We start from the raw sequence: 55,776 nt of genomic DNA on the forward strand, positions 1-55,776 counted from the left end.
CCACTTATCCACAGCCACTATAGGGAGCCGCCAGAGATTGGGTAGAGGATAATTGAGCAACTAGATGAGGGGGTGTCAGCGCCCAGCCCTCAGGCAAGATGTGCGGCGACCTCGCGCCGGTGCGCTGCATCCCGATGTTCAAAAAGGTAAATTCCCTGCCACGTCCCAAGCACCATGCGCCCCCGGCTGACCGGGATCGATAGCGAAACCGGCATCATTGCAGCCTTGATATGGGCCGGCATGTCGTCCGGCCCTTCGTAGGTATGGGTGAGGTAGTCCATCGACGGATCACTCGAAGGCGGCACCAGCCGATGGAAGTAGTTTCGCAGGTCGGTCTGCACCTCGGGATCGGCATTCTCCTGTATCAGCAGTGAGGCAGAGGTGTGGCGCACAAAGAGCGTGAGCAGCGCGTCGTCCCGCTTTTGAGCAGAGACCCAACTCGCCACCTCGCGAGTGAAGTCGTAGAGCCCTTGCCCACTGGTCTGTATCGAGAATGTCGTTTGCGCCATGCGTGCCCCCTTACCCACTTTCTAGCGCGGAAGCAGGCGGGCGGCCAGCCGAGGCGATCAGGCCTCGCTCACGACGCAGGCAACCTGCGGCAGGTCGGCGGTGTCGTCAAACAGGATCGGCGAGCCGCCATCGGTCACTGCGGGCATCTGGCCAACTTCGCGGAGCGTTTCGCGGCAGTCTGCAAGCTCGTCCGCCGACACGCTGATTTCGATCACCTCGGGCTCGTCGGTCATCAGCGCTTCGGTCGCAGCGAAGGCGGCGACGGAAACGCAGGTGGCTGCGGCGGTCAGGACGAAAAGGCGGGTCATGGCAGAAGATCCTCCGTTGTTGCCCATTTAACGCAGTCTGGCGCGGCAGGGTTCCGACCAGTTTGAGAGCATCCGCAACCACACGACCTCACAGGCGTTGTGGGACAGAAGAAAAACGGAGGTTTCATATGACCCGCAAGACCCTCTTCATCACTGGCGCAAGCTCGGGCATCGGCGCCGAAACCGCGCGCAAGGCGGTCGCGGCCGGCTGGAATGTCGGCCTCTTTGCCCGCTCCGAGGATAAACTCTCGGCGCTGGTGGACGAGCTTGGCGAGCAAGCGCTGGCGCTTCCGGGCGACGCCACCTCGCTCGAGGCGCAGACCAAGGCGATGGCCAAGCTCGCCGAACACTTCGGCGATGTGGATGCCGCCTTCGCCAATGCCGGCATGGGCGTCTCGGGCGCTGGAACACTGGCCGGTGACCCAGAGGAGTGGCAGAGCATGGTCCAGCTCAACGTGATGGGCGTGCTGTGGACCGCCAAGGCCGCCTCGACCTACTTCAAAAAGAATGGCGGGCACCTGCTGCTGACCGGCTCCGCGGCGGGCCGCACCCACATCAAGGGCTCGGTCTATAGCGCGACCAAGTGGTTCGTGCACGGCTATGGTGGCAATCTCGCGGAGGAGTTCCGCGAGTGGGGCGCACGGGTGACCGTGGTGGCGCCCGGCATGGTCGACACGCCGTTCTTCGACGAGGCCAAGCCCGACAAGCTCAAGCCCGAGGACATCGCCGAGGCCGTGGTCTACGCGCTCGGCGCCAACAAGCGCGCCAATGTGCAGGAAGTCTTCGTCGTGCCGAGCGGCTGAGGCCCGTCATAGCCGCAAAGAGAAAGGCCCTCGCGAACCATCGCGAGGGCCTTTCAGTGTCTGCTCCGGACGAAAGCGTCTGTCAGGCCGTCTCGCGCGAGCGCAGGTGCGGAACGAGGCTCGCGGCCAGCACCAGCTCGGCCGCGACCGTGAGCCATGTCAGCCAGCCAGCGACGCCCCGCAGCGTCGCTTGGGCGCCGATCAAGGCGAGCCCGAGATAGACGATGATCAGGCCGATCACGATCGCCTGTCGCGCCTCCGAGCGCGGCGCGTTACGCGACAGCATGAGCATCGCCGCGATGCCAAGGAAGACCACCGAGGCACGGCGCGTCATGAAGACGGCACCCGGCAGAGCCTCCTGCCCGAACACCCACAAGGGCGCGAAGGGCAGCAGCAGGTAGGTGGCGAACAGCGCCGCGAGCACGGCGGCATGGATCTGGCAGGTGGTGCGATAATCAGGCATGAGCCGGAGTTAGCGGCCCCTGCCCCGCCGTCAAGCCTTGGGGCGCGCTCAGCCGAAGAGCCGCGCGCCCTGCTCGTCGATCATCTGCTTGGCCTTGCGGATCGAGGCCTGCTCGGCATCTTCCCGGTCACGGATGACATCGGCACGGACGAGGTGATGGGTCTTCATTTCACCATCGACCTCGGCCTCGATCAGCGCCGCGATGCGGAACTGGCCCTCGGCGGGCATGGGTTCCGGAGTGATCCGGAACCCGTTGTAGTCGATGGTTTCGGCCTTGGGTTCCGGTTTCGGACCGCCACCGCCGAAGAGACGCGACAAGAGCGACATCTGTCCTCTCCTTCCCGGCCCGCGCGGGCCTTACTGGTCGAGGAAGCTGCGCAGCTTGCGCGAGCGGCTCGGATGCTTGAGCTTGCGCAGCGCCTTGGCCTCGATCTGACGGATCCGCTCGCGCGTCACCGAGAACTGCTGGCCGACCTCTTCCAGCGTGTGGTCGGTGTTCATGCCGATGCCGAAACGCATCCGCAGAACCCGCTCCTCGCGCGGGGTGAGCGAAGAGAGCACGCGGGTGGTGGTCTCCTTGAGGTTTTCCTGAATGGCGCTGTCGAGCGGCAGGATGGCGTTCTTGTCCTCGATGAAATCGCCAAGCTGCGAATCTTCCTCGTCGCCGATCGGCGTTTCGAGCGAGATCGGCTCCTTGGCGATCTTCATCACCTTGCGGACCTTCTCGAGCGGCATCTGCAGCTTCTCGGCCAGCTCCTCCGGGGTCGGCTCGCGGCCGATCTCGTGCAGCATCTGGCGGCCGGTGCGGACCAGCTTGTTGATCGTCTCGATCATGTGCACCGGGATACGGATGGTGCGCGCCTGGTCGGCGATCGAACGGGTGATCGCCTGGCGGATCCACCACGTCGCGTAGGTCGAGAACTTGTAGCCGCGGCGATACTCGAACTTGTCGACGGCCTTCATCAGGCCGATGTTGCCTTCCTGGATCAGGTCGAGGAACTGCAGCCCGCGGTTGGTGTATTTCTTGGCGATCGAGATCACCAGGCGCAGGTTGGCCTCGACCATTTCCTTCTTGGCCTGGCGCGCCTCCTTCTCGCCCTTCTGCACCTGACCGACGATGCGGCGGAATTCGCTGATATCGAGACCGACATACTGACCGACCTGCGCCATGTCCGAACGCAGCCCCTCGATCTTGTCCTCGAAACGCTCGATCAGCATCTGCCAGCCGCGGCCGGGCTTCTCCGACATGCGCTCGATCCAGTTCGGGTCGAGTTCGTGGCCGCGATACTCGTCGATGAACTCGCGACGGTTGATGCGGGCCTGATCGGCAAGCTTCACCATGCTCGAGTCGATCGACATGATACGGCGATTGATGCCGTAGAGCTGGTCGATCAGCGCCTCGATGCGGTTGTTGTGCAGGTGCAGGCCGTTCACAAGTTCGACGATCTCGGAGCGGAGCTGCTGGTACTGGGCCTCGTCGGCCTGCGAGAACGACCCGTCCTCGTTCAGCGTCGCGCTGATGCGGGCGTCCTGCATGGCGGCGAGCTGCTCGTAATCGCCGGCAATGCGCTCGAGCGTCTCGAGCACGCGCGGCTTGAGCGCGGCCTCCATCGCGGCGAGCGACATGTTGGCCTGCTCTTCGTCGTCGTCATCATCGTCGCGGGCGATGGGATTGCCGTCGGCGTCGTATTCCGGCTCGTCCTTCTTGGGCTTTTCAGCGGTGGCGGCCGTGGCGTCGACAACCGGCTCCTCGAGCCCGCCCTCTTCGTCCATCTGGTTGCCGAAGGTGGTCTCGAGGTCGATCACGTCGCGCAGCAGGATCTCTTCCTCGAGAAGTTCCTGGTGCCAGATGGTGATCGCCTGGAAGGTCAGCGGGCTTTCGCAAAGCCCGAGGATCATCGTGTTGCGGCCGGCCTCGATGCGCTTGGCGATGGCGATCTCGCCCTCGCGCGACAGCAGCTCGACCGAGCCCATCTCGCGCAGGTACATGCGCACCGGGTCATCGGTGCGGTCGAGCTTTTCATTGGCGCCCGAAGACAGCGCGACGTCACGCCCCTTGGAGGCGTCGACCAGTTCGGTCGAGCCCTTGTTGGCGTCTTCCTCGGCCTCTTCGTCTTCCTCGGTGACTTGGATGCCCATTTCCGAGAGCATCGACATCACATCCTCGATCTGGTCGGACGAGACCTGATCGGGGGGAAGGACCTGGTTGAGCTGGTCGTAGGTGATGTAGCCACGCTCGCGCGCCTCGGCGATCATCTTTTTGACCGCGGCCTGGCTCATGTCGAGGCTGTGAGCATCGTCCTGAGTTTCCGGCTTGGCGTCGTCGTTGTCTTTGGCTGCCATTTAGAGCTCCGTCAAAGGGAGGCGGCCGGACTGGCCGGCGGTCGCAAAGGATAGATTGATTCGTTGCTGCGAATCATGGGGGGAATCAACTGATTCGGCCACCCGTTTACCCCGTTTTCCTCCAGTTTTCCCTCTCCGCACAGTTAGTTCCCGTGCTTGGAAAAGCGAATCTGTTCCGTTAGCGCCTTGAAGGCGTCTCGTTCGTCCTTGTCCAATCGGGCCCCGTTGGGCCCGAAATCGTAATCCATCTCGCCCTCGTCCTTGCGCAGCACCGCCTCGTTGCGGGCCTTTGCGGCCTGGGCGAGGCGCCAGGTCAGCGCCTCGTCGGCGAGGTGTTCCAAGTCTTCTTCGGCCTCGGCGATCTCGGCCGCGGCGCCGGAGCGCGCGGTGATCTTCGACAACTCCTCGGCCACGGTCATCCGTGCCAGTTCGATGTCACCGGGTCGTCGCACACAGGGAACGACCGCGACATGGCGTGCCGCGAGCAGGTTTTCAAGGGGCTCGGGCCCGATTCTGTACTCCGCCTCCTCGCGCAGGGCGGCGGCGCTGTCGGCATTGTTGCGCAACAGCACGTCGCGCAGCGAGGCGCGTACCGGGTCGGTACAGTTGAGCATTTCCAGCCCCTGCTCGAACTCGGCGATCAGCTCGGGCGTCGAGAGCAGCACGGCAAGGATCACCGCCTCGCGCAGCTCGTTCTCCGCGGTGTCGCCGGCGGCGACCAGCAGCGAGCTCTTGACGCTGGCGCTTGGTGGCGCGGGCGCATTCCAGGCACGGCGCGGGCCGCCAGCGCCGCCGCCGCCGAACGCCCGCTTGGGGCGTTGCGGGCGGAACAGCTGGAAGCGCAGCTCCTTGATCTCGTCACCGTAATGGCGCCGCAGGCCCGGGTCCTGGATCTGGCGCAGCACGTCGCGCAGCCGTGCATCGAGCGCCGCCTTGCGCTCGGGGCTGTCGAACACCTTGCCCTCGGTCTCGCGCCGCCAGAGAAGCTGCACCATCGGCATAGCGCCCTCGAGCACCTTGCTCACCGCCCCCGCCCCTTCGGCGCGCAGCAGGTCGTCCGGATCCTTGCCCTCGGGCATCAGCGCGAAACGCAGCGTCTTGCCCGCCTGCAAGAGCGGCAGGGCGAGGTCGATCACCCGGTAGGCGGCGCGCAGCCCTGCCTTGTCGCCATCAAGCGCCACGATCGGCTCGTCGGTGATGCGCCAGAGCAGCTGCATCTGGGTCTCGGTCACCGCCGTGCCCAGCGGCGCCACCGAGGCGCCGAACCCGGCCTCGGAGAGCGCGATCACGTCCATGTAGCCTTCGGCCACGATCAGCGGCTGGCCCTTGCCCGCCGCCTCGCGCGCAGGCGCATGGTTGTAGAGGTTGCGCCCCTTGTCGAAGAGCTCGGTCTCGGGTGAGTTGAGGTACTTGGCGTTGTCGCGCGGATCCATGGCGCGGCCGCCGAAAGCGATGGCGCGGCCACGGGCATCCCGGATCGGGAACATGATGCGGTTGCGGAACACGTCGTAGGGCGCCTTGCCCCGGTCCGAGGCCTTGGCCAGCCCCGCGCCGAGGATCAGGTCCTCGGCCACGCCCTGCCCGCGCAGGTGATCCCAGAGATTCTGCCAGCCCTCCGGCGCGAAGCCGATCTCGAAGCGGTCGCGCACGTCTTCCTTGAGGCCGCGCCGGTCGAGATAGGCACGCGCCTCGGTGGCGGCGCCGGCGCGCAGCTGCATGCGGAAGAAGCGCACCGCCTGCTCCATGACCTCGGAAAGCTGCTCGCGGCGGTCGGCCTTCTTGGCAGCCTGCGGATCGCGCGCCGGCATCGGCATCCCGGCCTCGCGGGCAAGGATCTCGATCGCCTCCATGAACTCGACATTCTCGCTCTCGCGCACGAAGGAGATCGCGTCACCCTTCGCGTGGCAGCCGAAGCAGTAGTAAAAGCCCTTGCGGTCATCGACGTGGAACGAGGCCGACTTTTCCTGGTGGAACGGGCAAGGCGCCCACATGTCGCCCTTGGCCTGGTTGGACTTGCGATTGTCCCACATGACCTTGCGCCCCACGACCTGAACCAGGCTCGTGCGGTTGCGCAGCTCGTCTAGGAAACCGGGGGGCAGACTCATGTTGCGAATATCGGGCCAGCGGCGAGCCGAGTCCAGATGGTCTGAGCAGCTTGTCTCAAATACACGGCACCTGACCGCGCATCACTGCGCGAGGCACTGGGCCTCCCACGCCGCGCCGACCTCGTCGGTAAGCTGATCCTCGGGCAGCGACCAGATCCAGTCGGCCAGCATATCGCCGGCGCCACGGTCACCGATCTGCTCGCGCAGGGCCGCGCGGGCCTTCGACTTTGCAGCCCCCTGCTTGCGCGCCTCGACCGCCTGCATGACGATGCCCGCGGACTCCGCGCAGGCGGCAGCCTTGTCCTGCTGCGCATCGGCGGCGGCGGGAAGGCTGGCCAGAAGACCAAGGGCGAGGGTCAGGCGAAGGATCATGGCGCGGGCTCCTGCTGTGAATTCGACGGCCAGAGCCATAGCGCGGGCGGGCGGCGCTGTCACGCCGCCCCGGCAAGGCTCTGCCCGGCCCGGGTTCAGAGCCCCTTGGCGCGGTAGCTGCTCGCCACCCGGTCGATGGCGACGATGAAGGCGGCAGTGCGCAGATCGGTGACATCGTCGCGCCCGTGCCACACCTCGCGCATCGACTGGTAGGCGATGCGCATGGTGTCATCGAGCCCCGAGCGCACCAGCTCGAGTTCGTCGGCGCCGCGCAGGTACTTTTCCTTGAAGCTCGGCGTCAGGCTCCAGGCGTCGCCCAGCATGTGATCGAGCCGCTCGAGCTCGTCGACCACGAGCTGGTGGCGCGACTCCTCCTGCCGCCGCTGCATCCGGCCGAAGCGGATGTGGCTGAGGTTCTTCACCCATTCGAAATAGCTGACCGTCACACCACCGGCATTGGCATAGAGATCGGGAATGATCACCGTGCCGCGATTGCGCAGGATGTCGTCGGCGCCGGCGGTGATCGGGCCGTTGGCGGCCTCGATGATCAGCTTGGCCTGGATGTTGTGGGCGTTGGTAAGGTTGATCACCCCCTCGAGCGCCGCGGGGATGAGGATGTCGCAGTCGCTCTCCATCACGCTGCCGCCATCGGCGACGCTGTTGGCCTCGGGGTAGCCGCGCAGCCCGCCATGGCGCACCAGCCAGTCGCGCACCCGCTCGACATTGAGGCCACTGGGATCGTAGAGCGCGCCGTCGCGTTCGATGATGCCGACGATCAGCGCGCCGTCATCCTCGGACAGGAACTTGGCGGCATGGTAGCCCACGTTGCCGAGCCCCTGCACCACCACCCGCTTGCCTTCGAGCTTGCCCGAAAGGCCGGCGACGGCGACATCCTCGGGATGGCGGAAGAACTCGCGCAGGGCGTATTGCACGCCGCGCCCTGTCGCCTCGACCCGACCGGCGATGCCGCCCGCATTGAGCGGCTTGCCCGTCACGCAGGCACGCGAGTTGATGTCGGTGGTGTTCATGCGGGCGTATTGATCGGCCATCCACGCCATCTCGCGCTCGCTGGTGCCCATGTCGGGGGCGGGCACGTTCTGGCTCGGATTGATCAGGTCGCGCTTGATCAGCTCGTAGGCGAAACGCCGGGTGATCTGCTCGAGCTCGTACTCGTCGTAATCGCGCGGGTTGATGCAGAGCCCGCCCTTGGAGCCGCCGAACGGCGCCTCGACCAGGGCGCATTTGTAGGTCATCAGCGCCGCCAGCGCCTCGACCTCGTCCTGATCGACCGCCGAGGCGTAGCGGATGCCGCCCTTGACCGGCTCCATGTGTTCGGAATGCACCGCGCGGTAGCCGGTGAAGGTGTGGATCTGGCCGCGCAGCCTTACCCCGAAGCGCACCGTGTAGGTGCCGTTGCAGACCCTGATCTTTTCCTCGAGCCCCGGGGGCAGGTCCATCAGGGCCGCAGCCCGATTGAACATCAGATCGACGCTCTCGCGGAACGTCGGCTCATTCGCCGGTGCTGCGCACATGGTATCTCCTCCCTCGGCCGCCTGCCCTGTTGCGGGTCATGATCGGCTGTTGGCGTTAACTCTAGTTTGCCAGAATCGTTTGGCAAAACCCTTTTTGCGCCGGATTCGAGAAGCGGAATTCATGGTTCATTAGCGCTAGCGCGGGGCATTGTCCTCAGCGCCGCAACAACGCCGAAAGTCCGGCCGGTTTTGTCCGCAGCAAGCTCAGTAGTTGCAAGAGTTTACCATCAAATTGGCCCCAATTTGGCCATGATGGCGGGGCATAACCAATGCCGTCGCAGGAATGTATCGAGTGGGGCTTCCCGGAAAAATTCCGGGGGGAAGGAGTCGGGAAAATGAAGCAGATTTTTGCTTTCGGAGGCGCGTGCCTCCGACGGACGGATACCGCTGTGTCCGCTCTCGTCGCACAGCTTCAGGGCTTTCGCCGGGCCGAATCGGGCAGCATGACGATCATGGCGGTCGCCCTGTCGCTGCTGATGATGATCTTCGGCGGCATCGGCATCGACATGATGTATGCCGAGCTTCAGCGCACCAAGATCCAGAACACGCTCGACCGCGCGGTGCTTGCGGCCGCCGACCTCGACAACGAGCTCGACGCGCAAGGCGTCGTCGAAGACTACATGTCCAAGATGAGCCTGGCCGATGCGCTGGTCTCGGTCAATGTCGACGAGGGGCTGAACTACCGCACCGTCACCGCCGACGGCTACCGCACCATGCCGTCGAATTTCATGCAGCTGATCGGCATCGAAAACATGCAGGCCGGCGGCCACTCGCAGGCGATGGAGCGCATCAACAAGGTCGAGGTCTCGATGGTGCTCGACATTTCGGGCTCGATGGATGACGGCGACAAGATGGCCGAGCTCCAGACAGCCGCGTCCGATTTCGTCGATACGCTGCTCGACGACGGCTCCGAGGATCTCGTGTCGATCTCGCTGGTGCCCTACTCCGAGCACGTGAATGCCGGACCCGAGATCCTGAGCTATCTCAACGTGAACTACATGCACGACGACTCGTACTGCCTCGAGATGCCGAACAGCGCCTTCAACTCGGCGGCGCTCGACCTCTCGCTGACCTACGATCAGATGCAGCACTTCCAGTGGAACTATTCCGGCAGCAACTCGCTGACAGACACGGTCTGCCCGCGCTACGCCTACGAGCAGATCCGCCCCTGGAGTCAGGACGCGGGCGCGCTCAAGACGCAGATCAGCCAGCTGCAGCCGCGCGCAGGCACCTCGATCTTCATGGGCATGAAATGGGCCAGCGCCCTGCTCGACCCGTCGACCCGGCCCATCGCGTCCGGCATGATCGCCGACGGCACCGTCGACGCGGTGTTCGAGGGCCGGCCGGTCGCCTACTCCGATACCGACGTGCTCAAGACCATCGTGCTGATGACCGACGGCCAGCACGACCGCTCGTTCCGGATCCAGAACTGGGCCTACAACGACGAGAACGAGGTCGAGCACTGGTCGCAGTACAACCTCTGGCACTACCTGAACTATTACGTGAACTCGTGGAACCGCAGCAGCTTCTACTACCAGAAATATGACGCTGCGACCGGCGACACGCTGCTCAGCAGTGTCTGTACCGCCGCCAAGAGGCAGGGCATTCTGATCTGGTCCATCGGTTTCGAGGTGTCGGACCACGGGGCCAACGTGATGGAGAGCTGCGCCTCTTCGCCGGCACACTTCTTCCGCGTCGAAGGCGTCGAGATCTCCGAGGCCTTCTCGACCATTGCCCAGACGCTGAACCAGCTGAGGCTGACCCAATGATCGCCCGCATCGCCAAGACCCTCCGCCGCTTCCGCAAGAGCGAAGACGGCTCAGCGGTCGTCCCCTTCGCGCTCTGGATGCCGATGATGGTGGGCATCGCCCTGTCGACCATCGAGGTCGGCGCGATGACGCTGCGCCACACCCAACTCGAGCGGGCGCTGGATCTGACCGTGCGCGAAGTAAAGCTCGGCACCGGCCACACCTACACTCATGCGCAGCTCAAGCAGATGATCTGCGACCGGACGACGATTCTCGGCGATTGCAGCACGATGCTGCATCTCGAGATGATCGGCCTCGACATGCGCGACTGGACCGACCCGCCGTCCAGCATCGATTGCACCGATGTCGCGCTCGACGTGACGCCGCAGCGGACTTTCGAATTTGGCCAAGAGCATGAAACCATGCTCCTGCGGGCCTGCTACAAATACAAGCCGATCACCCCGGTCTCGCGCATCGGGTCCCCCGTGAAGCTTGATGAGAACGGCTTTACCGGTGTGGTGTCGACCTCCACCTTCGTTCACGAGCCGATGTAAAGGAGGAGAGAGACATGAATATGACAACGATCAAGACCCTTCTCCGCAAGTTCCGCCGAGACAACGAGGGATACGTCACCATCGAGGTGATGTTCATGCTGCCGGTGCTCTTCGTGCTGTTCGGCGCAGCGTGGGTCTATTTCGATGTGTTCCGCCAGCAATCGGTCAACCAGAAGGCCAACTACGCCATCGGCGACATGCTCTCGCGCGAGACCGAGGAAATCGACGACACCTTTATCGACAACAGCTTCAAGCTGTTCGGCGTGTTGACCAAGAACGTCACCGAACCCGATGAACTGACCGGGCGCTACGGCGCCGATCTTCGGATCAGCGTGGTCGAGTACAACGCCAACAATCGGAGATATTCCGTGGTCTGGTCGGCCGCGCGCGGCGACTACGAAGAGCTCAACAGAAACGATGCCGAAAATTACGCGAACCGCCTGCCGAACATGGCCAACAACGGCCAGGTGATCATGGTCGAATCCAGGGAGGACTATTACCCGATCTTCAACGTCGGCCTCGATCCGCTCGAGCTCAAGACCTACAGCTTCACGCATCCGCGCTATGCGCCGCAGGTGCTGTTTGCGCGGCAGCAGAACGAGAACAACGGCTGGGGCAATGGCGACCAGGACGCTCCCGGCGGATCGCTGTGCAACAACAACGCCGAGAACGCGACGGATTGCAGCAATGAGGACGGCTCCAACAACGTCGAGCCCAATCGCGGCCACGGTCGCGGGAATGGCAACGGTCACGGGCGGCCCTGACGGCAAGGACGCCCGTCGGTCGCGGGCGGCGCTCGCGGTCAGAGCAGCGCGCTAGAACTGCGCCTCACCCTTGTGACGCGCCACAAGCATCGACAGCGCATCCGCCATCGGCTTGGTGTCGCGCCCGGCGGTGACGCCGCCCACCGCGACCCGTTTGCCCATCCGCCACCACAGCCCGGGCTGCCAGGCGCGCGGCTGTTTCTCGTTGAGCTGAATCAGGAAGCCGTTCGAGGGCTTCATGGCGAACATCGAGCGGTCGACCTTGGCGATGTCCTCGACCCGCGCCAGCATCGCGCCGGAGCTGTCGCTCAGCCCGTGCTCGGTGAGGATCAGGTCGCGCCCGGTGGCACGCCACATCATCTGCGCCATCCACAGCGCCGCGACGCCGAGCAGCAGAAGCACCGCCTGCCAATAGATCTCGGCCGGGGGCTCGGCCACCAGCAGCCACAGCAGCAGCGCACCGAGGGCGGCCAGCGTGCCCACGCCGATGACCCGGCGCGCCGGGGTCGCGCTGACCCGCGCGATGATCTGGGTGTCGTCCATGTCGTCTCCCCTTCCCGGAGCGTCAGTCGCGCCGCGGATCGCGGGGATAGACGCCGAGAATCTCCAGTCGATTGGTGAAATACTCAAGCTCGTCCAGCGCGCGCTTAACCGCCGGATCCTCGGGATGGCCCTCGATATCGGCGTAGAACTGCGTCGCGGTGAAGGAGCCGTTGACCATGTAGCTCTCGAGCTTGGTCATGTTGACGCCGTTGGTGGCGAAGCCGCCCATCGCCTTGTAGAGCGCCGCCGGGATGTTGCGTACCTCGAAGATGAAGGTGGTCATCATGCCATGGGTGCCGCGGCGCGTCAGGTCGGCCTCTTTGCCCATGATCAGGAAGCGCGTGGTGTTGTGAGCGTGGTCCTCGATATGCTGCGCAAGGATCTCGAGCCCATAGGTCTCGGCGGCGAGGTCAGAGGCCAGAACGCCCTCGTCGCGCATCCCGCCCTCGGCCAGCTCGGCCGCCGCACCGGCGCTGTCCGCCGCCGCCTCGCCCTTGATGTCGTATTTTTCGAGAAAGCTCGCCGCCTGCGGGATCAGCACCAGATGGGCGCGCACCTTCTTCAACTCTTCGAGCTTCACCCCGGGCAACGCCATCAGGCTGATATGCACCCGTACAAAGGCCTCGTCGACGATGCGCAGGCCGCTTGCGGGCAGCAGACGGTGGATGTCGGCCACCCGGCCATAGGTGGTGTTTTCCACCGGCAGCATCGCGAGCTTGGCGCGGCCGCTCTGCACCGCGTCGATCACCTCTTCGAAGGTGTGGCAGGGCAGCGCCTCCATGTCGGGCCGGGCATCGCGGCAGGCCTCGTGCGAATAGGCGCCAAGCTCTCCCTGAAAGGCGATCCGATCGGTCATGGGTGCGTCCAATTCTCTCTTTATCGATGCGCAATGGCCTCTTGCGCGATTGGTCGCGGCTTCTATACCTTGCCAGACGACAAGGGAAGCCGTAGACACCGGCCGGAGGACATTCTTGGGACACACAGCATATGTTTGACACGATGACGATTACCAAAGCGGTAGGCGGACTCTGCGGTGCGCTTCTGATCTACCTGCTGGGCAACTGGGTTGGCGAGTCACTCTACAGCACGGGTGGCGGCCACGGTGAGGAGCACGCGGCTGCATACGTCATCGACACCGGCAGCGAAGGCGCTGCCGAACCGGAAGAGGAAGTGGATTTCGCCACGCTGATGGCCGAGGCGGATGCCGGTGCCGGCGAGCGTGTCTTCGGCAAGTGCCGCGCGTGCCACAAGCTCGATGGCTCCGACGCCACCGGCCCGCACCTGAATGGTGTGGTGGGCCGCGAGATCGGCGCCGTTGGCGGCTTCGGCTACTCCGGCGCGCTCGACCAGGTGGGCGACGTCTGGAGCCCCGAGAACCTGTTCGCCTTCCTCGAGAGCCCGCGCAACACCGCGCCGGGCACCACGATGAGCTTTGCAGGTCTCAACAAGCCGGCCGACCGGGTGAACCTGATCGCCTATCTTCAGGGCACCAACTGATCCCAGAGATCGGGTTTCGAATTCCGAAAGGCCGCGCTTCGCCGCGGCCTTTTTCGTTGCGCTTTCCTGTCTCGCACAGCGCCGCCGCGACACGGCGAAATCGCGCGTCGTTCACGCAAACTCTAGCAAACACCGCTTGAATGTGGTCGCCGCGCACCCTTAGCTTACATCAACCGGCACGGAAGAAGCCGCCAGCAAGGGGAGCCCAGATGATCCGAACGATGACGCGCGCCGCCACCGCCCGACCCGCCCTGTCCCTCGGATCAGCGCTATTCGCTCTCAGCCTTGCGCTTTCGGCCCCGGGCGCCTTGGCCCAGGACGGCACGCAGGATGGCAAGACCATCATCACCTCGCACGGCGTCTCGTCCTTCGGCGAGCTGAAATATCCCGAAGGTTTTGCGCATTTCGACTACGTGAACCCGGAGGCCCCCAAGGGCGGCGAGATGTCGACCTGGGCGTTCGGCACCTTCGACAGCCTCACCCCCTACATCCTCAAGGGCAACGCCGCCGCCATGTCGACGGCGTTCTACGACAGCCTGCTCACCGGCACGCTGGACGAGCCCGACAGCATGTACGGCCTCGTCGCCGAGAGCGTCGAATACCCCGAGAGCCGCGAGTGGATCATCTTCCACATGCGCCCCGAGGCCACGTTCCGCGACGGCACGCCGGTCACCGCCGAAGACGTGGTGTTCTCGTTCAACATCCTCGTCGAGAAGGGCTTGCCGAGCTTCCGCGTGCAGTTCAACGACATCGAGAAAGCCGAGGCGCTCGACGAGCACACGGTGAAGTTCACCTTCGATCCCGAGGGCCCGCTGCGCGAGCTGCTGATGACCGCGGGCGGCCTGCCGATCTTCTCCAAGGCCTATTACGAGGACCGCGACTTCGCCGAGAGCAGCCTCGAGCCGCCGATGGGCTCGGGCGCCTACGAGCTGCTGTCGGTCGATCCCGGCCGCTCGGTCGCCTACAAGCTGCGCGACGACTACTGGGCCAAGGATCTGCCCGTGAACGTGGGCCAGAACAATTTCGACATCCTCCGCGTCGAGTATTTCGCCGATTACACAACTGCCTTCGAGGCCTTCAAGGGCGGTGCCTATACCTACCGCGAGGAGTACCAGTCGCGGATCTGGGCCACCGGTTACAACTTCCCGGCCATCGAGGAGGGCACCATCGAAGTCGAGACCCTCCCCGACGGCCGCCCTGCCGGCACCCAGGGCTTCTGGTTCAACCTGCGCCGCGAGAAGTTCCAGGATCCTCGCCTGCGCGAAGCGATCGGCATGGCGTTCAACTTCGAATGGGCGAACGAGAGCCTGTTCTACGGCCTTTATGACCGCACCGACAGCTTCTGGGAAAACTCCCAGACCCTGCAGGCCACCGGCATGCCGTCCGAGGCCGAGCTGGAACTGCTCGAGCCGATCCGCGAGCACATCCCCGAGACGGTGTTCACCGACGAGGCCTTCACCCCGGCCACCTCGAGCTCGACCGAGCTCGCCGACCGCCGCACCCTGCGGCAGGCCGGTCGGCTGCTGAACGAGGCCGGGTGGGAAGTGGGCGATGACGGCTTCCGCTACAAGGATGGCGAGCGCCTGATCATCGAGGTGCTCAATGACAGCCCCTCCTTCGAGCGCATCATCAACCCCTATATCGAGAACCTCAAACGCCTCGGCATCGAGGCCCGCGCCAACCGGGTTGATGCCGCCGAGGCGCAGGAGCGCCAGAAGAACTTCGAGTACGACATTGTCACCCAGCGCTTCGCCATGAGCCAGACGCCGGGCGACGAGCTGCGCTCGGTCTTCGGCTCGGAAACCGCCGACGTGCCCGGCTCGTCGAACATCGCGGGGCTGAAGAACGAGGGCGTCGACACGCTGATCCGCGCCATCGCCGATGCCGAGAGCCGCGAGGCGCTGACCGCTGCGGTTCATGCGCTCGACCGGGTGCTCCGGGCGATGCACATCTGGGTGCCACAGTGGTACAAGGGCGTGCACAACATCGCCTATCTCGATGCCTACAGCCGCCCCTACGAGGACACCCCGCCCGCCTACGGGCTCGGCGTGATGTCGCTGTGGTGGTGGGACGAAGACAAGGCCGCCGAGCTGCGCGCCGCAGGAGCACTGTAAGCCGGCCATGGGCGCCTATATCCTAAGACGACTGCTGCTGATCATCCCCACGTTGCTGGGCATCATGGTCATCAATTTCACGCTGGTGCAGTTCGTGCCCGGCGGCCCGATCGAACAGATCATCGCCCAGGTGCAAGGCCAGGGCGACGTGTTCGAGGGCTTTGCCGGCGGTGGCGGCGAGGTCGCCTCCGGCAGTGGCGGCGGAAGCGACGAATATGCCGGTGCCCGCGGCCTGCCGCCCGATTTCATCGAGGAGCTCGAGCGCGAGTTCGGCTTCGACAAGCCGCCTGTCGAGCGTTTCTTCAACATGCTGTGGAACTACATGCGGCTCGATTTCGGCGAGAGCTACTTCCGCTCGATCAGCGTCATCGATCTGGTGCTAGAGAAGATGCCAGTGTCGATCTCGCTTGGCCTGTGGTCGACGCTGATCGCCTACGCCATCTCGATCCCGCTAGGCATCAAGAAGGCGGTTCAGGATGGCGGCCCCTTCGACACTTGGACCTCGGGCGTGATCATCGTGGCCTATGCCATTCCGGGCTTCCTTTTCGCGATCCTGCTGCTGGTGCTCTTCGCCGGTGGCTCCTACTGGCAGATCTTCCCGCTTCGCGGCCTCACGTCGGACAACTGGGAGATGCTGAGCTGGCCCGCGAAGATCGCCGACTATTTCTGGCACATCGCGCTGCCGGTGATCGCCTCGACCATCGCCGCCTTCGCCACGCTGACGCTGCTGACCAAGAACAGCTTCCTCGACGAGATCAAGAAACACTACGTGATGACCGCCCGCGCCAAGGGCCTGACCGAGCGCCGGGTGCTCTATGGCCACGTCTTCCGCAACGCCATGCTGATCGTCATCGCCGGCTTCCCGGCGGTGTTCATCGGCGTATTCTTCTCGGGCAGCCTGATCATCGAGACGATCTTCTCGCTCGACGGGCTGGGCCGGCTCGGCTTCGAGGCGGCGGTGGCGCGCGATTACCCGGTGATCTTCGGCACGCTGTTCATCTTCGGCCTGATCGGCCTCGTGGTCGGCATCCTGTCGGACCTGATGTACGTGCTGGTCGATCCGCGCATCGACTTCGAGAAGCGGGAGGGCTGAAATGAGCTACGAGCCCGATCCCGTGCGCACCGATGACGGCCGCGAGAGCGGTGGCGGCATCCGCCCCAACCCAGAGCCCGGCAAGCCGGTGGCGCCGATGCCGAAACCCGGCCGCTTCGCGCTGTCGCCGCTGAACCAGCGGCGCTGGCGGAACTTCCGCAAGAACGGTCGCGCCTTCTGGTCGCTGGTGATCTTCACCATCCTCTTCACCCTGTCGCTGTTTGCCGAGTTCATCGCCAACGACAAGCCGATCCTCGTGAACTACCGCGGCGAGTACCGGATGCCGATCTTCTCCTTCTACCCGGAGACCGCGTTTGGCGGCGATTTCCGCACCGAGGCGGTCTATCGCGACCCCGAGGTTCAGTGCCTGATCAAGACCGGCGGGCTCGACATGTGCTTCGACGACCCCGAAGGCCTGATCGAGGCGGTGGATGCCGGCGAGACGCTGGAGGGCGACTTCGACAAGGGCTGGATGCTCTGGCCGCCGATCCCCTACAGCTTCAACACCCCCGTCGACCGTCCCGGCGCCGCCCCCCTGCCGCCCAATGCGCAGAACTGGCTTGGCACCGACGACACCAAGCGCGATGTCGCCGCACGGGTGATCTATGGCTTCCGCCTGTCGATCCTCTTCACCCTGATCGTGACGGTCAGCGCCTCTCTGATCGGCGTCGTCGCGGGCGCGCTGCAGGGCTATTTCGGCGGCTGGCTGGACCTCATCTTCCAGCGCGTGATCGAGATCTGGTCGGCGACTCCGTCGCTCTACGTGATCATCATCCTCTTCGCGATCCTGGGCCGAAGTTTCTGGCTCTTGGTGATCCTCACCGTGCTGTTCGGCTGGACCGCGCTCGTGGGTGTCGTGCGGGCCGAGTTCCTGCGCGCGCGCAACCTCGAATACGTGCGCGCCGCCAAGGCGCTCGGCGTGTCGAACGCCACCATCATGTTCCGCCACATGCTGCCCAACGCCATGGTCGCCACGCTCACCATGCTGCCCTTTATCGTGACCGGCACGATCAGCACGCTCGCGAGCCTCGATTTCCTTGGCTTCGGCCTGCCCTCCTCGGCACCGTCTCTGGGCGAGCTGACACTGCAGGCCAAGCAGAACCTGCAGGCTCCGTGGCTGGGCTTCACCGCCTTCACCGTCTTCGCGCTGATGCTCTCCCTGCTCGTCTTCATCTTCGAAGGCGTGCGCGATGCCTTCGACCCGAGGAAGACCTTCTCATGAGCACGCTTCTCGAGGTGAAAGACCTCGTCGTCAGCTTCCGGCAGGACGGCAAGGAGACCCGCGCGGTCAAGGGCGTCTCCTTCGACCTGCAAAAGGGCGAGACCGTCGCGCTGGTGGGCGAGTCGGGCTCGGGCAAGTCGGTCACGGCGCTCTCGACCGTGTCGCTTCTGGGCGATGCCGCCCGCGTCGAGGGCTCGGTCACCTACAAGGGCAAGGAGATGATCGGCGCGCCGGGCAAGCTTCTTCGCGAGGTGCGCGGCAACGATATCAGCTTCATCTTCCAGGAGCCGATGACCTCGCTGAACCCGCTGCACACGCTGGAGAAGCAACTTTCGGAGAGTATCGCCCTGCATCAGGGTCTGACCGGCGACAAGGCGCGCGCCCGGATCATCGACCTGCTCAACAAGGTGGGCATCCGCGATCCCGAAAGCCGGCTCTCGGCCTATCCGCACCAGCTCTCGGGCGGGCAGCGGCAGCGCGTGATGATCGCCATGGCGCTGGCCAACGGCCCCGACCTGCTGATCGCCGATGAGCCTACCACGGCGCTCGACGTGACCATCCAGGCGCAGATCCTCGAGCTTCTGGCCGAGCTCAAGGAGGCCGAGCACATGAGCCTCCTGTTCATCACCCACGACCTCAACATCGTGCGCCGCTTCGCCGACCGGGTCTGCGTGATGAAGCAGGGCGAGATCGTCGAGCAGGGCCGCACCAAGGATATCTTCGACAATCCGCGGCACCCCTATACCCGGATGCTGATCTCGGCCGAGAGCACCGGACTGCCCGATCCGGTCGAGACCGGATCGGAAGAGATTGCCAGCGCGCAGAACCTCAAGATCTGGTTCCCGATCCAGCAGGGGTTCCTGAAGAAGACCGTGGGCCACGTGAAGGCCGTGAACGACGCCAGCTTCACCGTACGCGCCGGCGAGACCGTGGGCATCGTCGGCGAAAGCGGCTCGGGCAAGACCACGCTGGCGCTCGCCATGATGCGGCTGATCCAGTCCGAGGGCGGCATCACCTATCGCGGGCAGGACGTGCGCGGCTGGTCGACCCGGCAGCTGCGCAAGCTGCGCTCCGAGATCCAGATCGTGTTCCAGGACCCGTTCGGCTCGCTCTCGCCACGCATGACCTGCGAACAGATCATCGCAGAAGGTCTGGGCGTGCACGGCTCGCCTGATGGCAAGCCTGCCTCTCAGGCGGTGGACGAGGTGATGCGCGAGGTGGGGCTCGACCCGGCCAGCAAGCACCGCTACCCGCACGAGTTCTCCGGCGGTCAGCGCCAGCGCATCGCCATCGCCCGCGCCATGGTGCTGCGGCCCCGGCTGGTTGTGCTCGATGAGCCGACCTCGGCGCTCGACATGACGGTGCAGGTGCAGATCGTCGACCTGTTGCGCGAGCTGCAGCGCAAGTACGACCTCGCCTACCTGTTCATCTCGCACGACCTCAAGGTGGTGCGCGCCATGAGCCACAAGATCATCGTGATGAAGCAGGGCGACGTGGTCGAGATGGGCGAGGCCCGCGAGGTCTTCGAGCGCCCGAAATCCGACTACACCCGCAGGCTCTTTGCCGCCGCCTTCGAGCTGGCCGGCTGAAACGGGAAACGCCCGGCCCTCTCGCGAAGGGCCGGGCGCGTCTCTCTATCAGATCAGACCGCCGAGCTGTGGCCGGCCTTGGACAGGTCATAGGCATCGAAATGGCGCGCGATCATCCGCGTCAGGGGCCGCGCCTCGACCGGCACGAAAAGCCCGTCTTCGGTGATCTCCAGCAGCCCCTCGAAGGCATTGTTCACCCGCTTGAACATGGCATTCAGCGCGCTCTCACTGATGCCGTAATCGCGCATCAGCTCGCCCGAGCGGATGCGGAAATCGCACATCAGCATCTCGATCATCCGCGCCCGCAGCGTGTCTTCCCCGCTGAAGGCGTGGCCTTTCGCGGTAGCGAAGCGCCCGTCGCGGATGGACCCGGTATAGACGCCGGTCGAAGGCGCGTTCTGCGCGTAGCCCTGCGGGAATTTTGAGATCGACGAGGCCCCGAGCCCGATCAGCACCTTGGAGGTGTCATCGGTATAGCCCTGGAAATTGCGCCGCAGCCGCCCGGTCTTCTGGGCGATGGCGAGCCCGTCATCGGGCGCTGCGAAGTGGTCGATGCCGATCTCTGCATAGCCGTCCCAGACGAAGAGCCTGCGCGCGGTGTCGAAGAGATCGAGCCGTTCGGCCGGAGTCGGCAGCGCCTCGGAGGGGATCATCTGCTGGCGCTTGGCCATCCACGGCACATGCGCGTAGCCGTAGAGGGCCACCCGGTCCGGCGCGAACGAGAGCAGCTTCTGCACGGTCTCGGTGATGCGCGAGCGGGTCTGGTGCGGCAGGCCGTAGAGGATATCGGCGTTGAGGCTGTGCACGCCGCGCTCGCGGATCATCTCGACCGCTTCGCGGGTCACGTCGTAGCCTTGCGGCCGTCCGATGGTCTGCTGGATCTCCTCGTCGAAATCCTGCACCCCGATCGAGGCGCGATTCATGCCGCCTGCGGCCAGAACATCCAGCCGCTCGCCATCCAGTTCGTTGGGGTCGATCTCGACCGAGAACTCGGCATTGTCGGCGAACTCCGCCACCTCGTGCACCTTGTCGATCAGCGCCCGCATGAGATCCGGCGACAGCAGAGTCGGCGTGCCGCCGCCCCAATGCAGACGCGACAGCTTCACGCCACGCGGCAGGTGCCGCTTGAGCAGGTCGAGCTCGGCCTTGAGGGTTTCGACATAGGTCTCCACCGGACCAAGCGTCGCGGTGCCCTGCGTCCGGCAGGCGCAGAACCAGCAAAGTCTGCGACAGAACGGCACATGCAGGTAGAGCGATACCGTTCCGTTTTCCGGCACGGCCTCGATCCAGGAGGCAAATTGCCCCGGTGTGACCGCATTCGAGAAATGCGGGGCTGTGGGGTAGCTCGTGTACCGGGGGACCTTCGCGTCAAAGAGCCCCAACCGCGAGAGTTGTGTTCGAGTGTTCATGCGCTTACATTTAGAAAGGAGCCACTAGCGCAACTTTGACCCAGATCAAGACCGCGTATTCGTTTCGATCTTCCGTCGGGCCAGTAGACAGGATTGTTCTAAAATTATGCTTAACGAACGCAGCCTCTCCGTTTCGCAGGAATGCGCCGAGTGCCCGATCCGTCACAGAGCCGTCTGTGCGCGCTGCGAGTCGGATGAACTCGAGCGCCTGGAAGAGATCAAGTACTACCGGAAGTTCGAGGCCGGCCAGACCGTTATCTGGTCCGGCGACCGGATGGATTTCGTCGGCTCCGTGGTGTCGGGCATAGCCACCCTGACGCAGACGATGGAAGACGGGCGCACCCAGATGGTGGGTCTTCTGCTGCCGAGCGATTTCGTCGGCAGGCCCGGCCGCTCCAATGCCGCCTATGACGTGGTTGCGACCACCGATCTGGTGATGTGCTGCTTCCGCAAGTCGCCCTTCGAAGAGCTGATGCGCCAGACCCCGCACATCGCCCAGCGGTTGCTGGAGATGACCCTCGACGAGCTCGACGCCGCGCGCGAATGGATGCTGGTGCTGGGGCGCAAGACCGCGCGCGAGAAGATCGCCTCGCTGCTGTCGATCATTGCCCGCCGCGATGCCTCGATCAACATGACCACGGCGCATGGCAACATCGTCTTCGACCTGCCGCTGACCCGTGAGGCGATGGCCGATTACCTCGGCCTGACGCTGGAAACCGTGAGCCGGCAGATCTCGGCGCTGCGCAAGGACGGGGTTATCGAGCTCGAGGGCAAGCGCCACGTCACCGTGCCCGACATGTCCCGCCTGCTCGAAGAGGCCGGCGACGACGCCGATGGCGGCGTCTTCGCCTGAAGCTTGGTCTCAGGCTTCGAACAAGGTCTCGAAGCCGCCGAAGATCATGCGCTTGCCGTCGAACGGCATTTCCATCATCTCGCCCCAGCGCGGATCTGTCTCCATCGAGGCCCAGCAGGCATCGCAGGTCGCCTTGTCAGGCCAGAGGATCCAAGAGAAAACCACCGCCTCGCCCTCCTGACGCTTCACCGCCATCGGAAGGGACGTCACCTCGCCGTCGGGCACATCCGCTTCCCAGCATTCACGAATGCCGGTGGCGCCGTAATCCTTGAACAGCTGCCAGCTCTTCTCTGCACTGGCGCGATAGGCGTCCTTGTTCTCGATCGGAACGGCGGCCATGAAACCGGATACGTAGGACATGAGTGATGCCTCCCTTTTGCAATCGGGGAAAGCGTAGCCCGGCCCGGTCATGCGCCCAAGTCTACGGTGCCCCGGCTCGGCGGTTTCGCGCCGCCCGCAAACGAGAAAGGCGGCGCATGATGCGCCGCCCCGTGTTCTGCGTCTTGCGGTCTGATCCAGCTCAATGGGCCAGGAAGACCGGCACCTCCGCCTGTTCGAGCATGTTGCGGGTTGCCCCGCCGAGGATCGCTTCGCGGAAGCGCGAGTGGCCATAGGCCCCCATCACGATCATGTCCGCATCGAGATCCTGGACGTGGCGGCAGAGCACGTCCGACACCCGTGGCATGGTCTTCGACAGCACGTCGATCTCGGTCTTGACGCCGTGCCGTGCGAGGTACTGCGACAGCGCCCCGCCCGGATCCGAGCGGTTCGGCCCATGCTGCGGCGGATCGATGACCACCACGTGCACGTTGTCGGCGCTCTGCAGCAGCGGCAGCGACGCCCGAACCGCGCGCAGCGCCTCGTTGCTCTCGTTCCAGCCGATCACGACGCGCGACGGCGTCGCGGTCGGGGTGACCGTGTCGGGCACCACCAGCACAGGGGTCTGGCCCTCGAAGAGCGCCCCCTCGGTCACCGGCTCGAGCTCGACGCCATGTTCCTTGCCATAGGGCTTGGGCAGGACCACGAGATCGGCAAAGCGCGCCCGGCCGGCCACGTGGCGGCCGATATCCGCAAGCTGCGCGACGCCCTCCTCGACCGCCCAGCGCGCCTCTTTCTTGCCCAGCGCGGCGCGGACAACGCCCGCGAGCTTCTCGGCATCGGAGGTGGCGCGGGTGATCGTCTCCTGCAAAATCATCGCGTTGGCACCGGCGTAATAATAGCCGGTCTGGGTCCGGTCGACGCCAAAGCACAATGCATCGAGATGCGCATCCCAGCCGGCGGCGAGTGCGGCGGCATGGTCCACGGTCGACTGGGCCAGGGCCTCGTCGCTGACCACGGTCAGAATTGTCTTGTAGCCCATCTTTTCGTCTCCTCGGAAGTTCTGTGGCCTCGCTCACACTCTACGGCGGCGCGAATGACCGCACTTTGACAATGCTCAAGGCCTTGGGCGGAAAGCCTTGATACAGATCAAAGTGATCCGGGAGGGAAATCCGCATTAACCGGTCAGTCTAAAACCGCCCGCGCGGCAACGAATCGTGCGGGAGAGAGACGAAGGGACGAACAATGATCAATTACCTCAAGCTCATCTTGCTTGGCGTGGTGGCGATCTTCTCGCTGATCGCGGCCAACTACGCTCGGGATGCGGCTTACATGGTCCACGCCATCATCATCTTCCTGGTGACAGCCGGGCTTTTCCTGTGGACCCTCCGCCAAACCGATGAACCCGTACCCGCCAAGGTGCTGGAAACCTCCTATCTCGACGGCGTGGTACGCTACGGCGTCATCGCCACAGCCTTCTGGGGCGTGGTGGGCTTTGCCGCCGGCACCTTCATCGCCGCACAGCTCGCCTTCCCGGTGCTCAATTTCGACTGGGCCCAGGGCTACATGAACTTCGGCAGGCTGCGTCCGCTGCACACATCGGCGGTGATCTTCGCCTTCGGTGGCAACGCCCTGATCGCAACGTCCTTCTACGTCGTCCAGCGCACTTCGGCGGCCCGTCTCTGGGGCGGCAACCTCGCGTGGTTCGTGTTCTGGGGCTACAACCTGTTCATCGTCCTCGCCGCGACCGGCTACCTGCTCGGTGGCACCCAGTCGAAGGAATATGCCGAGCCCGAATGGTACGTCGATCTCTGGCTGACCATCGTCTGGCTGGCCTATCTCGCGGTCTTCGTCGGCACCATCGTGAAGCGCAAGGAACCCCACATCTACGTGGCGAACTGGTTCTACCTGAGCTTCATCATCACCGTCGCCATGCTGCACGTGTTCAACAACCTCAGCATCCCGGTCTCGATCTGGGGCTCCAAGTCGGTGCAGGTGTTCTCGGGCGTGCAGGACGCGATGACCCAGTGGTGGTACGGCCACAACGCCGTGGGCTTCTTCCTGACTGCGGGCTTCCTCGGCATGATGTATTACTTCGTGCCCAAGCAGGCCGAGCGCCCTGTGTTCTCCTACAAGCTCTCGATCGTGCACTTCTGGGCGCTGATCTTCATCTACATCTGGGCCGGTCCGCACCACCTGCACTACACCGCCCTGCCCGACTGGGCCTCGACCCTCGGCATGGTGTTCTCGATCGTGCTCTGGATGCCCTCCTGGGGTGGCATGATCAACGGCCTGATGACCCTCTCGGGCGCCTGGGACAAGCTGCGCACCGACCCCATCATGCGAATGCTGGTGATCTCGGTCGGCTTCTACGGCATGTCCACCTTCGAAGGCCCGATGATGTCGATCCGCGCGGTGAACTCGCTGTCGCACTACACCGACTGGACCATCGGCCACGTGCACTCCGGCGCGCTTGGCTGGAACGGGATGATCACCTTCGGTGCGCTCTATTTCTTGACGCCCAAGCTGTGGAACCGCGAGCGCCTGTATTCGCTCAGCCTCGTGTCCTGGCACTTCTGGCTCGCCACCATCGGCATCGTGCTCTACGCCGCCTCGATGTGGGTGACCGGCATCATGGAAGGCCTGATGTGGCGTGAGGTGGATGCAAACGGCTTCCTGGTGAACTCCTTCGCCGACACCGTGTCCGCCAAGTTCCCGATGTATGTTGTCCGCGCCCTCGGCGGTGGCCTCTACATCACCGGCTCGATCATCATGTGCTACAACCTCTGGATGACCGTGAAGCGGGCACCGGCCGTCGAGGCCAGCGCTGCGGCTGCTCACGCCACCCCGGCCGAATAAGGAGGGCCGAGACAATGAGCATTCTCGACAAACACGGAATCCTCGAGAAGAACGTCACCCTGCTGGCCATCTTCGCCTTCCTGGTGGTGACCATCGGGGGCCTGGTCCAGATCGTGCCGCTCTTCTACCTCGAGAACACCATCGAGGAGGTCGAGGGCATGCGGCCTTACACGCCGCTGGAGCTGGCCGGGCGCGACATCTACATCCGCGAGGGCTGCTACGTCTGCCACTCGCAGATGATCCGCCCGATGCGCGACGAGGTCGAACGTTACGGCCACTACTCTCTGGCGGCGGAGTCGCAATACGACCACCCGTTCCAGTGGGGCTCGAAGCGGACGGGGCCCGACCTCGCCCGCGTCGGCGGACGCTACTCGGACGAATGGCACGTCGACCACCTGCGCGATCCGCAATCGGTGGTGCCGGAATCGGTCATGCCCAAGTACGGCTTCCTCGAAGCCAAGCTGATCGAGGGCGAGCACATCCAGGACCTGATGTCGACGCATCGCTTCGTGGGCGTGCCCTACACCGAAGAGATGATCGAGGCCGGCTTCCAGGACTTCCTGGCGCAGTCGAACCCCGACAGCGACTATGACGGGCTGCTCGAGCGCTACGGCGACGACGTCAACGTGCGCAACTTCGACGGCCAGCCCGGGATCTCCGAGCTCGACGCCCTGATCGCCTATCTGCAGATGCTCGGTACGCTGGTCGATTTCTCGACCTTCGAACCCGATGCAAGCCGCTGAGGTCGCGAGATGGATCCAGAGCTTTACAACACGCTGCGTCACTTCGCGGACAGCTGGGGCCTGCTGGCGATGTTCGTCTTCTTCCTTGGGGTGATCGTCTGGGCCCTGCGCCCGGGCAGCCGCAAGACCCATGAGGACGTCGCCAACATCCCGTTCCGCAACGAAGACAAACCGATCGCGCCCCATAAGGCCGACCCCGCCCAGGACTGAGGAGACGGGACATGAGTGACAACAACAAGAAAGACGACCAAGACTACGAGACGACCGGCCATTCCTGGGACGGCATCGAGGAGTACAACAAGCCGCTGCCGAAGTGGTGGCTGATGATCTTCTATGCCTGCATCGTCTGGGGCGTCGGTTACACCATCGCCTACCCGGCCTGGCCGGGCGTGCGCACCGCGACCGCCGGCCTTCTGGGCTGGTCGACCCGCGGCAATGTCGAACAGGCGATCCAGGATCACGAAGCCGAACTGGCCCCGATCAACGAGCGTCTGGCCTCGGCCGAGCTGACCGAGATCGCCGGCGACCCAGAGCTGAACACCTACGCGCAGAACGCCGGCGCCGCGGTGTTCCGCACCTGGTGCGCCCAGTGTCACGGGTCGGGTGCGGCCGGTGCAAAGGGTTATCCCAACCTGCTGGACGACGACTGGCTCTGGGGCGGCACGATCGAGGACATCCACTACACGGTGACCGCGGGGATCCGGAACGAGGACACGGATGAGGAGTGGCTTCGGCAGTCCGCGATGCCGGCTTTCGGTCGGGATGACTTGCTCAGCGGTGAAGAGATCGATCAGGTCGTCAACTTCGTCATGACGCTCTCGGGCGAAGAGCCCCGGGATGCCTCGCTGGTCGAGGCCGGTGCCGAGGTCTACGACATCAACTGCGCCTCCTGCCACGCAGAGGATGGCACCGGCGACCGCATGCAGGGCGCGCCGAACCTCACCGACGCGATCTGGCTCTATGGTGGCGATTACGAGACGCTGCACGAGACGGTCTACAACGCCCGCTACGGCGTCATGCCTGCGATGGGCGGGGCCGATCTGAGCGAAGCGGAGATCCGCGCCGTGGCCACCTACGTCCACGGGCTCGGCGGGGGCGAATAACCCCTCCAGAGAACACCTTCGGGCCGCAAGGCCCGGAGGCCAGCGCCGGTGCCCCACCTGTTCGCGCGTTTCCAGGGGCACCGGCGCTTTTTTGTGCCCAAACGGCAGCACTCGTACGAGGGATACCTGACAGTAAGGGCCCTCCCTCGATGCGATCAAGAGCGGGCCCAGAAATCCTCACTGAACGGTGTATCTTTTTGTGTCACCAGCGGCGCGCTTCCTGGCGGCCATTGGTGCGGCGCAGCCTCTCGGCCTCGTTGCGCTCGCTGACGCTCCAGCGGCGCTTGTCCTGCTCCAGACGGCTGGCAGTCATGAAAGATTTTGCGTAGATCCCGAGCATATCGTTTCTCCTGTTCTGGCGTTTCCTACTCTCATACTTGACGCATTGCTGCGTTTCGGGCGAGTCAGGAAGAATGCACCTATGTAAGCTCACCTGACATGGACTGGTCTGCCCTCCCGCCTCTCTCGGCGCTGCGCGCCTTCGCCGCCTATGCCGATTGCGGTTCGGTCGCCGAGGCGGGCGGCGCGCTCAATGTGAGCCACGCCGCGATCAGCCAGCAGATCCGCAACCTTGAAGCCCACATGGGCGTGCCCCTACTCGACCGGCACGGGCGGCGGATGCGGCTCAGCGCCGAAGGCGAGCGGCTGGCCGAGGCGCTGCTCGAGGGCTTCGGAACCATGCTGCAGACCACCCGGGAGCTGACCGGGCGGGATGCCGACCGTCCGCTCGAGATCTCGGCGACGCCCGGCTTTGCCGCGGTCTGGCTGATGCCGCGCCTGCCGCTGTTCCGCACCCGCCACCCCGAGATCAGCCTGACCATCGACCCCTCCGCCGCGCTTCGCACGCTCGAGCCCGGCGGTCTCGACGTGGCGATCCGCTACGGCAATGGTGACTGGCCGGGGCTCGAGAGCACGCTGCTGGTGCTCTCGCCCATCGTCGTGGTCGCCGCCACCGACCTCGTCGGAGAGTGCGAGATCGCCAGCCCCGCAGACCTGCGCCCGTTCCCGTGGCTGCAGGAGCTTGGCACCAACGAGGCCACCGACTGGTTCGCCGAGCATGGCGTCGAGCAGGACCGCAGCCGCGGCATGACCGGCCTGCCCGGCAACATGATGATCGAGGCCGCGCGGCAGGGTCAGGGCGTGGCGATCACCGCCCGGCTCTTCGTCGAGCCCGACATTCAGGCCGGGCGGCTGCGCCTGCTGTTCGAGGACACCCGCAAGAAGGGCTATTATCTCGTGACCCGTCCCGGGGTCGCCCGCCCGCCACTGCGACACTTCGTATCGTGGCTGCGACGGGAGGCCGTCAAAGCTTAATCGGGGATGTAGATATTGATGCATATCAATGTTTGCGCGACCCACCGGCGCGAAAAGGACCGACAACAGGCAAACCGACACCGGAGCGAATCCCCGTGGCTGAGACCCATCAACCTGCCCCCTCCCTCTACGAGGCGCGCGAGCCGATCTTCCCGCGCCGCGTGAGCGGGACATTCCGCAATCTCAAATGGTGGCTGATGGGGCTGATGCTGGGCATCTACTACATCACCCCGTGGATTCGCTGGGATCGCGGCCCGGAACTGCCCGACCAGGCGGTGCTTCTCGACCTCGCCAACCGTCGCTTCTTCTTCTTTTTCATCGAGATCTGGCCGCACGAGTTCTACTTTGTCGCCGGCCTTCTTGTGATGGCCGGGCTCGGGCTCTTCCTCTTCACCTCGGCGCTGGGACGAGTCTGGTGCGGCTACGCCTGCCCGCAGACCGTCTGGACCGATCTCTTCATCCTGGTCGAGCGCTGGATCGAGGGCGACCGCAACGCCCGCCTGCGCCTGCACCGGCAAAAGAAGATGGACGCCCGCAAGCTGCGCCTGCGGATCACCAAATGGGTGGCGTGGTTCCTGATCGCGCTGGCCACCGGCGGCGCGTGGATCTTCTACTTCACCGACGCCCCGACGCTGATGGTCAATCTCGTGACCGGCAATGCCCATCCGGTGGCCTACACCACCATGCTGGTGCTCACCGCTACCACCTTCGCCTTCGGCGGCTTCGCCCGCGAGCAGATCTGCATCTACGCCTGCCCGTGGCCGCGCATCCAGGCCGCGATGATGGACGAGGACACGCTGACCGTGGGCTACCGCGACTGGCGCGGCGAGCCGCGGGGCAAGCACCGCAAGGGCGCCGGCGCCGAGAACCTCGGCGACTGCATCGACTGCCACGCCTGCGTCAACGTCTGCCCGATGGGGATCGACATCCGCGATGGCCAGCAGCTCGCCTGCATCACCTGCGCGCTCTGCATCGATGCCTGCGACGACGTGATGGAGAAGATCGGCAAGCCGCGGGGCCTGATCGACTACCTCGCCCTCTCCGACGAGACCCGCGAGCGCGCCGGCGAGACGCCGCGACCGGTGTGGAAGCACGTCTTCCGCCCCCGGGTGATCCTCTATACCGCGCTCTGGTCGCTGGTCGGCGTCGGACTGCTGGTGGCGCTGGTGCTGCGCCCCGATGTCGAGATGACCGTCGCCCCGGTGCGCAACCCGACCTTCGTGGTGCTCTCGGACGGCTCGATCCGCAACACCTACGACGTGCGCCTGCGCAACAAGCATGGCGAGGAACGGCCCTACGCGCTGTCGATCGCCGACAATGACGGGCTTGCCATCACGCTCGAGGGCGAGGACGATCTTATCGTCGATGTGCCCGCCAACGAGACCTACCTGCAGCGCGTCTACGTGACCGCCCCGAGCGGCAGCCCGGAGGCGCAGGCCGAGCGCACCGGCTTCGAGCTGCGGCTCGAGGACACCACCACCGGCCACAGCGCCACCAAGGACACCGTGTTCAACGGACGGGACAACTGATGACCAAGGATTTCAAACTCACCGGCTGGCACGTTCTGGCCATCTTCGTCGGCGCCTTCGGGGTGATCATCGCGGTCAACCTGGCGCTGGCCTTCAACGCGGTGAACACCTTCCCCGGCCTGCAGGTGAAGAACTCCTACGTCGCCAGCCAGACCTTCGACGACCGACGCGCGGCGCAGGAGGCGCTCGGCTGGACGGTCGAGACCAGCCACGAGGACGGCCTCCTCGCCCTCGCCATTACCGATGAAAAGGGCTACCCGGTGCGCCCAGCCGGCTTCTCGGCCAAGGTCGGCCGCACCACCACGGTGCGCGACGACCGCGAGCCCGCGTTCCGCTTCGATGGCCGCGCCTACGTGGCCGAAGATGCGCTGGCGCCGGGCTACTGGAACATCTGGCTGACCGCAGAGGCCCATGACGGCACCCTCTTCGAGCAGCGCCTGGAACTCTACGTCAAGGAATGACGCGATGACCGCAGCAATGCGCCCGCAGGTCTCGGCCTGCCCCGCCTGCTCCGCCGCTCCCGCCGCCGAGGCCCTCGCCGAAGCGCAGCTGCCTGATGACAGCCACGTGGTGTTGTCGCTGCCGACCATCCATTGCGCCAACTGCATCCGCGGCGTGGAGGCCGCGCTCGCCGCTGCCCCGGGCGTGCGCAGCGCCCGCGTCAACCTCACCATGAAGCGCGTGGCGATCGAGGCCGATGCCGGGCTCAGTGCCGAGGACCTGATACCGGTGGTCACCGCCGCCGGCTACGAGGCCCACGAGCTCGACACCGGCGCGCTCTCGGCCACCCAGACCGACAAGGCTGGTCGCGACCTCTTGATGCGGCTCGCGGTGGCGGGCTTCGCCATGATGAACGTCATGCTGCTGTCGATCTCGGTCTGTCCGGCGCCGAAGGCCCGACCCGCGACATGTTCCATTGGGTCTCGGCGGCGATCACCCTGCCGACCATCGCCTTCTCGGGGCAGATCTTCTTCCGCAACGCCTGGAGCGCGCTCCGCGCCGGCCGGCTCAACATGGACGTGCCAATCTCGCTCGCGATCCTGCTGGCGGTGGTGACCTCGCTCTGGGAGACCTCGCTCTCGGGCGAGCACGCCTATTTCGACGCCGCCATCGCGCTGACCTTCTTCCTGCTGACGGGGCGCTATCTCGACCATCGCACCCGCTCCATCGCGCGCTCCGCCGCCGAGGAGCTGGCGGCGCTCGAGGTGCCGCGCGCCTGGCGCCTGACCGACGATGGCGAGGAGCAGGTCTCGGTCGCCGATCTGCGCATCGGTGATCTGCTGCGGGTGCGCCCCGGCGGGCGCATGCCGGTCGATGGCGAGATCGCGGAGGGCCAGTCCGAGCTCGACCGCTCTCTGCTCACCGGCGAGACGGTGCCGGTCTACGCGGCGCCGGGCACGCTGGTCAGCGCCGGCGAAGTCAACCTCACCGGCCCGCTGCTGGTGCGCGCCAGCGCCGTGGGCCGCGAAACCTCGCTGCATCGCATGGCGGATCTGGTGGCGGTGGCCGAGTCGGGCCGCGCCAACTACACGCCGCTGGCCGACAAGGCCGCCAAGCTCTACGCGCCGGGCGTGCACATCCTCTCGGCCCTCGCCTTCGTCGGCTGGTATCTCTACACGCAGGATTTCCGCGTCGCGCTCAACATCGCGGCGGCGGTGCTGATCATCACCTGCCCCTGCGCCCTCGGCCTCGCGGTGCCCGCAGTGACCACCGCCGCGTCGGGGCGGCTGTTCAGGAAGGGCCTTCTGATCAAGGACGCCACTGCGCTCGAGCGCCTGTCCGAGATCGACACGGTGGTGTTCGACAAGACCGGCACGCTCACCGCCGGTGCGCCCGAGGTCACCAATGTCGAGGATTTCACCCGCGCCGATCTCGAGATCGCGCTGGCGCTGGCCGAGGGCTCGTCCCACCCGCTCTCGGTCGCGCTGACGACCGCCCTGCGCGCCAGGGGTCTCGCCCCCGCCCCGGTGACCGGGATCACCGAGGTGCCGGGCCACGGCACACAAGGCCTCTGGCAGGGCCGCCGCGTGCGGCTCGGCCGCGCCGCCTGGGTCGGCGGCGGCAGTTCGGACCTCACCGCCACCTGGCTCGCCGTGGGAGACGGCCCGGCGCAGGTCTTCACCTTCGCCGACAGCCTGCGCGACGGCGCCGAGGAAACCGTGAGCGCGCTCATCAAGGCCGGCAAGCGGGTGATCCTGATCTCCGGCGACAGTACCGCCGCGGTCGAGGCGCTGGCGCGCCGGCTGGGCATCCCGCAATGGATCGCCGAAGCACTGCCGCAGGACAAGGCCGCCCGCATCAAGGCGCTCACCGATGAAGGCGCGCGCGTGCTGATGGTGGGCGACGGGCTCAACGACACCGCGGCGCTCGCCGGCGCGCATGTGTCGATCTCGCCGGCCACGGCGCTCGACGCCGCCCGCGTCGCCTCCGACATCGTGCTGCTCGGCAACTCGCTCGCCCCGCTGCCCGAGGCGCTGACCCTGTCGAAGAAAGCCACCCGCCGCATCCGCGAGAACTTTGCCATCGCCACGTGGTACAACGTCATCGCCGTGCCGCTGGCCATCGCCGGGCTGTGCTCGCCGCTGATCGCGGCGCTTGCGATGTCCGCCTCGTCGATTACCGTGTCGCTGAACGCGCTGCGCCTGCGCTGACCAAGCCGCAAGCCCCCAAGCCCAAGGACCCGCCATGAACATCCTGCTCTACCTGATCCCGATCTCGCTCTTCCTCGGCGGCATGGGGCTGCTGTTCTTCGTCATCACAGTGCGCACCAAGCAGTATGACGACCCCGAGGGCAACGCCGCCCGCATCCTCTCGGGCCAATACGACGACAAGCCCAAGCAGGACTGACCCCCCTCACGCTGCCCCCCGCCCCCTGCTCCTTTTCTACGTCGGAAAATACTCCCGCCGGAGGCATCCCGCACCCGCCAGACACGCCAGGGCAGGGCTCCCTCCGAACAACGCCCCCAAAGGCGGGCATTCCCGGTCACCGGCCGCCCCGGCGCCACGCCCCGCTCTTCTCTACGTCGCAAATACTCCCGCCGGAGGCGTCCCGGGCCTGCCACCGGCCCAACGGCCCGGCACGTGCGCCCCGGTCACCCACGCAGGATCATTTCCGCCGCCTTTTCGGCGATCATGATCGTGGGCGCGTTGGTGTTGCCGCTGGTGATGGTCGGCATGACGCTGGCATCGACCACCCGCAGCCCGTCGAGCCCCTTCATCCGGCATTCCGCATCGAGCGGCGCCGCCTCGTCCAGCCCCATGCGCACCGTGCCCACCGGGTGGAAGATCGTCGTGCCCACGTCGCCGGCGGCTTGCGCCACCTCCGCGTCCGTCTGGTGATCCGCCCCGGGCTTGACCTCTTCGGGGGCGTATTTCGCCATTGCCCCTTGCGTCATGATGCGGCGCGACAGGCGGATGCTGTCCACCGCGACGCGGCGGTCGCCCTCGGTCGAGAGGTAATTCGGCGCGATCACCGGCGCATCCTTGGGATCGTTCGAGGCCAACCGGATCGTGCCGCGGCTCTCGGGGCGGAGGTTGCAGACACTGGCGGTGATCGCCGGGTAGCTGTGCAGCGGCTGGCCGAAGGCGTCGAGCGACAGCGGTTGCACGTGGAACTCCACGTCCGGCGTGGCGAGCCCTTCGCGGGACTTGGCGAAGGCGCCGAGCTGCGAGGGCGCCATCGACATCGGTCCGGAGCGCCGTGCCACGTATTCCAGCCCGATCGCCAGCTTGCCCATGAGCGAATTGGCCATCTGGTTGAGGGTCTTGGCCCCGGTGAGGCGCCACGAACAGCGCAGCTGCAGGTGGTCCTGCAGGTTGCCACCCACCCCCGGCGCGTCATGCCGCACCTCTATGCCGTGCGCGCGCAGCTCCTCTGCCGGGCCGATGCCGGAGAGCTGCAGCAGCTGCGGCGAGTTCACCGCACCGGCCGAGAGGATCACGTCGCCGCCGCAGCGCGCCTCGCGCGGCTGGCCGCCCTGTTCGTAGGCCACGCCCACGACCTTGCTGCCCTCGAAGATCAGCCCGGTGACATGGGCATGGGTCTCGACCCGAAGGTTCTCGCTGTCGGTGGTGCGCAGGAAGGCCTTGGCAGTGTTCATCCGCCAGCCGTTGCGCTGGTTCACCCTGAAATAGCCCACGCCCTCGTTGTTGCCGGTGTTGAAATCGGTGACCTTGGGCAGCCCGGCCTCGTGCGCCGCCTCCATCCAGTCGTCGAGCACCGGCCAGTGCAGGCGCTGGTTCTCGACCCGCCATTCGCCGCCCGCGCCGTGCATCTCGCTCTCGCCCTCGACGAAGTCCTCGCTCTTCCTGAAATAGGGCAGCACATCGTCCCAGCCCCAGCCGGTCAGGCCCATCTGGCGCCAGCCATCGTAATCCGCCGCCTGTCCGCGCAGGTAGAGCATGCCGTTGATCGACGAGCAGCCACCCAGCACCTTGCCGCGCGGGTAAAGCAGCGAGCGGCCGTTCAGCCCGTCATCTGGCGCGGTGCGGTAGCACCAGTCGGTGCGCGGATTGTCGATGCAGTAGAGGTAGCCCATCGGGATGTGGATCCAGTGATAGGTATCGCGCCCGCCCGCCTCGAGCAGCAGCACCCGGCGCCCCGCCTCGGCCAGCCGCTTGGCCAGAACACAGCCCGCGCTGCCCGCTCCGATGATGACGTGATCCCAAGACATGCTGCCCTCCCCCGGCATGCGTACCGGCCATTCAATTGTCTGACATTTGATATGTCAGACAATTGAGCCCCGCGCAACTGCTTGCGCGGAAGGACCAGCATGTTCGCGCAACCGCGAGGCGTCAGACCGGCAGGGCGGTGGTCTTGAAGACGGTGCGCAGCGCGAAGCTCGACTGCATCTGCGCCACGCCGGGCAGACGGGTCAGGTGCTGTCGGTGGATTCGGGCGAAATCCTCGGTATCCTCGGCCACGACCTTGAGGATGTAATCGGCGCTGCCCGCCATCAGGTGGCATTCGAGCACATCGGGAATGCGCGAGACCGCCTTCTCGAACGCCTCGAGCACCTCGTCGGCCTGCGCACTGAGGGTAATCTCGACGAAGACCGTGGTCGGCATGCCCATCCTGCGCGCGTCGAGCAGCGCCACGTAGCCGCGGATGATGCCCTCGCTCTCGAGCCGCTGCACCCGGCGGTGGCAGGCCGAGGCCGAAAGATGCACCTGCTCGGAGAGCTCGGCATTCGACATGCGCCCCTGCTTTTGCAGCACGCGCAGGATGCGATGGTCGATATCGTCGAGGTCCATGGCAGGTTCTTTCACGAGACGGCGGAATCTTCGAAGGTTCTGCGAAGAACCCGGGCTGCAAAGCACCAAATCCGGCGGGAAATTGCAAGCCACGGCTGTCACGCTGATCCCAGAGAACTTAGGGAGGACTCAGCCATGAAACTCGGATGCCCCAGAGAGGTCAAAGCGCAGGAATACCGCGTCGGCCTGACGCCCAACGCCGCGCGCGAAGCGGTGTCGCAGGGCCACGAGGTGCTGATCCAGAGCGGCGCCGGGCTCGGCGCCGGCTTCGAGGATGACGACTACGTCGCCGCGGGCGCCACGATCGTCGATACCGCGCGGGAGGTCTTTGACGCGACCGAGATGATCGTCAAGGTCAAGGAACCGCAGCCGGCCGAGCGCGCCATGCTGCGCGAGGGGCAGCTGCTCTTCACTTATCTCCACCTCGCGCCCGACCCGGCCCAGACCGACGACCTGCTGGCCTCGGGGGCCACCTGCATGGCTTACGAGACCGTGACCGACGACCGTGGCGGTCTGCCGCTGCTGGCGCCGATGTCCGAGGTCGCCGGGCGACTGGCGCCGCAGATGGGGGCGTGGTCGCTGCAGAAGGCCAATGGCGGGCGCGGCGTGCTGATGGGCGGCGTGCCCGGCGTGGGCCCGGCCAACGTCGTGGTGGTGGGCGGCGGCAATGTCGGCACCCACGCGGCCCGCATCGCCGCCGGCATGGGCGCCAATGTCACCGTGCTCGACCGCTCGCTGCCGCGGCTGCGCTATCTCGATGACGTGTTCGGCACCACCTTCCGCAACCGCTACTCGACCGAGGGCGCACTGGTCGAGGTCTTGCCGGAGGCCGACATGGTGATCGGCGCGGTGCTGATCCCCGGCGCCGCCGCGCCCAAGCTGATCAGCCGCGAGATGCTGGGGCTGATGAAGCCCGGCGCGGTGCTGGTGGACGTGGCCATCGACCAGGGCGGCTGCTTCGAGACCTCGCGGGCGACAACCCATGACGATCCGGTCTACGAGGTCGACGGCATCCAGCATTACTGCGTCGCCAACATGCCCGGCGCGGTGCCGCGCACCTCGACCATCGCGCTTGGCAACGCCACCCTGCCCTTCGTGATGGCGCTGGCGAACAAGGGCTGGCGGAAGGCCTGTGCCGAGGACCGTCACCTGCTTGCGGGTCTGAACGTGCACGCGGGCCAGCTCACCAACGCGCCGGTGGCCGAGGCGCTGGGGCGCGCCTTCGTGGCGCCGGAGAGCGTTCTCTGAGGAGGCGTTACGCCGGCGCCTGACGGGCGCCGGCACGCGCTGACCATCTGACTTTGAGAAACGGGCGTGCCCGGAGCTCAGAGCACCACGATGCCGCTGTGCTTGGCCTTGTGTTCGGGCTCGACGTGGATCGTCACCCGGCTGCCCTCGAAGCTGGCATGCAGCGCGTGCTCGAGTCGGTCGCAGATGTCATGCGCCGCGTCCACCGTCATCTCGCCCGGCACCACGAGGTGGAACTCCACGAAGAGCGCACTGCCGGCGCGGCGCGAGCGCAGGTCATGCGCCTCGACCGCGCCCTCGGCATTGGCCGAGATCAGCGCCCGCATCTGCTCGAGCTCCCCTTCCGGCGCAGCCTCGTCCATGAGCCCGCCGACCGAATGGCGCATCACCTGCCAGCCGGCCCAGAGGATGTTGACCGCCACCAGCGCCGCCAGCGCCGGGTCGAGCCAACTCCAGCCTGTCAGCACCGCCGCGACGATGCCGATGGTGACGCCCACCGAGGTGAACACATCCGTGAGCAGATGCTTGCCGTCGGCCTCGAGCGCCGGAGAGTAGAGCCGCCGCCCGGCACGGATCAGCACGAAGGACCAGACCGCGTTGATCACGCTGGCCACGAGGTTGATGCCGAGCCCGAGCCACGGATCATCGATGATGCGCGGCGCCTGCCAGGCGCCCCACGCCTCGCGTAGGATCAGGATCGCCGCGACGATGATCAGCACGCCCTCGAGCACGGCGCTGAAATATTCCGCCTTGTGGTGCCCGAACGGGTGATCCGCGTCCGCCGGCTGCGCCGCGATGCGCAGCGCCACCAATGCGGTCAGTGCCGTCGCCACGTTGACGATGCTTTCGAGCGCGTCCGACAGCAGAGCCACCGAGCCGGTGAGCCACCAGGCCAGCGTCTTGATGGCAAGGACCACGAGGCCCACGACGACGCTGCCGCAGGCGATTTTGATGGCTCGGCTCATGGCACCCTCTTCGCTGATCCGGGTCTGTTAGCGAAGCGACACGCACCGCGCAACCGGTCGCAGCGGGAGGCCGGGCTGCACGGGGCGAAAGGCTTGCGGGCGCCCGAGGACGCCCACGCGGCTCACTTCTTCAGCGCGTCGCGGATCTCGATCAGGATGTCGAGCTGCGACGGCCCGGTCGGCACCTCGGGGGCGACCTCGTCGGGCTTCTCGGCGGCGGCCTTCACCCGGTTCACCATCTTGACCAGCATGAAGACCACGAAGGCGATGATGAAGAAGTTGATCACCGCCATGATGAACTTGCCGACCGCGAAGACCGGCGCGCCGGCCTCGGTCGCCGCGTCGAGCGAGGCATACTCGTTGCCGTCGAGCGCGTAGAACCAGCCGGTGAAATCGATCCCGCCAGTGAACAGCGCGATGATCGGGTTGAGGATGTCGCCCACCAGCGACTGCACGATGGCGGTGAAGGCGGCCCCGATGATGATGCCCACCGCCATGTCCATAACATTGCCCTTAGCGATGAAATCCTTGAATTCGTTGATCACGGTCACGTTCCTTGTGATGACTGACACTGATGACACCCGGCTCTGCTGCATCGCGGCACAACCCACGCGCGATCCTGCCACGGCTGGCGTGGCGCGTGAAGCGGCAAGGTCCGGAGCCTTGCCCCCGCGGTGCACATTCGGCACGGTGCGGCCTGCCTCCGGCGGGAGTATTTTTCGACGTAGAGAAGAACAGGGACGCGCCCGAACCATGCCTGCCGAGAGGTGCGCGGCGAGCGATGCGGCCTTGCCCGACGGGGCGCGGACGGCAACGGCTGCGCTGCCTCCGGCCGGCGTATCCGGCGACGTCGAGAAGATGCGGGCGCGCCTGCCCGGCCGGTCGTGGCAAGGGCGGGCGCGCTGTCGGCGTCGGGCTCAGGCCGGCAGGGTGCCGGTCAGCACGTAGCGCAGGATCTCGACCACCTCGCCCGGCTCGCGGGCCACCGCGAGGGCGGCGGCGTCGACCTCCTTGAGGGCGTGGTCATGCTCGGCCGGCTGCAGGATGATCAGCGACTTGCCGAGCGCGGCGGCGTAGCCGGCATCGAAAGCGGCGTTCCACTGCTTGTACTTGTCGCCGAAGCGCACCACGACCACGTCGGCATCGGCGATGCCCTTGCGGGTGCGGATGGCGTTGACCTGCGCGCCCTTGCGGTCGTGCCAGAACTTGCTGTCCTCGGCGCCGAGGATCGCCACGCCGCAGTCGTCGCTGGCGGCGTGATCGGTCACCGGCGCCGAGAAGGTCACGTCGAGCCCCTGCGCGCCCTCGATGATCTGCTCGCGCCAGTCGGTGTGGATCTCTCCGGAAAGATAGACGGTCAGTCCCATGCCTGTCCCCTTGCTTGCGTTCCCCCGAGCTATGCCAGCCCGGGCGCCGCGCAACAAGGCCGCGAGGCGGTCTCCCGGAACTGCACAGCGCCTGCACGCGGGCCAAAAATTGCGGCGGTTTCACGCTGATTTGCGCGAGCCAGCCCCTTTCGCCATCGTCCGAGCGGTCCTATAAGGGCTTCGGCTTGGGCTCGGGAAGAGTCGCGGGCCCATCCTATCATTGGGGCAGGACGTTATATGTTTGGACTGGACAGACTCATGGGCGCCTTCTCGGCGGACATGGCAATCGACCTCGGGACCGCAAACACGCTGGTCTACGTCAAGGGACGCGGGGTCGTGCTGTCCGAGCCTTCAGTCGTCGCCTACCACATCAAGGACGGCGTCAAGAAGGTGCTCGCGGTGGGTGAAGATGCCAAGCTGATGCTTGGCCGGACCCCCGGCTCGATCGAGGCCATCCGGCCGATGCGCGAAGGCGTGATCGCCGATTTCGACACCGCCGAGGAGATGATCAAGCACTTCATCCGCAAGGTGCACAAGCGCTCGACCTTCTCGAAGCCGAAGATCATCGTCTGCGTGCCGCACGGTGCCACCCCGGTCGAGAAGCGCGCCATCCGCCAGTCGGTGCTGAGCGCCGGCGCCCGCAAGGCCGGGCTGATCGCCGAGCCCATCGCCGCGGCCATCGGGGCCGGCATGCCGATCACCGATCCCACAGGCTCGATGGTGGTCGATATCGGTGGCGGCACCACCGAGGTGGCGGTGCTGTCGCTGGGCGACATCGTCTATGCGCGCTCGGTGCGCGTGGGCGGCGACCGCATGGACGAAGCCATCGTCAACTACCTGCGCCGCCAGCAGAACCTGCTCGTGGGCGAATCCACTGCCGAGCGCATCAAGACCTCGATCGGCACTGCCCGCATGCCCGATGACGGGCGCGGCTCGTCGATGCAGATCCGCGGCCGCGACCTGCTGAACGGTGTGCCGAAGGAAACCGAGATCAGCCAGGCGCAGGTGGCAGAGGCTCTGTCTGAACCGGTGCAGGCGATCTGCGAGGCGGTGATGACCGCGCTCGAAGCAACCCCGCCGGATCTCGCCGCCGACATCGTCGACCGTGGCGTGATGCTCACCGGAGGCGGCGCGCTGCTGGGCGAGCTCGACCTAGCGCTGCGCGAGCAGACCGGGCTGGCGGTGTCGATCGCCGACGAGAGCCTGAACTGCGTGGCGCTCGGCACCGGCAAGGCGCTGGAATACGAAAAGCAGCTGCGGCACGCCATCGACTACGATTCGTGACGGCCCTTCGCGGAGCCGCCCGCCGACGCTAAGATGAGTTGAATGGCGAAGCATGGGACCAATTCCGAGGACTATGCCGGTCCGCTGAAGCGCCTGCTTCTGGCGGTCCTGCTGTTGTGCCTCGTCGGCCTGTTCATCTTCTGGCGCATCGACAGCCCGCGGGCCGAACGTTTCCGGGCGCAGATCGTCGACACGGTGATGCCGGGCTTCGACTGGGCCATGGCGCCGGTCACCGGCGCGGTGCGCATCCTGCGCGACTTCCAGAGCTACCAGCGCATCTACGACCAGAACCAGGAGCTGCGCCGCGAGCTGCGCCGCATGACCGCCTGGAAGGAGGCCGCGCTGCAGCTCGAGCAGGAGAACGCCCGGCTGCGCGACCTCAACAACGTGCGGCTCGACCCGCGGCTGACCTACATCACCGGCGTGGTGCTGGCCGATAGCGGCTCGCCGTTCCGTCAGTCGGTGCTGATCAACGTCGGCTCGCGCGACGGCATCGTCGACGGCTGGGCCACCATGGACGGCATCGGCCTCGTGGGACGGATCTCGGGCGTCGGGGCCAACACCAGCCGGGTGATCCTGCTCACCGATGCCACCAGCCGCATCCCGGCGATCATCCAGCCCTCGGGGCAGCGGGCGCTGATCACCGGCGACAACTCCGCCGCGCCGCCGATCGACTTCCTCGAGGATCCCGACCAGGTGCGCCCCGGCGACCGGATCGTCACCAGCGGCGATGGCGAGGTCTTTCCGCCGGGGCTGCTGATCGGACAGGTGGCCGAGGATCCCGGCGGCCGCCTGCGGGTGCGCCTTGCCGCTGATTACGAACGGCTCGAGTTCCTGCGCGTGCTGCGCGACCACGGTGCGCGCCGGGTCGGCTCGCCCTCGGCGCTGATCCTGCCGGCGACGCCGCCGGCCATCGAGATGCCGCCCGCCCCGGTGCCCGGCGATGGCTGAGGCCCGCCCTGCCCGCATCTGGGTCATGCGCGCGGCCTTCATCGGGATCGCGCTCCTGGTGATGTTCTATCGCCTGCTGCCGCTCGACATGATGCCGCCGCGCTTTGCCGGGCCCGACGTCCTTGTCGCGCTGTGCTTTGCCTGGGCGCTGCGCCGGCCTGACTACGTTCCGGCGCTGTCGATTGCCGGCGTCATGCTGCTGGCCGATATCCTGTTCCAGCGCCCGCCCGGGCTCTGGGCCGCGCTGATGCTGCTGGCGGTCGAGTTCCTCAAGTCGCGCGACCGCCGCGACCGCGAGACCACCTTCCTGATGGAGTGGCTCCGGGTCGCGATCGTGCTGCTGGCGATCACGATCGCGTACCGTCTCGTGCTTGCCCTCTTGATCGTGCCGACCGGAACCGCTTTCCTGACCCTGATGCGATACGCCACCACCATCGCGGCCTACCCGCTCGTGGTGATCCTGTCGCAAGGTCTGCTCGGGGTGCGCCGGATGGCGCCGGGCGACTTCGATCATGCCGGGAGGAGCCTGTGAGACGCACACCACGGGACAGCGCCGAAAGCAGCCGCCGGATGACCCGGCGCGGCCTTCTGCTGGGCGGCGCCCAGATCGCCTTTGCCGGGGTGCTGGGGTTGCGGATGCGGCACATGCAGGTCGACCAGGCCGCCGAATTCCGCCTGATGGCGGAAGAGAACCGCATCAACATCCACCTCATCCCCCCCTCGCGCGGCCGAATTTTCGACCGCGAGGGCCGGCTCATCGCCGAGAACGAGCAGACCTACCGCATCACCATGCGGCGCGAGGATGCCGGCGATGTCGAAGACGTCATCGGGCGGCTGTCGGCGCTGGTCGACCTGCGGCCCGAGGATGTGACCCGCGCGCTCGAGGAGATGCGCACCTCGCCGCCCTTCCTGCAGGTCACCGTGGCCGACCGGGTCAGCTGGGAGGCGATCAGCCGTGTCGCGGTCAACGCCCCCGCCCTGCCCGGCGTCTATCCAGAGGTCGGCCTCAGCCGGTTCTACCCGCAGCACGAGACATTCGCCCATGTGGTGGGCTATGTCGGCCCGGTCTCCGAGCGCGACCTCGCCCGCTACGAGGACCCCGAGCCGGTGCTGCGCATCCCGCGCTTCCAGATCGGCAAGGTCGGTGTCGAGGCCAAGTTCGAGGAACAGCTGCGCGGCTCCGCCGGCGCCAAGCGCGTCGAGGTCAACGCCGTGGGCCGCGTCATGCGCGAGCTCGACCGCCGCGAGGGCGAGGCCGGCGCCGACCTGCAGCTGACCCTAGACAGCGAGCTGCAGGACTACATCAAGGCAAGGCTCGGCGAGGAGAGCGCCTCGGCGGTGGTGGTCGATCTCGAGCATGGCGACGTGCTCGCCATTGCCTCCTCGCCGTCCTACGATCCCAACAAGTTCGTGCGCGGAATCTCGGTCGGCGACTACGGCGTACTGCGCGAGAACAACCACCGCCCGCTGGCCTCGAAGACCGTGCAAGACGCCTATCCGCCGGGTTCGACCTTCAAGATCGTCACCGCGCTGGCGGCGCTCGAAGCCGGGCTGATCCGTCCGGACGAGACCGTCTATTGCCCGGGCCACATGGAGATCGGCTCGCGCCGGTTCCACTGCTGGAAGCGCGCCGGCCACGGCCACGTGAACCTCGAACAGAGCCTGCGCGACAGCTGCGACGTCTACTATTACGATCTCGCGCTCAAGGTCGGCATCGACCGCATCGCAGAGATGGGCCGCAAGCTCGGCCTTGGCACTGCCCCCGACGTGCCGATGTCGGCGGTCACCGCCGGCCTGATGCCCGACCGCGACTGGAAGCGCCGCGAGCGAGGGGCCGAATGGCGCATCGGCGACACGGTGAACGCCTCGATCGGCCAGGGCTACGTGCTGACTTCGCCGCTGCAGCAGGCCATCATGGTGGCGCGCGTGGCCACCGGGCGCTCGGTCGAGCCGCGCCTCGTGCGCAGCGTCGGCGGCCTGCAGACGCCGTCTCGCGGCGGCACGCCGCTCGATATCGACGAAGCTCACCTCAAATTGATCCGCAAGGCGATGTTCGTGGTCTCCAACAGCCGCCGGGGCACCGCCTACCGCTCGCGCATCATCGCCGAGGACATGCGGCTCGCCGGCAAGACCGGCACCAGCCAGGTGCTCAACCGCGTGGTGCGCAACCAGGATGTGCCCTGGGAAGAGCGCGACCACGCGCTCTTCGTGAACTTTGCCCCCTATGATGCCCCCCGCATCGCCGTCTCGATCGTCGTCGAGCATGGCGGCGGCGGCTCCTCCACGGCGGCCCCCATCGCGCGCGACATCACGCTTCAGGCACTCTACAAGGGCACGCCGCCGCTCGAGGCCTACCCGGCCGGCGACCGCGAGCGTATCAAGGCCCAGCAGGAGCGGCTCGAAGCCGAGCGCGCCAAGCGCGCCGCCGAGGCGGGGCGCCGGGCATGAGCTATCTTGAATATACCGTCAAGACGGTGCCCTCGGGCTGGCGCAAGGTCCTCTACCTGAACTGGCCGCTGATCATCCTGCTCACCGCGGTGGCCTGTGTCGGCTTCCTGATGCTCTACTCGGTCGCCGGCGGCGCACTGCAGCCCTGGGCCGAGCCGCAGATGGAGCGCTTCGGCCTCGGGCTCGCGGCGATGTTCATCACCGCGATGGTGCCGATCTGGCTCTGGCGCAATCTCTCCGCACTGATCTACCTCGTGGCGCTGGCGCTGCTCGTCGCGGTGGAACTGTTCGGCGCCGTGGGCATGGGGGCCCAGCGCTGGATCGATCTTGGATTCATGCGGCTGCAGCCTTCCGAGCTGATGAAGATCGCCCTCGTGATGGCACTCGCCGCCTATTACGACTGGTTGCCGATGAAGCGGGTGTCGCGGCCGATCTGGGTGATCGCGCCGCTGATCCTGATCCTCGCGCCGACCTTCCTGACCCTGACCCAGCCCGACCTCGGCACCGCCATCCTGCTGATGACCGCCGGCGGGCTGATGATGTTCCTCGCGGGCGTGCACTGGGCCTATTTCGCCGTGGTGATCGCTGCCGCGGGGGGCGGCATCTACACGGTATTCCTGTCGCGCGGGACGCCCTGGCAGTTGCTGAAGGACTACCAGTTCCGCCGCATCGACACCTTCCTAGATCCCTCCACCGACCCGCTCGGCGCCGGCTACCATATCACCCAGGCCAAGATCGCCATGGGCTCGGGCGGCTGGACCGGGCGCGGCTTCATGCAAGGTACTCAGTCGCGGCTCAACTTCCTGCCCGAGAAGCACACCGACTTCATCTTCAACACGCTGGCCGAGGAGTTCGGCTTCGTCGGCGGCTTTTCCCTGCTCGTGCTTTACGTCCTGGTCCTGTTGTTCTGCATCGTCGCGGCGCTGCAGAACCGCGACCGCTATTCCTCGCTGCTGATCCTCGGGATCGGCCTGACCTTCTTCCTGTTCTTCGCCGTCAACATGTCGATGGTCATGGGCCTCGCCCCGGTGGTCGGCGTGCCGTTGCCGCTGGTGAGCTACGGCGGCTCGGCGATGCTGGTCCTGATGATCGCGTTCGGACTGGTGCAGAGCGCCCACATCCACAGGCCCCGCTGACATGACCAACATCCTCTTCGCCGCCGGCCCCGACCTCTGGGCCGAATACGAGGCGCCGTTGCGCACCGCCCTCGACGCCACCGGGCTCGACTACCAGCTCGCCTACGAGGCCGACCCCGAGAGCGTCGACTACGTGGTCTACGCGCCCGGATCCTGGTTGCAGGACTTCACCCCCTATACACGGCTCAAGGCGGTGCTGAACCTCTGGGCCGGGGTCGAGAAGATCACCGGCAACCCGACGCTGACCGTCCCTCTGGCCCGCATGGTCGACGAAGAGGGGCTGACGCAGGGCATGGTGGAATACGTCACCGGGCATGTGCTGCGCCATCACCTCGGTATGGATGCCTACATCGCCAATCCCGAGCAGGCGTGGCGCCCGGTCGTGCCGCCGCTGGCCGGCGAGCGTCCGGTCGGCATCCTCGGGCTCGGCACGCTGGGCTTGGCCTGCGCCGAGGCGCTGAGTGCCTTGGGCTTCCCGGTCACCGGCTGGTCGCGCAGCCCCAAGACCGTTGCCGGCATCACCACGCTGCACGGATCCGATGGGCTCTCCGAAGCCCTCGAGAACGCCGAGATCCTCGTGCTGCTGTTGCCGGACACGCCGGCCACCCGCGACCTGCTCGACACCGAGAGGCTCGCGCAACTGCCTCGCGGTGCGGTCATCGTGAACCCGGGCCGAGGCCCGCTGATCGTGGACGATGCGCTGATCGCCGCCCTCGACAGCGGCCAGATCGCCCACGCCACACTCGACGTCTTCCGTACCGAGCCCTTGCCGGCAGAACATCCGTTCTGGGCCCATCCGAAGGTCACCGTCACCCCGCACATTGCCTCCGAGACCCGGGTGCCCAGCGCCTCCCGCGTCATCGCGGAGAACATCAGGCGCGGCGAGGCGGGCGAACCGCTTCTGCATCTCGTGGACCGCGCAGCCGGCTACTGAGCCCCGCCGCGCACCCGGCCGCAGGGGCCGGCCAGCCTCCGGCGGGGATATTTAAAGCCAGAAGAGACAGGGGCGCTGCGCCCTTCCCTTCTCTGGTTTCAAATACCTCGGGGGTGAATTGGCGCTTGCGCAAGAGGGGGCAGCGCCCCCTTTAGCCCGTGCCGCAGCCGCGACGCTCAGCTCGTGCGTTGCCGGAACACGCCGGTGCCTTTTGCGACCAGCGCGCCGGTGTCATCGCGAAGAACCGCTTCGGCGAAGAAGGTGCTGCGCCCTCCCCCGGTGCGAAACCCCTCGCAGATCAGACGCGTGCCGACGGGTCGACCGATATACTGCACGTTCAGCGACAGGGTCAGGGCGGTCTTGCGGATCTCCGCGTCACCGGTCCAGCACCCGCAGATGCCCATGGCGCTGTCGAGCAGGGTCGCGTGCACGCCGCCATGCGGGATGCCACCGCGATTGCCCAGCACCTCGGTGATCGGCATCTCGTAGCGGGCGTAGTCCTCGCGCCACTCCACCAGTTCGTAGCCGAGGTGACGGGCGAAGTTCGAGGGCGTGTCGAGACCGTCGCTCATAGCAGATCGCCTTCCTGTGCTTCTAGTTCCAGTGCCACGGCCGGCGCCTTGAGGTCATCGGTCCGCAGAAGCCCCGAGGGCCGCGACAGGCGGTTGCGCACCACCCAGTGCAGCCGCTCGGAGGCGCGGGTGATCGCCACGTAGGCCAGCCGTTTCCACAGCGGCTGACCGGCCTCGACCCGCCCCATGCGCGCCGCCACGAAAAGGTCGGGCGCGAAGACCTGCACCTGCTCCCATTGCGAGCCCTGCGCCTTGTGAATCGTCACCGCGGCGCCATGCAGGAAGGTCGCCCCCATGCGCGCCGCGAAGGGGATGAAGGGCTCTTCCTCGTCGGGCTTCTCGATCTTCACGATCGAGGCCGCGGAGACCTGCGGGTCGGGCGCGCCCATCACGTGCAGCCGCGAGAAGCCGGGCTTGCGCCCCGGCCCGAGATAGATCACCTGCGCGCCCTTGATCAGGCCGCGCGCCTCGAGGTCGAGCCGCTTCTTGCGGTGCTTGAGCGGCAGCTCGAGCCCGTCGCAGATCAGCGGCTCGCCGGGCAGCAGCTCGGTCTCGGGCGCGTCGTGCACCGCGCGAAAGGCATTGATCAGCCGGATGCGCGTGGCGTTGCGCCAGACCAGCACCGGCGAGCGGGCCATCAGGTCGACCTCGACGCGCTGGCTCCAGACAACGCGGTCGTCCTGCCGCGCCTTCTCCTTGATCATACGCTCGAAATCCTGGAACTCGAGCGAGGGATCCGCCAGCGCATGGGCGAGGTCGAGGATCGGGTTGTCGGCCTCCTGCCGGTGGATGCGGTGCAGCTCGAGCTTCTGTTCGTCGGGCACGCCGTCGAACACCATCTTACCCGACTGGTTGACCGGCGCGAGCTGCGCGGGATCGCCGAACAGCACGAGGTTGGGGAAGATCTCCTGCAGGTCCTCGAACTGGCGGTCGTCGAGCATCGAGGCCTCGTCGACGAAGCCAATGTCGAGCGGCTCCTCGCGGCGCTTCCAGCCGGTGATGAAATCGCTGCCCCGCAGACCGGCGGCGGCGAGCGCTGCGGGCACCGACTTGTGCGCCTCGTAGGAAGTCCGGGCGCGTTCCAGTGCCTCGGGGCTCAGATCCTCGATCTCGGGCTGCTCGACATTGCCCATCAGCCATTCGGCGATGCGCTCGTATTCGGGATCGTAGACCGGCGTATAGATGATGCGGTGGATGGTCGTCGCCGGCACCCCGCGCATGCGCAGCACGCTGGCCGCCTTGTTGGTCGGGGCCAGCACCGCGAAGCTGCGCTTGTCCCCCTTGCGGCGGCTCTCGTAATCACCCGAGACGATCTCGGCCCCGGCGCTGTCCAGCGCCTTGCAGAGCTCCGAAAGCAGCAGCGTCTTGCCCGAGCCCGCCTTGCCCATCAGCGCCATGACCCGCCCCGGCCCCTCCTTGGCGGGAACCACGGAGCCGTCGTCGAGATCGACGCCAGCCTCGCGCAGCATCTCTGCCACGCGGTCCCAGGCCTCGGCCTGGTCTTCGGAGAATGTCAGTGCGGGCAGATCCATGGCGCGGACCCTAAAGCCGCGCGCAGGCGAGGGCCAGAGCCCATCGCGCGCGGCGGGCGCCTAGAGCGCGATCAGCCCACAGCTCATCGCGCGGGCCACGGCGTGGGTGGTGTTGAGCGCCCCGAGCTTGAAGCGCGCGCCTTCGATATAGACCCGCACCGTGTGCTCGGAGATGTTGAGCTCGGCGGCGACCTGCGCCCGGCTGAGACCGCTGGCGAGCAGGCGCATGGCGTCGAGCTCGCGCGGGGACAGCGCCACCGGGGCCTGGCTGGCCGGCCCCGGCATCAGCTCGAGCGCCTTGGCGTTGATGCCATGCGCCGCGAGGATCAGCTCTGCCCGCCATTGCGCGATGAAGCTGGACCAGAGCGCATCCTCGCAGCCGTGGTTGACGGTGAAGAGCGCAAACTGTCCGTTCGGCCCGCGGATCGGGACGGTAAAGCCCTGATTGCCGAGGCCGTGCCGCAGTGCATCCTTGAGAAAGGCCCGGGCCGCTTTCGAGGACCAGTCGAGCGCCTTCCAGTCGACCGGATGGAAGCGTTGGAAACAGCCCTGGATCACCGGATCGACCCGCAGGTAGCCCTGCGCCACGTAGCGCGCGAGCCAGTCGGGCGTATAGGTGCCGCACCCGTACTGCGCCCCCTGCGCCCCAATCCAATGATAGACGAGGTGATCGACCCCCAGGCAATCCCTCATCTGTTCGGTGATGTGCTGGAGATCCTCCAGCCGCTGCACATTCTCAAGCGGGGCGATAAACCCTCCCGCTGCCGGTACCCTGTCCACTCGTCCCAATACCACGCTCCCCAGCAGACGACGCCAGTTCGACCTCTGCCACGGCCTGCGCGTCTGCGAGCTGCTCTGCCAGAGCCTCGAGCGCGTTGGCGCGTGCATATCCCCTGAGATCGGTCAGCACGTCGATGATCCATTCATGTCGCATGGAGAGCGTCTCCCGCACCAAGTTAACAAAAGGTAAACGTCAGCGTAGCAGCTGCACAATTCCCGATAAATTCACGCAAATCCCCTCCCCCGAAACGGTGGGGGCGCGCGCCGCAAACCGCTGATCCAACGCGGCCTTCCGCCCGGACACGGCAACGCCCGCGAACCGGATCACGATTCGCGGGCGTTTCTAGCAGGGTCAGCCTGAAGGAGCGGTTAACCGCGGGCCTCCAGCGCCTCCTCGAAGGTGCGCAGCCCGGTCTTGGGCGCCTGCACCAGAACCGACATGTTGCCGGGCTTGTGCTGGTTGCGCAGCATCTTCATGTGGGCGTCGGGGATCTCGTCCCAGCCGAACACCTCGGACATGCAGGGATCGAGGCGGCGCTCGACCATCAGGCGGTTGGCCGAGGCGGCCTGCTTGAGATGGGCAAAGTGCGACCCCTGCAGGCGCTTCTGGTGCATCCACATGTAACGCACGTCGAAGGTGCAGTTGAAACCGGTGGTGCCGGCGCAGATCACCACCATGCCGCCCTTTTTGCAGACCAGCGTCGAGACCGGGAAGGTCGCCTCACCCGGGTGCTCGAAGACCATGTCCACGTTCACGCCCTTGCCGGTGATATCCCAGATCGCCTTGCCGAACTTGCGGGCCTCTTTCATCCAGTCATTATATTCCGGCGTGTTGACCGTGGGCAGCTGGCCCCAGCACTTGAAGTCCTTCCGGTTGATCACGCCCTTGGCGCCGAGGCCGAGCACGAAGTCGCGCTTGTCCTCTTCCGAGATCACCGCGATGGCGTTGGCGCCGGCCGTGTTGATCAGCTGGATCGCATATGAGCCGAGGCCGCCCGAGGCGCCCCAGACCAGCACGTTCTGGCCGGGCTTGAGCTCGTGCGGGTGGTGACCAAAGAGCATCCGGTAGGCGGTTGCCAGCGTCAGCGTGTAGCAGGCGCTCTCTTCCCAAGTCAGGTGCTTGGGGCGCGGCATCAGCTGCTGGGCCTGCACGCGGGCGAACTGGGCGAAGGAGCCGTCGCCGGTCTCGTAGCCCCAGATCCGCTGCGTCGGCGAGAACATCGGGTCGCCGCCGTTGCACTCCTCGTCGTCGCCATCGTCCTGGTTGCAGTGGATCACGACCTCGTCGCCGACTTTCCACTGCTTGACCTTGTCACCAACCGCCCAGACGATGCCCGAGGCGTCGGAGCCGGCGATGTGATACTCCTGCTTGTGCACGTCGAAGGGCGAGATCGGCACCCCGAGCCCGGCCCAGACGCCGTTGTAGTTGACGCCCGCCGCCATGACGAGAACCAGCACCTCGTGGCTGTCGACCTGCCAGGTATCGACCACTTCCTTCTGGAACGACTTGTCCGGCTCGCCATGACGCTCGCGGCGGATCGCCCAAGCATACATCTTCTTCGGCACGTAACCGAGAGGCGGCATCTCGCCGATCTCGTAGAGGTCTTTTTCCGGCGCATCGTAGGGCGCGATCCCGGTTTGCGTATCCAGAGCCATCGGGGCCTCCTTCCTCAAGTAATCCGTTGCGATCGTGTCGATCTTGTCTGGCCTTGTCCTCCGGCCCCGCGCCGCAGTGCAGAATCGCGGGGCTTCGATCTAGGGAGATACATTTGGCCACGCAACAATGCAACAACAACCAAGGTGTATTTTGTAACTTTATGACCGAGCAGCCGCAGAAACTTGGATCGCTGCGACCAATGTCGAAGCCAAAGGCGCGGCCGAACCGCCGGCGATGCGCCCAGAATAGCGCTGAATCGGGGAATCCTTGGTAGAATTCGTGCCTGCCACCGGGTTCACCTGACGCTGCGTCGCAAAACTGCCCGAGAACGCCGCAGCGCGGCGAATTGACGAGACATTTTATTTCGCATACCAAGTCCCGAACGCAACAAGCTTGCAAACACGATTCTGATCTGCCCACGGAGACCGACATGACGGACGTTCAGAAAGACAGCCCCCAAAGCGCCCCCGCGTCCAAGGCCGACCGGCCCTGGCTGATCCGCACCTATGCCGGCCATTCCACCGCGAAAGCGTCGAACGCGCTCTACCGCAGCAACCTCGCGCGCGGTCAGACCGGGCTTTCGGTGGCGTTCGACCTGCCCACCCAGACCGGCTATGACAGCGACCACATCCTGTCGCGCGGCGAGGTCGGCAAGGTCGGCGTGCCGGTCTGCCACCTTGGCGATATGCGCACCCTGTTCGAAGAGATCCCGCTCGAGCAGATGAACACCTCGATGACGATCAATGCCACAGCACCCTGGCTGCTCTCGCTCTATATCGCGGTGGCCGAGGAACAAGGCGCCGATGTCTCGAAGCTCCAGGGCACCGTTCAGAACGACCTGATCAAGGAGTACCTCAGCCGCGGCACCTATATCTGCCCGCCGAAACCGTCGCTGAAGATGATCGGCGACGTGGCCGAGTACTGCTATACCAACGTGCCGAAATGGAACCCGATGAACGTGTGTTCCTATCACCTGCAGGAGGCCGGGGCGACGCCCGAGCAGGAGCTGGCCTTTGCGCTTGCCACCGCCATCGCGGTGCTCGACGAGCTGAAACCGCGGGTCGCGCCCGAGGATTTCCCGGCGCTCTGCGGGCGGATCTCGTTCTTCGTGAATGCCGGCATCCGCTTCGTCACCGAGATGTGCAAGATGCGCGCCTTCGTCGATCTCTGGGACGAGATCCTCGAGACACGCTACGGCGTGGAAGACCCCAAGTTCCGCCGCTTCCGCTATGGCGTGCAGGTCAACTCGCTCGGGCTGACCGAGCAGCAGCCCGAGAACAACGTCTACCGCATCCTGATCGAGATGCTCGCCGTGACGCTCTCCAAGAAGGCCCGCGCCCGCGCGGTGCAGCTGCCGGCCTGGAACGAGGCACTTGGCCTGCCGCGCCCGTGGGACCAGCAATGGTCGATGCGGATGCAGCAGATCCTCGCCTACGAGACCGACCTGCTGGAATTCGAGGATCTCTTCGACGGCAACCCGGCGGTCGACGCCAAGGTCGAGGCGCTGAAGGACGGCGCCCGCGCCGAGCTTGGCAATATCGACAGCATGGGCGGCGCGATCGGCGCGATCGACTACATGAAGTCGCGGCTGGTCGACTCCAACGCCGAGCGCCTGAACCGCATCGAGCGCAACGAGACCACCGTCGTCGGCGTCAACAAGTGGACCGAGGGCGAGCCCTCGCCGCTGGTCGGCGAGGATGGCGGCATCATGGTGGTCGACCCGGCGGTCGAGCAGGAGCAGATTGCCCGCCTGAACGCGTGGCGCGCCGAGCGCGACGAGGCCGCGGTAAGCGCCGCGCTGGCCGAGTTGCGTGCGGCGGCGGCCGAAGGGCGCAATGTCATGGCCGCCTCGATCAAGGCCGCCAAGGCCGGCGTCACCACCGGCGAATGGGCCCAGCAGATGCGCAGCGTTCACGGCGAATATCGCGGCCCCACCGGGGTGTCGCGCGCGGTCAGCAACAAGACCGAGGGGCTCGACGATATCCGCGACGCGGTCGATGCGGTCAGCGACCGGCTTGGCCGCCGGCTGCGTTTCCTCGTCGGCAAGCCCGGGCTCGACGGCCATTCCAACGGCGCCGAGCAGATCGCCTTCCGCGCCCGCGATTGCGGCATGGAGATCGACTACGAGGGTATCCGCCTGACACCGGAACAGATCGTCGAGGCGGCCAGGACCGGTGCCCACGTGGTCGGCCTGTCGATCCTGTCGGGCAGCCACATTCCGCTGGTCGAGGACCTGATGGAGCGGATGCAGGCCGAGGGGCTTTCGGATGTGCCGGTCATCGTTGGCGGGATTATTCCCGACGAGGATGCAAAGCGCCTCAAAGCGATGGGCGTGGCAAAAGTCTACACGCCAAAAGACTTCAATCTGAACACCATCATGATGGATATCGTGACACTGGTCGATCCCCAGGCAGTCGCCGCGCAATAAAGCACTGCGCCCCCAATAATGGAGGAATTGTGAAGCCGCTCCCGGAAAAGGTGAGCGGCTTTATGCCTTTATGCAAACTTTCGCTCATCTGACACAGAATGTCCTCTTGAGTTTACCCGTTAAAAAGAAAAATACCAAAAGAGGAGGCATCCTACAGAATACCAAGGAGAATAAAAATGAACTTCGATCTCGAGTCCCTTTCGAAAGAAGAGCTCACCGAGCTCAAAACTGATGTCGAAAAGGCACTCAAGACAATTGACGCGCGCCGTCGCGCCGAAGCCAAGCGCGCCGCCGAGCAGGCCGCGAAAGAGTTTGGCTTCTCGCTCGAAGAGATCCTCGCGGCGAACGAAAAGAAGGGCTCGAAAGGCGCTCCGAAATACGCAAATCCCGCCGACCCGGATCAGACCTGGACCGGTCGTGGCCGCAAGCCCAACTGGGTCGTCGCCGCTCTCGAAGAGGGCAAGTCGATGGAAGATCTGGCGCTCTGATGACGGTCCATATCGGCGCAGAGCCCGGGCAGATCGCCGAAACGGTGCTGATGCCCGGCGATCCGCTGCGGGCCGAATGGGCCGCCAACACCTTTCTCGATGATCCGGTCTGTGTGAACCGCGTTCGTGGAATGCTGGGATTCACCGGCACATGGAAAGGCAACCGCGTCACCATTCACGGCTCGGGCATGGGCATGCCAAGCCTGTCGATCTATGCCAACGAACTGATCCGGGACTACGGCGCAAAGACGCTGATCCGGATCGGTTCCTGCGGGGCGATGCAGGAACATGTGGGAATCCGCGACGTGATCGTCGCGATGACCGCCTCATCGCTGTCGACCCCGTCGCGCGGCATTTTCCGGGAATTGAACTTCGCGCCCTGCGCCGATTACGGCCTGCTCAATGCAGCGGTCGAGGCGGCGAAAGGCACCGGAGCCACTTGCCATGTCGGCGGGATCTATTCCTCCGACGTGTTCTATGATGAACGCCCCGACCTCACCGAGATGATGACGCGACACGGCATCCTCGGAGTCGAAATGGAAGCGGCAGAGCTTTACAATCTTGCTGCCCGCCACGGCGTGCGCGCGCTGGCCGTGCTTACCGTGTCCGACCACCTTCTCACCCAAGAGGCGCTGCCCTCCGAAGACCGGCAGAGCTCGTTCGGCGACATGGTGCAGATCGCACTCGAGGCGGCCTTCAGCTAAGGCCGCCTCCCCCAAGACAGGCTCAGCGCCCGTGGCTGCGGTCATATCCGTTGCGCGCGGGCGCCTGCCACCCCTCCAGAGCGCCTTCGCGCGGCGCCAGGATCTCGACCTGCAGCGGATGGCAGGCGGCGCTGTCCGAGCTGTGCTCGGACGAGCAATCGCCGCCGGGACAGGCGCTGAGCGCGCCCAGCAAATCAATTTCGGCAAAGAAGGTCAGGTGGTCGCCGGGGCGCACCGGGCTGGCCTTCATGAAATATTGCCCGGTGTCACGGGTGAAGCCGGTGCACATGAACACGTTCAGCACGTCATGCACGTGCGGCTCGGCCTCGGCCAAGCTCATGCCAGTGGCGTCGGCCAGCGCCCGGATCAGGTTCGAATGACAGCAGTGATGGTACTGAGAGCCCGAGAGCAGGTTGCCGGTATAGGGATCGCAGCGCGTGCCGATCACGTCGTGCACCGAGCCGCCATAAGGGTCGATCCCGTACCAGCCGAGCGTATCTTCGACGATGGTCGCCATCGGGCGCAGATGCGGAAAGGCCGACCACATGCGCTCGCCCGTGGTCAGGTGCGTGCCATGCAGCGCGCGGGTCTTGCCGGAATAGAAGCGCTCGGACAGGTCATCGGCATTCCAGAGGTTCAGATCTCCGACCTGCGGGCCCTCGACGCTGGTGATGCGGAAGAATTGCCCGGTGCACACGCGAAAGCTGCAGGCCTCGCGCGGCGCGGCGAGGACCGTCTCGATCACCTCGGCCCCCTCGAGCGCCTGCGTGTAGAGCGCCATGTCCGGCACCGGCAGCGTCTCGTTGGGATAGCAGATCACCGGCGCGACGGCGCGGCGGGCTTCGGCATCGGCGGGGGCTTGGGTCATTTCGGGCGCTCCTCGATCAGTCTTCCCCGAAATGGCTAGTGAGCGACGGCAACGAAATCAATGGCCGCCCTCAGAGCCCGAGATGGCGCTCGCCGATCTCCGGCGTGAGCTCGGCCATGGTGCCCGACCAGACGCTGCGGCCGCGTTCGAGGATCACCGCGCGGTCACAGGCCCAGCGCAGCTCCTTCAGCGACTTGTCGATCACCAGCAGCGCCATGCCGGTCTCGGCCTTGAGCGCTGCCACCGCCTGCCAGATCTCCTGCCGCACGGTAGGCGCGAGCCCCTCTGTGGCCTCGTCGAGGATCAACAGGCGCGGGTTGGTCATCAGGGCCCGGCCAATCGCCAGCATCTGCTGTTCGCCACCAGAGAGAGAGGCGGCGCGCTGGCCCCGGCGCTCGGCCAGGCGCGGAAACAGCGCCTCGACCCGGGCGGCATCCCAATGGCCCGGGCGCGCCGCGGCGATCAGGTTCTCGGTGACGCTCAGATCGCGGAAGCAGCGCCGCCCCTCGGGCACCAGCCCGATGCCCAGCCGCGCGGCGCGGTGGCTCGGCAGGCGCGACAGGTCGTGCCCGTCGAAGACCAGCGTGCCGTGGGCCGGCAGCATCCGGCAGATGCAATGCACCGTGGTGGTCTTGCCCATGCCGTTGCGGCCCATCATCGCCACCGCCTCGCCCTCGGCGATCTCGAGGTCGACGCCAAACAGCGCCTGGCTGTCCCCGTAGGAGGCGGTGAGTCGGTGCAGCGACAGCAGGCTCATGCCTCGTCCCCCAGGTAGGCGTCGCGCACCAGCGGGTCGCGGCGGATCTCGGCGACGCTGCCGGTGGCGATGACCTTGCCATAGACCAGAACGCTGATCCGGTCGGCCAGCGCGAACACAGCGTCCATGTCATGCTCGACCAGCAGGATCGGGGCCTGGGCCCGCAGCCCGTCGAGGAAGCCGGTGAGCCGCTTCGAGCCCTCCTGCCCCAGCCCAGCCATCGGCTCGTCCATGACGAAGGCTTTCGGCTCCAGCGTCAGGGCGACGGCCACCTCCAGCTGGCGGCGCTGGCCGTGGCTCAGCTCGGCGGTGCGCAGCTCGCAGAGATCGGCGATGCCCACCGCCTCGAGCGCCGCTTCGGCCCGGTCGAGCAGGGCTGCATCGCGCGAGGCGCGCGAGAAGAACCGCCACGGCCGCCCCGACGCGCCGAGCGCCCCCAGCAGCGCGTTTTGCAACACCGTGTCCTCCATCGCCAGCGCCGAGGTCTGGAAAGTGCGCGCCAGCCCACGCGCCGCCCGCGCCTGCGTGCTCTCTTGCGTCACGTCGCGGCCAAGGAACTCGACCCGGCCCGCATCCGGCGCGAGCGAGCCGCAGATCTGCGCGATCAGGGTGGACTTGCCGGCTCCGTTCGGGCCAATCACCGCGTGGATCTCTCCGGCGCGCAGTTCGAGCGAGATGGCGTCGCTGGCCTGCAGGGCGCCGAAGGCCTTGCTGAG

At 66.1% G+C, this 55,776-nt stretch carries 55 protein-coding genes and 1 pseudogene (1 of these 56 only partly in view); 29 read left to right on the forward strand and 27 right to left on the reverse strand.

Going from position 1 to position 55,776, the window contains the following annotated elements; genetic code table 11:
• Positions 1-89: 89 nt before the first annotated feature.
• Entirely contained in the window at positions 90-509 is a 420-nt protein-coding gene (locus R2601_RS02815) for a secondary thiamine-phosphate synthase enzyme YjbQ (RefSeq protein WP_007793229.1), read from the reverse strand.
• A gap of 57 nt (positions 510-566) precedes the next feature.
• Complete coding sequence (locus R2601_RS02820; protein ID WP_007793232.1) at positions 567-818, reverse strand: hypothetical protein; 252 nt, start codon at positions 816-818, stop codon at positions 567-569.
• 128 nt (positions 819-946) lie between these two features.
• Here R2601_RS02820 and R2601_RS02825 point away from each other — a divergent pair, with 128 nt between their 5' ends.
• Entirely contained in the window at positions 947-1,621 is a 675-nt protein-coding gene (locus R2601_RS02825) for an SDR family oxidoreductase (RefSeq protein ID WP_007793235.1), read from the forward strand.
• A gap of 82 nt (positions 1,622-1,703) precedes the next feature.
• Here the strand turns inward: R2601_RS02825 and R2601_RS02830 are convergent, their stop codons facing one another.
• The 6 genes from R2601_RS02830 to R2601_RS02855 all read right to left on the reverse strand — a co-directional run bounded on the left by R2601_RS02830 (position 1,704) and on the right by R2601_RS02855 (position 8,436).
• Positions 1,704-2,084, reverse strand: coding sequence for a hypothetical protein (locus R2601_RS02830; RefSeq protein ID WP_007793237.1), 381 nt, complete (start codon positions 2,082-2,084; stop codon positions 1,704-1,706).
• Positions 2,085-2,132: 48 nt separating this feature from the next.
• Positions 2,133-2,411 (reverse strand): HlyU family transcriptional regulator, encoded by a 279-nt coding sequence (locus R2601_RS02835; RefSeq protein ID WP_007793240.1) that lies wholly within the window; start codon positions 2,409-2,411, stop codon positions 2,133-2,135.
• A 30-nt stretch (positions 2,412-2,441) separates the two neighbouring features.
• Entirely contained in the window at positions 2,442-4,427 is a 1,986-nt protein-coding gene (gene rpoD / locus R2601_RS02840) for an RNA polymerase sigma factor RpoD (protein ID WP_007793243.1), read from the reverse strand.
• 143 nt (positions 4,428-4,570) lie between these two features.
• Positions 4,571-6,532: a DNA primase gene (gene dnaG / locus R2601_RS02845; RefSeq protein ID WP_007793246.1), complete on the reverse strand. Its 1,962-nt coding sequence runs from the start codon at positions 6,530-6,532 to the stop codon at positions 4,571-4,573.
• Between the two features lie 81 nt (positions 6,533-6,613).
• Entirely contained in the window at positions 6,614-6,904 is a 291-nt protein-coding gene (locus R2601_RS02850; RefSeq protein WP_007793252.1) for a hypothetical protein, read from the reverse strand.
• A 95-nt stretch (positions 6,905-6,999) separates the two neighbouring features.
• Positions 7,000-8,436, reverse strand: coding sequence for a Glu/Leu/Phe/Val family dehydrogenase (locus R2601_RS02855; RefSeq protein WP_007793254.1), 1,437 nt, complete (start codon positions 8,434-8,436; stop codon positions 7,000-7,002).
• A 389-nt stretch (positions 8,437-8,825) separates the two neighbouring features.
• Here R2601_RS02855 and R2601_RS02860 point away from each other — a divergent pair, with 389 nt between their 5' ends.
• From R2601_RS02860 to R2601_RS02870, 3 genes are read left to right on the forward strand one after another with little or no spacing between them, the layout of a single operon-like run.
• A complete protein-coding gene (locus tag R2601_RS02860) occupies positions 8,826-10,205 on the forward strand; it encodes a TadE/TadG family type IV pilus assembly protein (RefSeq protein ID WP_224887934.1) in 1,380 nt (459 codons plus the stop codon).
• Positions 10,202-10,738, forward strand: coding sequence for a TadE/TadG family type IV pilus assembly protein (locus R2601_RS02865; RefSeq protein WP_007793260.1), 537 nt, complete (start codon positions 10,202-10,204; stop codon positions 10,736-10,738). Before R2601_RS02860 ends, R2601_RS02865 begins: the two co-directional genes overlap by 4 nt.
• 14 nt (positions 10,739-10,752) lie before the next feature.
• Positions 10,753-11,502 (forward strand): TadE/TadG family type IV pilus assembly protein, encoded by a 750-nt coding sequence (locus tag R2601_RS02870; RefSeq protein WP_007793263.1) that lies wholly within the window; start codon positions 10,753-10,755, stop codon positions 11,500-11,502.
• Positions 11,503-11,553: 51 nt separating this feature from the next.
• On the opposite strand, the gene R2601_RS02875 is transcribed toward R2601_RS02870, so the two are convergent.
• Both R2601_RS02875 and R2601_RS02880 read right to left on the reverse strand, forming a co-directional pair.
• Positions 11,554-12,045: a hypothetical protein gene (locus R2601_RS02875; protein WP_007793266.1), complete on the reverse strand. Its 492-nt coding sequence runs from the start codon at positions 12,043-12,045 to the stop codon at positions 11,554-11,556.
• A 22-nt stretch (positions 12,046-12,067) separates the two neighbouring features.
• Complete coding sequence (locus R2601_RS02880) at positions 12,068-12,901, reverse strand: prephenate dehydratase (protein WP_007793269.1); 834 nt, start codon at positions 12,899-12,901, stop codon at positions 12,068-12,070.
• A 131-nt stretch (positions 12,902-13,032) separates the two neighbouring features.
• Here R2601_RS02880 and R2601_RS02885 point away from each other — a divergent pair, with 131 nt between their 5' ends.
• The 5 genes from R2601_RS02885 to R2601_RS02905 all read left to right on the forward strand — a co-directional run bounded on the left by R2601_RS02885 (position 13,033) and on the right by R2601_RS02905 (position 19,560).
• On the forward strand, positions 13,033-13,542 hold the full coding sequence (locus R2601_RS02885; RefSeq protein WP_007793272.1) for a c-type cytochrome: 510 nt from the start codon (positions 13,033-13,035) through the stop codon (positions 13,540-13,542).
• A 209-nt stretch (positions 13,543-13,751) separates the two neighbouring features.
• Entirely contained in the window at positions 13,752-15,656 is a 1,905-nt protein-coding gene (locus R2601_RS02890) for an extracellular solute-binding protein (RefSeq protein WP_040544314.1), read from the forward strand.
• A gap of 7 nt (positions 15,657-15,663) precedes the next feature.
• A complete protein-coding gene (locus tag R2601_RS02895) occupies positions 15,664-16,749 on the forward strand; it encodes a microcin C ABC transporter permease YejB (protein ID WP_007793278.1) in 1,086 nt (361 codons plus the stop codon).
• A gap of 97 nt (positions 16,750-16,846) precedes the next feature.
• A complete protein-coding gene (locus tag R2601_RS02900) occupies positions 16,847-17,971 on the forward strand; it encodes an ABC transporter permease (RefSeq protein ID WP_040545067.1) in 1,125 nt (374 codons plus the stop codon).
• Positions 17,968-19,560: an ABC transporter ATP-binding protein gene (locus R2601_RS02905; RefSeq protein WP_007793285.1), complete on the forward strand. Its 1,593-nt coding sequence runs from the start codon at positions 17,968-17,970 to the stop codon at positions 19,558-19,560. The genes R2601_RS02900 and R2601_RS02905 overlap by 4 nt, the downstream gene beginning before the upstream one ends.
• A 53-nt stretch (positions 19,561-19,613) precedes the next feature.
• Here R2601_RS02905 and hemN read toward each other — a convergent pair whose 3' ends face one another.
• The gene (gene hemN, locus R2601_RS02910; protein WP_040544315.1) at positions 19,614-20,969 is read right to left on the reverse strand and encodes an oxygen-independent coproporphyrinogen III oxidase; all 1,356 of its coding nucleotides are present in this window, start codon (positions 20,967-20,969) and stop codon (positions 19,614-19,616) included.
• 106 nt (positions 20,970-21,075) lie between these two features.
• Between hemN and fnrL the strand changes: the two genes are divergently transcribed.
• Positions 21,076-21,822, forward strand: a complete 747-nt coding sequence (gene fnrL, locus R2601_RS02915; RefSeq protein WP_007793291.1) for a transcriptional regulator FnrL — start codon at positions 21,076-21,078, stop codon at positions 21,820-21,822.
• 9 nt (positions 21,823-21,831) lie between these two features.
• Here fnrL and R2601_RS02920 read toward each other — a convergent pair whose 3' ends face one another.
• A complete protein-coding gene (locus R2601_RS02920) occupies positions 21,832-22,182 on the reverse strand; it encodes a DUF1428 domain-containing protein (RefSeq protein WP_007793294.1) in 351 nt (116 codons plus the stop codon).
• 160 nt (positions 22,183-22,342) lie between these two features.
• Complete coding sequence (locus R2601_RS02925; RefSeq protein WP_007793297.1) at positions 22,343-23,182, reverse strand: universal stress protein; 840 nt, start codon at positions 23,180-23,182, stop codon at positions 22,343-22,345.
• Between the two features lie 203 nt (positions 23,183-23,385).
• Here R2601_RS02925 and ccoN point away from each other — a divergent pair, with 203 nt between their 5' ends.
• Genes ccoN through ccoP form a run of 4 tightly spaced genes read left to right on the forward strand, consistent with a single transcriptional unit; the run spans position 23,386 to position 26,845 of the window.
• Positions 23,386-24,999 carry a cytochrome-c oxidase, cbb3-type subunit I gene (gene ccoN / locus R2601_RS02930; protein WP_007793301.1) on the forward strand — a complete coding sequence of 538 codons (1,614 nt, stop codon included), beginning with the start codon at positions 23,386-23,388 and terminating at the stop codon, positions 24,997-24,999.
• 14 nt (positions 25,000-25,013) lie between these two features.
• Positions 25,014-25,742 (forward strand): cytochrome-c oxidase, cbb3-type subunit II, encoded by a 729-nt coding sequence (ccoO, locus tag R2601_RS02935; protein WP_007793303.1) that lies wholly within the window; start codon positions 25,014-25,016, stop codon positions 25,740-25,742.
• 9 nt (positions 25,743-25,751) lie between these two features.
• Positions 25,752-25,952, forward strand: a complete 201-nt coding sequence (locus tag R2601_RS02940; RefSeq protein ID WP_007793304.1) for a CcoQ/FixQ family Cbb3-type cytochrome c oxidase assembly chaperone — start codon at positions 25,752-25,754, stop codon at positions 25,950-25,952.
• A gap of 11 nt (positions 25,953-25,963) precedes the next feature.
• A complete protein-coding gene (ccoP, locus tag R2601_RS02945; protein ID WP_007793306.1) occupies positions 25,964-26,845 on the forward strand; it encodes a cytochrome-c oxidase, cbb3-type subunit III in 882 nt (293 codons plus the stop codon).
• Positions 26,846-27,047: 202 nt separating this feature from the next.
• Here ccoP and R2601_RS26750 read toward each other — a convergent pair whose 3' ends face one another.
• On the reverse strand, positions 27,048-27,185 hold the full coding sequence (locus R2601_RS26750) for a hypothetical protein (protein WP_007793308.1): 138 nt from the start codon (positions 27,183-27,185) through the stop codon (positions 27,048-27,050).
• Positions 27,186-27,283: 98 nt separating this feature from the next.
• Between R2601_RS26750 and R2601_RS02950 the strand changes: the two genes are divergently transcribed.
• From R2601_RS02950 to ccoS, 5 genes and pseudogenes are all read left to right on the forward strand, one after another.
• Positions 27,284-28,159 (forward strand): LysR substrate-binding domain-containing protein, encoded by an 876-nt coding sequence (locus R2601_RS02950; protein WP_007793310.1) that lies wholly within the window; start codon positions 27,284-27,286, stop codon positions 28,157-28,159.
• 95 nt (positions 28,160-28,254) lie between these two features.
• On the forward strand, positions 28,255-29,688 hold the full coding sequence (ccoG, locus tag R2601_RS02955) for a cytochrome c oxidase accessory protein CcoG (protein WP_007793315.1): 1,434 nt from the start codon (positions 28,255-28,257) through the stop codon (positions 29,686-29,688).
• Complete coding sequence (locus R2601_RS02960) at positions 29,688-30,149, forward strand: FixH family protein (protein WP_007793317.1); 462 nt, start codon at positions 29,688-29,690, stop codon at positions 30,147-30,149. Before ccoG ends, R2601_RS02960 begins: the two co-directional genes overlap by 1 nt.
• Positions 30,150-30,153: 4 nt before the next feature.
• Positions 30,154-32,339, forward strand: a pseudogene (locus R2601_RS02965) (heavy metal translocating P-type ATPase).
• Between the two features lie 34 nt (positions 32,340-32,373).
• Complete coding sequence (ccoS, locus tag R2601_RS02970; RefSeq protein ID WP_007793324.1) at positions 32,374-32,535, forward strand: cbb3-type cytochrome oxidase assembly protein CcoS; 162 nt, start codon at positions 32,374-32,376, stop codon at positions 32,533-32,535.
• A gap of 245 nt (positions 32,536-32,780) precedes the next feature.
• On the opposite strand, the gene R2601_RS02975 is transcribed toward ccoS, so the two are convergent.
• Both R2601_RS02975 and R2601_RS02980 read right to left on the reverse strand, forming a co-directional pair.
• Complete coding sequence (locus tag R2601_RS02975; RefSeq protein WP_007793326.1) at positions 32,781-34,361, reverse strand: GMC family oxidoreductase; 1,581 nt, start codon at positions 34,359-34,361, stop codon at positions 32,781-32,783.
• A 121-nt stretch (positions 34,362-34,482) separates the two neighbouring features.
• Positions 34,483-34,941, reverse strand: coding sequence for an Lrp/AsnC family transcriptional regulator (locus R2601_RS02980; RefSeq protein ID WP_007793330.1), 459 nt, complete (start codon positions 34,939-34,941; stop codon positions 34,483-34,485).
• A 135-nt stretch (positions 34,942-35,076) separates the two neighbouring features.
• On the opposite strand from R2601_RS02980, the gene ald reads away from it, so the two are divergent.
• Positions 35,077-36,189, forward strand: a complete 1,113-nt coding sequence (ald, locus tag R2601_RS02985; RefSeq protein ID WP_007793331.1) for an alanine dehydrogenase — start codon at positions 35,077-35,079, stop codon at positions 36,187-36,189.
• Positions 36,190-36,266: 77 nt separating this feature from the next.
• Here the strand turns inward: ald and R2601_RS02990 are convergent, their stop codons facing one another.
• The 3 genes from R2601_RS02990 to R2601_RS03000 all read right to left on the reverse strand — a co-directional run bounded on the left by R2601_RS02990 (position 36,267) and on the right by R2601_RS03000 (position 38,521).
• Positions 36,267-37,154, reverse strand: coding sequence for a cation diffusion facilitator family transporter (locus R2601_RS02990; protein ID WP_007793332.1), 888 nt, complete (start codon positions 37,152-37,154; stop codon positions 36,267-36,269).
• Positions 37,155-37,276: 122 nt separating this feature from the next.
• Positions 37,277-37,699: a large conductance mechanosensitive channel protein MscL gene (gene mscL / locus R2601_RS02995; protein ID WP_007793342.1), complete on the reverse strand. Its 423-nt coding sequence runs from the start codon at positions 37,697-37,699 to the stop codon at positions 37,277-37,279.
• Between the two features lie 372 nt (positions 37,700-38,071).
• Positions 38,072-38,521 (reverse strand): YtoQ family protein, encoded by a 450-nt coding sequence (locus tag R2601_RS03000; RefSeq protein ID WP_007793345.1) that lies wholly within the window; start codon positions 38,519-38,521, stop codon positions 38,072-38,074.
• Positions 38,522-38,758: 237 nt separating this feature from the next.
• Between R2601_RS03000 and R2601_RS03005 the strand changes: the two genes are divergently transcribed.
• Genes R2601_RS03005 through R2601_RS03030 form a run of 6 tightly spaced genes read left to right on the forward strand, consistent with a single transcriptional unit; the run spans position 38,759 to position 45,274 of the window.
• On the forward strand, positions 38,759-39,805 hold the full coding sequence (locus tag R2601_RS03005; protein ID WP_040544317.1) for a rod shape-determining protein: 1,047 nt from the start codon (positions 38,759-38,761) through the stop codon (positions 39,803-39,805).
• Between the two features lie 42 nt (positions 39,806-39,847).
• A complete protein-coding gene (gene mreC / locus R2601_RS03010; protein ID WP_007793351.1) occupies positions 39,848-40,756 on the forward strand; it encodes a rod shape-determining protein MreC in 909 nt (302 codons plus the stop codon).
• Positions 40,749-41,288, forward strand: a complete 540-nt coding sequence (locus R2601_RS03015) for a hypothetical protein (RefSeq protein WP_007793354.1) — start codon at positions 40,749-40,751, stop codon at positions 41,286-41,288. The genes mreC and R2601_RS03015 overlap by 8 nt, the downstream gene beginning before the upstream one ends.
• Positions 41,285-43,204: a penicillin-binding protein 2 gene (gene mrdA / locus R2601_RS03020; RefSeq protein WP_040544319.1), complete on the forward strand. Its 1,920-nt coding sequence runs from the start codon at positions 41,285-41,287 to the stop codon at positions 43,202-43,204. The genes R2601_RS03015 and mrdA overlap by 4 nt, the downstream gene beginning before the upstream one ends.
• Positions 43,201-44,340 carry a rod shape-determining protein RodA gene (gene rodA / locus R2601_RS03025; RefSeq protein WP_007793361.1) on the forward strand — a complete coding sequence of 380 codons (1,140 nt, stop codon included), beginning with the start codon at positions 43,201-43,203 and terminating at the stop codon, positions 44,338-44,340. Before mrdA ends, rodA begins: the two co-directional genes overlap by 4 nt.
• Before the next feature lies 1 nt (position 44,341).
• A complete protein-coding gene (locus R2601_RS03030; RefSeq protein WP_007793363.1) occupies positions 44,342-45,274 on the forward strand; it encodes a 2-hydroxyacid dehydrogenase in 933 nt (310 codons plus the stop codon).
• A gap of 176 nt (positions 45,275-45,450) precedes the next feature.
• Here the strand turns inward: R2601_RS03030 and R2601_RS03035 are convergent, their stop codons facing one another.
• The 5 genes from R2601_RS03035 to ccrA form a co-directional block, all read right to left on the reverse strand.
• Positions 45,451-45,846: a PaaI family thioesterase gene (locus R2601_RS03035; protein WP_007793366.1), complete on the reverse strand. Its 396-nt coding sequence runs from the start codon at positions 45,844-45,846 to the stop codon at positions 45,451-45,453.
• Positions 45,843-47,378, reverse strand: coding sequence for an ATP-dependent DNA helicase (locus R2601_RS03040; protein WP_007793369.1), 1,536 nt, complete (start codon positions 47,376-47,378; stop codon positions 45,843-45,845). Before R2601_RS03040 ends, R2601_RS03035 begins: the two co-directional genes overlap by 4 nt.
• Positions 47,379-47,438: 60 nt before the next feature.
• Positions 47,439-48,110, reverse strand: a complete 672-nt coding sequence (locus R2601_RS03045) for a helix-turn-helix transcriptional regulator (RefSeq protein ID WP_007793371.1) — start codon at positions 48,108-48,110, stop codon at positions 47,439-47,441.
• A 4-nt stretch (positions 48,111-48,114) separates the two neighbouring features.
• Positions 48,115-48,312 carry a hypothetical protein gene (locus R2601_RS27220; RefSeq protein ID WP_007793374.1) on the reverse strand — a complete coding sequence of 66 codons (198 nt, stop codon included), beginning with the start codon at positions 48,310-48,312 and terminating at the stop codon, positions 48,115-48,117.
• A gap of 215 nt (positions 48,313-48,527) precedes the next feature.
• The gene (ccrA, locus tag R2601_RS03055) at positions 48,528-49,814 is read right to left on the reverse strand and encodes a crotonyl-CoA carboxylase/reductase (protein ID WP_007793377.1); all 1,287 of its coding nucleotides are present in this window, start codon (positions 49,812-49,814) and stop codon (positions 48,528-48,530) included.
• Positions 49,815-50,245: 431 nt separating this feature from the next.
• On the opposite strand from ccrA, the gene R2601_RS03060 reads away from it, so the two are divergent.
• From R2601_RS03060 to deoD, 3 genes are all read left to right on the forward strand, one after another.
• Positions 50,246-52,243, forward strand: a complete 1,998-nt coding sequence (locus tag R2601_RS03060; RefSeq protein ID WP_007793380.1) for an ethylmalonyl-CoA mutase — start codon at positions 50,246-50,248, stop codon at positions 52,241-52,243.
• A gap of 176 nt (positions 52,244-52,419) precedes the next feature.
• Positions 52,420-52,731, forward strand: a complete 312-nt coding sequence (locus tag R2601_RS03065) for an H-NS histone family protein (protein WP_007793383.1) — start codon at positions 52,420-52,422, stop codon at positions 52,729-52,731.
• Positions 52,731-53,435, forward strand: coding sequence for a purine-nucleoside phosphorylase (gene deoD, locus R2601_RS03070; RefSeq protein WP_007793387.1), 705 nt, complete (start codon positions 52,731-52,733; stop codon positions 53,433-53,435). Before R2601_RS03065 ends, deoD begins: the two co-directional genes overlap by 1 nt.
• Positions 53,436-53,457: 22 nt before the next feature.
• Here deoD and R2601_RS03075 read toward each other — a convergent pair whose 3' ends face one another.
• The 3 genes from R2601_RS03075 to R2601_RS03085 all read right to left on the reverse strand — a co-directional run.
• Positions 53,458-54,303, reverse strand: a complete 846-nt coding sequence (locus R2601_RS03075) for an urea carboxylase-associated family protein (protein WP_007793390.1) — start codon at positions 54,301-54,303, stop codon at positions 53,458-53,460.
• Between the two features lie 70 nt (positions 54,304-54,373).
• On the reverse strand, positions 54,374-55,060 hold the full coding sequence (locus R2601_RS03080) for an ABC transporter ATP-binding protein (RefSeq protein ID WP_007793396.1): 687 nt from the start codon (positions 55,058-55,060) through the stop codon (positions 54,374-54,376).
• Positions 55,057-55,776: the 3' portion of an ABC transporter ATP-binding protein gene (locus R2601_RS03085; RefSeq protein ID WP_007793397.1), read on the reverse strand. 30 nt of this gene lie beyond the right edge of the window; only the last 720 of its 750 coding nucleotides appear in the window; its start codon lies off the right edge, out of view; the stop codon is at positions 55,057-55,059. The genes R2601_RS03080 and R2601_RS03085 overlap by 4 nt, the downstream gene beginning before the upstream one ends.

It is taken from the genome of Salipiger bermudensis HTCC2601 (assembly GCF_000153725.1).
GTDB lineage: Bacteria > Pseudomonadota > Alphaproteobacteria > Rhodobacterales > Rhodobacteraceae > Salipiger > Salipiger bermudensis.

Bases quoted from the DNA above. Each gene is read 5' to 3' on its own strand.
- R2601_RS26750 (WP_007793308.1), bottom strand. From the start codon at position 27,185: ATGCTCGGGATCTACGCAAAATCTTTCATGACTGCCAGCCGTCTGGAG.
- R2601_RS03005 (WP_040544317.1), top strand. From the start codon at position 38,759: ATGTTTGGACTGGACAGACTCATGGGCGCCTTCTCGGCGGACATGGCA.
- R2601_RS02940 (WP_007793304.1), top strand. From the start codon at position 25,752: ATGGATCCAGAGCTTTACAACACGCTGCGTCACTTCGCGGACAGCTGG.
- ccrA (WP_007793377.1), bottom strand. From the start codon at position 49,814: ATGGCTCTGGATACGCAAACCGGGATCGCGCCCTACGATGCGCCGGAA.
- ccoS (WP_007793324.1), top strand. From the start codon at position 32,374: ATGAACATCCTGCTCTACCTGATCCCGATCTCGCTCTTCCTCGGCGGC.
- R2601_RS02825 (WP_007793235.1), top strand. From the start codon at position 947: ATGACCCGCAAGACCCTCTTCATCACTGGCGCAAGCTCGGGCATCGGC.
- R2601_RS02865 (WP_007793260.1), top strand. From the start codon at position 10,202: ATGATCGCCCGCATCGCCAAGACCCTCCGCCGCTTCCGCAAGAGCGAA.
- R2601_RS27220 (WP_007793374.1), bottom strand. From the start codon at position 48,312: ATGCGACATGAATGGATCATCGACGTGCTGACCGATCTCAGGGGATAT.
- R2601_RS02820 (WP_007793232.1), bottom strand. From the start codon at position 818: ATGACCCGCCTTTTCGTCCTGACCGCCGCAGCCACCTGCGTTTCCGTC.
- R2601_RS02895 (WP_007793278.1), top strand. From the start codon at position 15,664: ATGGGCGCCTATATCCTAAGACGACTGCTGCTGATCATCCCCACGTTG.
- R2601_RS03015 (WP_007793354.1), top strand. From the start codon at position 40,749: ATGGCTGAGGCCCGCCCTGCCCGCATCTGGGTCATGCGCGCGGCCTTC.
- fnrL (WP_007793291.1), top strand. From the start codon at position 21,076: ATGCTTAACGAACGCAGCCTCTCCGTTTCGCAGGAATGCGCCGAGTGC.
- R2601_RS02900 (WP_040545067.1), top strand. From the start codon at position 16,847: ATGCCGAAACCCGGCCGCTTCGCGCTGTCGCCGCTGAACCAGCGGCGC.
- R2601_RS02835 (WP_007793240.1), bottom strand. From the start codon at position 2,411: ATGTCGCTCTTGTCGCGTCTCTTCGGCGGTGGCGGTCCGAAACCGGAA.
- R2601_RS02875 (WP_007793266.1), bottom strand. From the start codon at position 12,045: ATGGACGACACCCAGATCATCGCGCGGGTCAGCGCGACCCCGGCGCGC.
- R2601_RS02815 (WP_007793229.1), bottom strand. From the start codon at position 509: ATGGCGCAAACGACATTCTCGATACAGACCAGTGGGCAAGGGCTCTAC.
- rodA (WP_007793361.1), top strand. From the start codon at position 43,201: ATGAGCTATCTTGAATATACCGTCAAGACGGTGCCCTCGGGCTGGCGC.
- R2601_RS02885 (WP_007793272.1), top strand. From the start codon at position 13,033: ATGTTTGACACGATGACGATTACCAAAGCGGTAGGCGGACTCTGCGGT.
- ald (WP_007793331.1), top strand. From the start codon at position 35,077: ATGAAACTCGGATGCCCCAGAGAGGTCAAAGCGCAGGAATACCGCGTC.
- R2601_RS02855 (WP_007793254.1), bottom strand. From the start codon at position 8,436: ATGTGCGCAGCACCGGCGAATGAGCCGACGTTCCGCGAGAGCGTCGAT.
- R2601_RS03060 (WP_007793380.1), top strand. From the start codon at position 50,246: ATGACGGACGTTCAGAAAGACAGCCCCCAAAGCGCCCCCGCGTCCAAG.
- R2601_RS02950 (WP_007793310.1), top strand. From the start codon at position 27,284: ATGGACTGGTCTGCCCTCCCGCCTCTCTCGGCGCTGCGCGCCTTCGCC.
- R2601_RS03040 (WP_007793369.1), bottom strand. From the start codon at position 47,378: ATGGATCTGCCCGCACTGACATTCTCCGAAGACCAGGCCGAGGCCTGG.
- ccoO (WP_007793303.1), top strand. From the start codon at position 25,014: ATGAGCATTCTCGACAAACACGGAATCCTCGAGAAGAACGTCACCCTG.
- hemN (WP_040544315.1), bottom strand. From the start codon at position 20,969: ATGAACACTCGAACACAACTCTCGCGGTTGGGGCTCTTTGACGCGAAG.
- R2601_RS03080 (WP_007793396.1), bottom strand. From the start codon at position 55,060: ATGAGCCTGCTGTCGCTGCACCGACTCACCGCCTCCTACGGGGACAGC.
- ccoN (WP_007793301.1), top strand. From the start codon at position 23,386: ATGATCAATTACCTCAAGCTCATCTTGCTTGGCGTGGTGGCGATCTTC.
- ccoP (WP_007793306.1), top strand. From the start codon at position 25,964: ATGAGTGACAACAACAAGAAAGACGACCAAGACTACGAGACGACCGGC.
- R2601_RS02920 (WP_007793294.1), bottom strand. From the start codon at position 22,182: ATGTCCTACGTATCCGGTTTCATGGCCGCCGTTCCGATCGAGAACAAG.
- rpoD (WP_007793243.1), bottom strand. From the start codon at position 4,427: ATGGCAGCCAAAGACAACGACGACGCCAAGCCGGAAACTCAGGACGAT.
- R2601_RS02890 (WP_040544314.1), top strand. From the start codon at position 13,752: ATGATCCGAACGATGACGCGCGCCGCCACCGCCCGACCCGCCCTGTCC.
- R2601_RS02990 (WP_007793332.1), bottom strand. From the start codon at position 37,154: ATGAGCCGAGCCATCAAAATCGCCTGCGGCAGCGTCGTCGTGGGCCTC.
- R2601_RS03035 (WP_007793366.1), bottom strand. From the start codon at position 45,846: ATGAGCGACGGTCTCGACACGCCCTCGAACTTCGCCCGTCACCTCGGC.
- R2601_RS02980 (WP_007793330.1), bottom strand. From the start codon at position 34,941: ATGGACCTCGACGATATCGACCATCGCATCCTGCGCGTGCTGCAAAAG.
- mreC (WP_007793351.1), top strand. From the start codon at position 39,848: ATGGCGAAGCATGGGACCAATTCCGAGGACTATGCCGGTCCGCTGAAG.
- R2601_RS03030 (WP_007793363.1), top strand. From the start codon at position 44,342: ATGACCAACATCCTCTTCGCCGCCGGCCCCGACCTCTGGGCCGAATAC.
- dnaG (WP_007793246.1), bottom strand. From the start codon at position 6,532: ATGAGTCTGCCCCCCGGTTTCCTAGACGAGCTGCGCAACCGCACGAGC.
- R2601_RS02850 (WP_007793252.1), bottom strand. From the start codon at position 6,904: ATGATCCTTCGCCTGACCCTCGCCCTTGGTCTTCTGGCCAGCCTTCCC.
- R2601_RS02960 (WP_007793317.1), top strand. From the start codon at position 29,688: ATGACCAAGGATTTCAAACTCACCGGCTGGCACGTTCTGGCCATCTTC.
- R2601_RS02870 (WP_007793263.1), top strand. From the start codon at position 10,753: ATGAATATGACAACGATCAAGACCCTTCTCCGCAAGTTCCGCCGAGAC.
- R2601_RS02925 (WP_007793297.1), bottom strand. From the start codon at position 23,182: ATGGGCTACAAGACAATTCTGACCGTGGTCAGCGACGAGGCCCTGGCC.
- R2601_RS03065 (WP_007793383.1), top strand. From the start codon at position 52,420: ATGAACTTCGATCTCGAGTCCCTTTCGAAAGAAGAGCTCACCGAGCTC.
- R2601_RS02830 (WP_007793237.1), bottom strand. From the start codon at position 2,084: ATGCCTGATTATCGCACCACCTGCCAGATCCATGCCGCCGTGCTCGCG.
- R2601_RS03075 (WP_007793390.1), bottom strand. From the start codon at position 54,303: ATGACCCAAGCCCCCGCCGATGCCGAAGCCCGCCGCGCCGTCGCGCCG.
- R2601_RS02880 (WP_007793269.1), bottom strand. From the start codon at position 12,901: ATGACCGATCGGATCGCCTTTCAGGGAGAGCTTGGCGCCTATTCGCAC.
- R2601_RS03000 (WP_007793345.1), bottom strand. From the start codon at position 38,521: ATGGGACTGACCGTCTATCTTTCCGGAGAGATCCACACCGACTGGCGC.
- R2601_RS02975 (WP_007793326.1), bottom strand. From the start codon at position 34,361: ATGTCTTGGGATCACGTCATCATCGGAGCGGGCAGCGCGGGCTGTGTT.
- R2601_RS02905 (WP_007793285.1), top strand. From the start codon at position 17,968: ATGAGCACGCTTCTCGAGGTGAAAGACCTCGTCGTCAGCTTCCGGCAG.
- deoD (WP_007793387.1), top strand. From the start codon at position 52,731: ATGACGGTCCATATCGGCGCAGAGCCCGGGCAGATCGCCGAAACGGTG.